This window comes from Paenibacillus tianmuensis, from assembly GCF_900100345.1.
GTDB lineage: Bacteria > Bacillota > Bacilli > Paenibacillales > NBRC-103111 > Paenibacillus_G > Paenibacillus_G tianmuensis.
In genome coordinates this window covers 117387-175057 of record NZ_FMTT01000007.1, presented here as the reverse complement: position 1 = coordinate 175057, position 57671 = coordinate 117387, and the positions used below count along the sequence as shown (strand labels likewise).

55 protein-coding genes and 2 pseudogenes are annotated in these 57671 nt (G+C 51.5%); 19 read left to right on the top strand and 38 right to left on the bottom strand.

What is annotated here, in order from left to right; all coding sequences use genetic code 11:
- Positions 1–60: 60 nt before the first annotated feature.
- From BLO51_RS07535 to BLO51_RS07515, 4 genes are all read right to left on the bottom strand, one after another.
- The gene (locus BLO51_RS07535; RefSeq protein WP_090669195.1) at positions 61–354 is read right to left on the bottom strand and encodes a glycoside hydrolase family protein; all 294 of its coding nucleotides are present in this window, start codon (positions 352–354) and stop codon (positions 61–63) included.
- Complete coding sequence (locus BLO51_RS31155; protein ID WP_167670127.1) at positions 339–755, bottom strand: lanthionine synthetase LanC family protein; 417 nt, start codon at positions 753–755, stop codon at positions 339–341. The genes BLO51_RS07535 and BLO51_RS31155 overlap by 16 nt, the downstream gene beginning before the upstream one ends.
- A gap of 35 nt (positions 756–790) precedes the next feature.
- Positions 791–3967 carry a lantibiotic dehydratase gene (locus tag BLO51_RS07525; protein ID WP_090669190.1) on the bottom strand — a complete coding sequence of 1059 codons (3177 nt, stop codon included), beginning with the start codon at positions 3965–3967 and terminating at the stop codon, positions 791–793.
- 976 nt (positions 3968–4943) lie between these two features.
- The gene (locus tag BLO51_RS07515) at positions 4944–5285 is read right to left on the bottom strand and encodes a hypothetical protein (RefSeq protein ID WP_090669184.1); all 342 of its coding nucleotides are present in this window, start codon (positions 5283–5285) and stop codon (positions 4944–4946) included.
- Positions 5286–5445: 160 nt separating this feature from the next.
- Between BLO51_RS07515 and tnpA the strand changes: the two are divergent.
- Together tnpA and BLO51_RS07505 are read left to right on the top strand one after the other, a co-directional pair.
- Positions 5446–5700: pseudogene (gene tnpA / locus BLO51_RS07510) on the top strand (IS200/IS605 family transposase); the annotation flags it as partial.
- A gap of 32 nt (positions 5701–5732) precedes the next feature.
- Positions 5733–6848 carry an RNA-guided endonuclease TnpB family protein gene (locus BLO51_RS07505; protein WP_090669181.1) on the top strand — a complete coding sequence of 372 codons (1116 nt, stop codon included), beginning with the start codon at positions 5733–5735 and terminating at the stop codon, positions 6846–6848.
- Positions 6849–7062: 214 nt separating this feature from the next.
- Here the strand turns inward: BLO51_RS07505 and BLO51_RS07500 are convergent, their stop codons facing one another.
- From BLO51_RS07500 to uptA, 4 genes and pseudogenes are all read right to left on the bottom strand, one after another.
- Complete coding sequence (locus tag BLO51_RS07500; protein WP_090669178.1) at positions 7063–7698, bottom strand: MBL fold metallo-hydrolase; 636 nt, start codon at positions 7696–7698, stop codon at positions 7063–7065.
- A gap of 43 nt (positions 7699–7741) precedes the next feature.
- Positions 7742–8308 carry a thioredoxin family protein gene (locus BLO51_RS07495; RefSeq protein WP_090669176.1) on the bottom strand — a complete coding sequence of 189 codons (567 nt, stop codon included), beginning with the start codon at positions 8306–8308 and terminating at the stop codon, positions 7742–7744.
- 89 nt (positions 8309–8397) lie between these two features.
- The gene (locus BLO51_RS31150; protein WP_281180332.1) at positions 8398–8958 is read right to left on the bottom strand and encodes a nuclease-related domain-containing protein; all 561 of its coding nucleotides are present in this window, start codon (positions 8956–8958) and stop codon (positions 8398–8400) included.
- Positions 8932–9534: pseudogene (uptA, locus tag BLO51_RS31145) on the bottom strand (undecaprenyl phosphate transporter UptA); the annotation flags it as partial. The pseudogene uptA and the gene BLO51_RS31150, both read right to left, overlap by 27 nt.
- Before the next feature lie 209 nt (positions 9535–9743).
- Here uptA and BLO51_RS07485 point away from each other — a divergent pair.
- From BLO51_RS07485 to BLO51_RS07465, 5 genes are all read left to right on the top strand, one after another.
- Positions 9744–10187, top strand: coding sequence for a MarR family winged helix-turn-helix transcriptional regulator (locus BLO51_RS07485; protein WP_090669173.1), 444 nt, complete (start codon positions 9744–9746; stop codon positions 10185–10187).
- A 19-nt stretch (positions 10188–10206) separates the two neighbouring features.
- Positions 10207–11415, top strand: a complete 1209-nt coding sequence (locus tag BLO51_RS07480; RefSeq protein WP_090669170.1) for an MFS transporter — start codon at positions 10207–10209, stop codon at positions 11413–11415.
- A 169-nt stretch (positions 11416–11584) separates the two neighbouring features.
- Positions 11585–12043 carry a cupredoxin domain-containing protein gene (locus BLO51_RS07475; RefSeq protein WP_090669167.1) on the top strand — a complete coding sequence of 153 codons (459 nt, stop codon included), beginning with the start codon at positions 11585–11587 and terminating at the stop codon, positions 12041–12043.
- 91 nt (positions 12044–12134) lie between these two features.
- Positions 12135–12449: a dehydrogenase gene (locus BLO51_RS07470; RefSeq protein WP_090669165.1), complete on the top strand. Its 315-nt coding sequence runs from the start codon at positions 12135–12137 to the stop codon at positions 12447–12449.
- A 109-nt stretch (positions 12450–12558) separates the two neighbouring features.
- Positions 12559–13329: a substrate-binding periplasmic protein gene (locus tag BLO51_RS07465; protein ID WP_090669162.1), complete on the top strand. Its 771-nt coding sequence runs from the start codon at positions 12559–12561 to the stop codon at positions 13327–13329.
- Between the two features lie 31 nt (positions 13330–13360).
- On the opposite strand, the gene BLO51_RS07460 is transcribed toward BLO51_RS07465, so the two are convergent.
- The 3 genes from BLO51_RS07460 to BLO51_RS07450 form a co-directional block, all read right to left on the bottom strand.
- Positions 13361–14032 carry an oxidoreductase gene (locus BLO51_RS07460; protein WP_090669159.1) on the bottom strand — a complete coding sequence of 224 codons (672 nt, stop codon included), beginning with the start codon at positions 14030–14032 and terminating at the stop codon, positions 13361–13363.
- Positions 14033–14119: 87 nt separating this feature from the next.
- Positions 14120–14746, bottom strand: a complete 627-nt coding sequence (locus BLO51_RS07455; protein ID WP_090669155.1) for a DUF3298 and DUF4163 domain-containing protein — start codon at positions 14744–14746, stop codon at positions 14120–14122.
- A 108-nt stretch (positions 14747–14854) separates the two neighbouring features.
- A complete protein-coding gene (locus tag BLO51_RS07450) occupies positions 14855–16474 on the bottom strand; it encodes a sensor domain-containing diguanylate cyclase (RefSeq protein WP_090669151.1) in 1620 nt (539 codons plus the stop codon).
- Positions 16475–16607: 133 nt separating this feature from the next.
- On the opposite strand from BLO51_RS07450, the gene BLO51_RS07445 reads away from it, so the two are divergent.
- Entirely contained in the window at positions 16608–17369 is a 762-nt protein-coding gene (locus tag BLO51_RS07445; RefSeq protein WP_090669147.1) for a sulfite exporter TauE/SafE family protein, read from the top strand.
- A 91-nt stretch (positions 17370–17460) separates the two neighbouring features.
- Here the strand turns inward: BLO51_RS07445 and BLO51_RS07440 are convergent, their stop codons facing one another.
- On the bottom strand, positions 17461–17751 hold the full coding sequence (locus BLO51_RS07440; protein ID WP_090669143.1) for a hypothetical protein: 291 nt from the start codon (positions 17749–17751) through the stop codon (positions 17461–17463).
- Positions 17752–17912: 161 nt separating this feature from the next.
- Here BLO51_RS07440 and BLO51_RS07435 point away from each other — a divergent pair, with 161 nt between their 5' ends.
- Positions 17913–18503, top strand: coding sequence for a TetR/AcrR family transcriptional regulator (locus BLO51_RS07435; protein WP_090669140.1), 591 nt, complete (start codon positions 17913–17915; stop codon positions 18501–18503).
- Positions 18504–18519: 16 nt separating this feature from the next.
- Positions 18520–18834 carry a DMT family transporter gene (locus BLO51_RS07430; RefSeq protein ID WP_090669137.1) on the top strand — a complete coding sequence of 105 codons (315 nt, stop codon included), beginning with the start codon at positions 18520–18522 and terminating at the stop codon, positions 18832–18834.
- Between the two features lie 125 nt (positions 18835–18959).
- Here BLO51_RS07430 and yyaC read toward each other — a convergent pair whose 3' ends face one another.
- Entirely contained in the window at positions 18960–19520 is a 561-nt protein-coding gene (yyaC, locus tag BLO51_RS07425) for a spore protease YyaC (protein ID WP_090669134.1), read from the bottom strand.
- Between the two features lie 156 nt (positions 19521–19676).
- On the opposite strand from yyaC, the gene BLO51_RS07420 reads away from it, so the two are divergent.
- The 3 genes from BLO51_RS07420 to BLO51_RS07410 all read left to right on the top strand — a co-directional run bounded on the left by BLO51_RS07420 (position 19677) and on the right by BLO51_RS07410 (position 23179).
- The gene (locus BLO51_RS07420; protein ID WP_090669131.1) at positions 19677–20909 is read left to right on the top strand and encodes a glycosyltransferase family 2 protein; all 1233 of its coding nucleotides are present in this window, start codon (positions 19677–19679) and stop codon (positions 20907–20909) included.
- Between the two features lie 62 nt (positions 20910–20971).
- A complete protein-coding gene (locus BLO51_RS07415) occupies positions 20972–21667 on the top strand; it encodes a copper homeostasis protein CutC (RefSeq protein ID WP_090669129.1) in 696 nt (231 codons plus the stop codon).
- A 339-nt stretch (positions 21668–22006) separates the two neighbouring features.
- Complete coding sequence (locus BLO51_RS07410) at positions 22007–23179, top strand: TolB family protein (protein WP_090669125.1); 1173 nt, start codon at positions 22007–22009, stop codon at positions 23177–23179.
- A gap of 101 nt (positions 23180–23280) precedes the next feature.
- Here the strand turns inward: BLO51_RS07410 and BLO51_RS07405 are convergent, their stop codons facing one another.
- The 6 genes from BLO51_RS07405 to BLO51_RS07380 form a co-directional block, all read right to left on the bottom strand.
- Entirely contained in the window at positions 23281–24108 is an 828-nt protein-coding gene (locus tag BLO51_RS07405) for a carbohydrate ABC transporter permease (protein WP_090669121.1), read from the bottom strand.
- 18 nt (positions 24109–24126) lie between these two features.
- Entirely contained in the window at positions 24127–25008 is an 882-nt protein-coding gene (locus tag BLO51_RS07400) for a carbohydrate ABC transporter permease (protein ID WP_090669118.1), read from the bottom strand.
- 237 nt (positions 25009–25245) lie between these two features.
- Positions 25246–26574 (bottom strand): ABC transporter substrate-binding protein, encoded by a 1329-nt coding sequence (locus BLO51_RS07395; RefSeq protein ID WP_090669116.1) that lies wholly within the window; start codon positions 26572–26574, stop codon positions 25246–25248.
- Between the two features lie 201 nt (positions 26575–26775).
- Positions 26776–28395: a response regulator gene (locus BLO51_RS07390; protein WP_090669113.1), complete on the bottom strand. Its 1620-nt coding sequence runs from the start codon at positions 28393–28395 to the stop codon at positions 26776–26778.
- Complete coding sequence (locus BLO51_RS07385; protein ID WP_090669225.1) at positions 28370–30175, bottom strand: sensor histidine kinase; 1806 nt, start codon at positions 30173–30175, stop codon at positions 28370–28372. The genes BLO51_RS07390 and BLO51_RS07385 overlap by 26 nt, the downstream gene beginning before the upstream one ends.
- A 114-nt stretch (positions 30176–30289) precedes the next feature.
- Positions 30290–32266: an alpha-amylase family protein gene (locus BLO51_RS07380; RefSeq protein WP_090669110.1), complete on the bottom strand. Its 1977-nt coding sequence runs from the start codon at positions 32264–32266 to the stop codon at positions 30290–30292.
- Between the two features lie 188 nt (positions 32267–32454).
- Here BLO51_RS07380 and BLO51_RS07375 point away from each other — a divergent pair, with 188 nt between their 5' ends.
- Entirely contained in the window at positions 32455–33318 is an 864-nt protein-coding gene (locus BLO51_RS07375) for a helix-turn-helix domain-containing protein (RefSeq protein ID WP_090669106.1), read from the top strand.
- Here the strand turns inward: BLO51_RS07375 and BLO51_RS07370 are convergent.
- The 4 genes from BLO51_RS07370 to BLO51_RS07355 all read right to left on the bottom strand — a co-directional run bounded on the left by BLO51_RS07370 (position 33266) and on the right by BLO51_RS07355 (position 36930).
- Positions 33266–33673, bottom strand: a complete 408-nt coding sequence (locus BLO51_RS07370) for a hypothetical protein (RefSeq protein ID WP_143006835.1) — start codon at positions 33671–33673, stop codon at positions 33266–33268. The genes BLO51_RS07375 and BLO51_RS07370 overlap by 53 nt on opposite strands.
- A gap of 499 nt (positions 33674–34172) precedes the next feature.
- Positions 34173–35495: an FtsW/RodA/SpoVE family cell cycle protein gene (locus BLO51_RS07365; RefSeq protein ID WP_090669100.1), complete on the bottom strand. Its 1323-nt coding sequence runs from the start codon at positions 35493–35495 to the stop codon at positions 34173–34175.
- Positions 35492–35824, bottom strand: a complete 333-nt coding sequence (locus tag BLO51_RS07360) for a PadR family transcriptional regulator (RefSeq protein WP_090669097.1) — start codon at positions 35822–35824, stop codon at positions 35492–35494. The genes BLO51_RS07365 and BLO51_RS07360 overlap by 4 nt, the downstream gene beginning before the upstream one ends.
- Before the next feature lie 128 nt (positions 35825–35952).
- Entirely contained in the window at positions 35953–36930 is a 978-nt protein-coding gene (locus BLO51_RS07355) for a LacI family DNA-binding transcriptional regulator (protein ID WP_090669093.1), read from the bottom strand.
- A 279-nt stretch (positions 36931–37209) separates the two neighbouring features.
- On the opposite strand from BLO51_RS07355, the gene BLO51_RS07350 reads away from it, so the two are divergent.
- Complete coding sequence (locus BLO51_RS07350; RefSeq protein ID WP_090669090.1) at positions 37210–37626, top strand: NUDIX hydrolase; 417 nt, start codon at positions 37210–37212, stop codon at positions 37624–37626.
- An 86-nt stretch (positions 37627–37712) separates the two neighbouring features.
- Here BLO51_RS07350 and BLO51_RS07345 read toward each other — a convergent pair whose 3' ends face one another.
- From BLO51_RS07345 to thyA, 3 genes are all read right to left on the bottom strand, one after another.
- On the bottom strand, positions 37713–38030 hold the full coding sequence (locus BLO51_RS07345) for a hypothetical protein (protein ID WP_090669087.1): 318 nt from the start codon (positions 38028–38030) through the stop codon (positions 37713–37715).
- 103 nt (positions 38031–38133) lie between these two features.
- On the bottom strand, positions 38134–38634 hold the full coding sequence (locus BLO51_RS07340) for a dihydrofolate reductase (protein ID WP_090669084.1): 501 nt from the start codon (positions 38632–38634) through the stop codon (positions 38134–38136).
- A gap of 39 nt (positions 38635–38673) precedes the next feature.
- Complete coding sequence (gene thyA, locus BLO51_RS07335) at positions 38674–39468, bottom strand: thymidylate synthase (RefSeq protein ID WP_090669082.1); 795 nt, start codon at positions 39466–39468, stop codon at positions 38674–38676.
- Positions 39469–39975: 507 nt separating this feature from the next.
- On the opposite strand from thyA, the gene BLO51_RS07330 reads away from it, so the two are divergent.
- On the top strand, positions 39976–40656 hold the full coding sequence (locus BLO51_RS07330) for a vWA domain-containing protein (RefSeq protein ID WP_090669079.1): 681 nt from the start codon (positions 39976–39978) through the stop codon (positions 40654–40656).
- A 76-nt stretch (positions 40657–40732) separates the two neighbouring features.
- Here BLO51_RS07330 and BLO51_RS07325 read toward each other — a convergent pair whose 3' ends face one another.
- The 11 genes from BLO51_RS07325 to BLO51_RS07275 form a co-directional block, all read right to left on the bottom strand.
- The gene (locus BLO51_RS07325) at positions 40733–41761 is read right to left on the bottom strand and encodes an ATP-grasp domain-containing protein (protein WP_090669076.1); all 1029 of its coding nucleotides are present in this window, start codon (positions 41759–41761) and stop codon (positions 40733–40735) included.
- 21 nt (positions 41762–41782) lie between these two features.
- Positions 41783–42604, bottom strand: a complete 822-nt coding sequence (locus BLO51_RS07320) for an HAD family hydrolase (RefSeq protein ID WP_090669073.1) — start codon at positions 42602–42604, stop codon at positions 41783–41785.
- A 2-nt stretch (positions 42605–42606) separates the two neighbouring features.
- The gene (locus BLO51_RS07315) at positions 42607–43755 is read right to left on the bottom strand and encodes a cysteine protease StiP family protein (protein WP_090669070.1); all 1149 of its coding nucleotides are present in this window, start codon (positions 43753–43755) and stop codon (positions 42607–42609) included.
- Positions 43755–45125 (bottom strand): phosphoribosyltransferase family protein, encoded by a 1371-nt coding sequence (locus tag BLO51_RS07310; RefSeq protein ID WP_217266699.1) that lies wholly within the window; start codon positions 45123–45125, stop codon positions 43755–43757. The genes BLO51_RS07315 and BLO51_RS07310 overlap by 1 nt, the downstream gene beginning before the upstream one ends.
- Positions 45076–46302, bottom strand: coding sequence for an HpcH/HpaI aldolase/citrate lyase family protein (locus BLO51_RS07305; protein WP_090669065.1), 1227 nt, complete (start codon positions 46300–46302; stop codon positions 45076–45078). Before BLO51_RS07305 ends, BLO51_RS07310 begins: the two co-directional genes overlap by 50 nt.
- Before the next feature lie 96 nt (positions 46303–46398).
- Positions 46399–47202, bottom strand: a complete 804-nt coding sequence (locus tag BLO51_RS07300; RefSeq protein ID WP_090669063.1) for a TerC family protein — start codon at positions 47200–47202, stop codon at positions 46399–46401.
- 40 nt (positions 47203–47242) lie between these two features.
- A complete protein-coding gene (locus BLO51_RS07295) occupies positions 47243–48484 on the bottom strand; it encodes a TerD family protein (RefSeq protein ID WP_090669060.1) in 1242 nt (413 codons plus the stop codon).
- A 76-nt stretch (positions 48485–48560) separates the two neighbouring features.
- Positions 48561–49142: a TerD family protein gene (locus BLO51_RS07290; protein WP_090669057.1), complete on the bottom strand. Its 582-nt coding sequence runs from the start codon at positions 49140–49142 to the stop codon at positions 48561–48563.
- A gap of 82 nt (positions 49143–49224) precedes the next feature.
- Positions 49225–49800 carry a TerD family protein gene (locus tag BLO51_RS07285; RefSeq protein ID WP_090669054.1) on the bottom strand — a complete coding sequence of 192 codons (576 nt, stop codon included), beginning with the start codon at positions 49798–49800 and terminating at the stop codon, positions 49225–49227.
- Positions 49801–49832: 32 nt separating this feature from the next.
- Positions 49833–50432 carry a TerD family protein gene (locus BLO51_RS07280; protein WP_090669051.1) on the bottom strand — a complete coding sequence of 200 codons (600 nt, stop codon included), beginning with the start codon at positions 50430–50432 and terminating at the stop codon, positions 49833–49835.
- Positions 50433–50570: 138 nt separating this feature from the next.
- Positions 50571–51017, bottom strand: a complete 447-nt coding sequence (locus BLO51_RS07275; protein ID WP_090669222.1) for a TerB family tellurite resistance protein — start codon at positions 51015–51017, stop codon at positions 50571–50573.
- A gap of 452 nt (positions 51018–51469) precedes the next feature.
- On the opposite strand from BLO51_RS07275, the gene BLO51_RS07270 reads away from it, so the two are divergent.
- Positions 51470–53653, top strand: a complete 2184-nt coding sequence (locus BLO51_RS07270; protein ID WP_090669048.1) for a 5'-nucleotidase C-terminal domain-containing protein — start codon at positions 51470–51472, stop codon at positions 53651–53653.
- Positions 53654–53705: 52 nt separating this feature from the next.
- Here the strand turns inward: BLO51_RS07270 and BLO51_RS07265 are convergent, their stop codons facing one another.
- The gene (locus tag BLO51_RS07265) at positions 53706–55994 is read right to left on the bottom strand and encodes a putative bifunctional diguanylate cyclase/phosphodiesterase (RefSeq protein ID WP_245719565.1); all 2289 of its coding nucleotides are present in this window, start codon (positions 55992–55994) and stop codon (positions 53706–53708) included.
- Between the two features lie 154 nt (positions 55995–56148).
- Between BLO51_RS07265 and BLO51_RS30745 the strand changes: the two genes are divergently transcribed.
- Both BLO51_RS30745 and BLO51_RS07260 read left to right on the top strand, forming a co-directional pair.
- Positions 56149–56274: a hypothetical protein gene (locus BLO51_RS30745; RefSeq protein ID WP_281180331.1), complete on the top strand. Its 126-nt coding sequence runs from the start codon at positions 56149–56151 to the stop codon at positions 56272–56274.
- Positions 56275–56349: 75 nt separating this feature from the next.
- Positions 56350–57168: a Cof-type HAD-IIB family hydrolase gene (locus BLO51_RS07260; RefSeq protein ID WP_090669041.1), complete on the top strand. Its 819-nt coding sequence runs from the start codon at positions 56350–56352 to the stop codon at positions 57166–57168.
- Positions 57169–57671 lie beyond the last annotated feature (503 nt).

Sequence of the window (57671 nt, the reverse complement as noted above, 5' to 3'; positions counted from 1 at the left end):
TGTTTCATTACTTATTCGACAAGTAGGTATGAATTTCCTTACCATAGATTTCTAAGGTCTTTAGTTCAACTTATATAGAAATTGATATGTTGACGGAATATGCCAGGCTGAAATTTCATCTCCACAGTATTTTTTACTCCCACAGAAAATATGAAATAGTTCAATGATTTTATGCCATATAATTTTCATCTGGGGTCGATCGGCAAATATCATAGTGACCCGTCCAATTCCCGCTAGTCCTTCAATTGTATCATATTCATTTATGCGTATTTGTCCTACTTCCCAGCGCTCCTTATATGCTTGCAGTATAGGCAAAGTTAACGATTCAAACCAACCCGCTAATTTATCAAGCATTCCTTGATAACACCCTTGCGTGACAGAGCACGAACTCCGATTAAAACGCCTGCAATCCCGCTATATAGCGATAGACGATGGAAACCATTCTTCTCAATTGCCAGCCGAATCTCTTGCAAGTAACTATGGCCGACAAAATCCCCCCCCTCGTCCGGGAACAACTGGTCAAGCTGAGCGATTAATAAGCAAATTCCTGTAAATCCGCTTCCAAGGCTAATACTAGACCATTGAGTAGTCTGACTTCCATTCACCTCATTGGATAATGCCTTAAGAACTAATTTTCGTACTTGCGTAGGATCTTTATATCTTTGTGCAATATCGCACAAGACTTGTTGGACTCTACATCTGATTTCCCCGTGCAGGGGAGACCATAATGTTGAGACTGTACAATTTTCTGTCATACTCCCTCGTCTCCTTCTGTGTCCATTCGACCTCGTCATTTGCGCATTCTGCTATACTGCACCAAACTGTGCATGGCATGACGCGCCAAAATCATTACTTTCTGTTCTTTATTACGTTCAATCCCTAATAGACGATTTATGTGCATATGAATGACGCTAAATACAATGTCCTCACGCGTATTCATCAGCATCCCCTTTTGTTCGTAGTTCAGGATCGCTTGTTGATAACGCTTGACAGAAGCCTCTCTTTGATGACTTATCTGAAATATTTGCTTTCCTTCTGTAAATAATTTCTCCTCCAACGGTTCCGCGCCCAGCAACTGCAGAAATAATTTACGATTCTTTCGAAACTCATCCAAATACTCTTTTGAATCAAATCGTTTGTTTAAGAGTTCATAAATCTCTTGGTTATTATATTCGAACTGCCTAAGGTATTGGATGATGCTGCATACAGCCACAATTTCCTGAGGGAGACTTGTCTGATTGAATCGAAACAAACGCACCAAATCCGCAGTGACGTCACTGTCAGAAGCAAACATCTGCTCAGCCAGTAGGATTGCATCTGGTCCCCCGTATCGCTCAATCTCAGGCTCATACGTATCTATCACAACCTTGGCGATGAATCCGTCGCGAAGTAAAGATGAAGTCCATTCATGAAAAAAAGGAACAAACATCACAGTGCTATCGCTATTTTTCATCTTAAAACGCACGCGCACATGCTTATCCGGGTCAGAATAGCGTATAAAATAACCATGTTCGATCACATTGGTCTCAATACACTTCTGAACAAACGATCCCCAGTGAAGACCTATAAACTCATCTTGGCGGCTATCCAGCCCATAAAGCTTGGCATAAAACCACATTCCCCCCGGTATTTGCACACGCATTCCCTCATCAATATAAACAGAGCGGGCAGGTTCAGTTTCATTACTTATTGCAGCAGCAGTTTCCGATTGCGTAAGACCCATCTCCCCCATAGTCCGAACCAGCGGAAATACAAATTCTGCGGTCACTCCGCCATCACTGCGATTAATTGGTACGCCATTCAGTCCTCCAATGTGTTCTAGTAATGTGACGTAACCATTTAACAGCAAGTCTTTGCAAATTTCCTCTACATGCAAGGGGTGATCCATATCCAGCAAAATCCGATTGTCCCGTTGAATCATATATACATATCTTGGAACACGCCACTGCAATCTGAACTGGCGCACTTGAGCCACTATTAGCTCTACATCTTTATTTTCCCTATCGATCCTTTTGATTCGCCATGATGCTGGTGATAAAACTACATTCTTATACCGCAAACGAGGAGTAAGCGGGGAATGTTCCATTACTCCGCATTCAATACTCGACCATTGCCTGCATCCCTCTCTACTCATTTCTATTAAAAAACGATATATATTGGGCGCAGTTTGGTAGTTGAGCATATGTCCTGCAACAGGAATCACTTCTCGGTTATGTTTACGTGATCTCAGGTAAAACTTTTCATTGCGAACACCTACTACCAGATCAGATACATGTATCTGACGATCTTCGGGAACTGTATAGTTCGTGCCGATTCCAATTTCATACTCGCGAAAGCTTTCCGTGAGTGCTACATTTGTCGTTCTTCCCTTACCGGGTAAATAAGAAATTTCGGCTATGATTTTATCCCGCCATATATTTTGTTCTTTTTGGTGAATTTCTTTAAATTTATCCTTAAATGTAACCCCGAGTAAATCAATAAATCGTCCGAAGGTCTTTCCAGCCCCATTGGAACCTGGATTTGGCCCCAGTACGAGCGTATATGATCCGCTATCAAGCGCTTCCTGATTCTCGGCATGGAGATGAAAGTACAATTCCATTGAAGGAGAAGGAGGATGCTGATTTTCTGGGTAATTTTCCAAGATTTGAATGATTCTTTCCTCAGTAAGCACAACTTCTTCTTCTCCTTGATGAATACAAGTAATGAACCATTGAAAGAGTAGCTGTTCTATTTTGGTATTCATATGTGGGGAAAATTGTTTGTGTCGTCTGATGTGACTTTGTGGGTTCCGATATGTTGCTGGCGCACCAAGCCCGATTTCTTCATCCAGAAGCTCCAAGAGTGGAATCTCCCGATGCGCGCCATACTTCACAATAAATTCTGCTCTATATTCTTCAAGATGTTGATTCTTACTTGTGGATAGTATGCCTAGCAAATGAGCTAACTGTTCCACTTCCAATCGGATATGCTCAGGTAAGGCAATTGACCGATCTTCAAGCGACAAATCGATTTGCACGGCCATCTTTACTTTCGCCAATGCATTCATCTTCAGACGAATCTGACGCAGTTTCTCCTCTCCCTGACCAATTAGGCTTTCATCGTAAGCTTGCAGATCATTTCGGATCTCGTAGAGCGTCTCTTTCAACTCATCGATTCCTTTAAGTGAGTTAATAATTTCCAAAACATGATTAAACGGTTCTGTCGTCGTTGTCGGCGGTCGCAGCTCGGAAATGATGAATTCTTGTTCAAACAACTGCCAAATGTAAAAATGGATTGTTTCCAAATCGGCCTTTGAGAATTGCTGGTGAATTTTTGAGACAAGTTGAGAGTAGAGAATCGGACTTTTGCAAGCTTCCATGACCGCTTCAAACACTTCAGAAACACGGACAGAAACACTATCATTTTCTCCCACCTCGAGACTCCCATATTTTGATGTATAAGGAATCTTTGCTCGTTTACCATGTCGATAAATGAGCGAATTTCGTTGAACACGCAGCTGTTGCACAAGTTCATGTCGTTTCTCTATTTGCTCAATAATTTTTAACAGCCATTCCATATCTGGTCTGGTGCGTTTGCGATAAAAGGGGATATTCTTCATATTTAATTGCGCTCGTGAGGCAAATTGTCCATAGGTGACACCCGAAAATAAGCCAAACGGTGTGGGTCTAGTCGTCATGCGAAGCAAATAGCGCACGAAACCTTTCAATACTTGCCTTTGCTTTCGAGAATATTGAAAATTATTGAGAGAAGGGAGCGCTTCCAAAAGACTCGGGCTAGAGGCTTCGATAGCTTCACGGATGATAGGATTATTCGATAACTGGATAAGCTGCTGCAATGAAAATTGCCTCAACCATTCGTAATCTTCTTCTCTAGTAGGGAAGCACTGTGCATATAAATCAAATGTCAGAATAGGAGCGCGTATTAAAAAAAAATCCAATGCCCGAAATTGTTTGATTAATTGTGTCATTAAATATCTCCTTTAAATTATGATTCAAATGCCTCAACTTTTTTCGAAAAAAGGTTATATTTACATGTTATTTACATAATAACTGAAATTAACCTATTTAATCAACTCCCTTCTTAGCGGGAGATAAATTATGTGCAGAAAATATACTCATGCTATACGAAGAATACTATACAGAAGAATATGAGGCCCAAAGTGCAGATATTAGCGTTACGCTTTGCATGTGAAATGTGGATCGCAAGACTTCATCGCTTAAATTATGGATTTCTGGTAAAGAAAGCGGCATCCCTCTTTCCGCTTGCGTCCAATCGCATCATGCCCGCTCTCCTCCAACCTTTGGCTATTTGCAAATTAGCATTTGTTGCCTATTAACTCAACTTTTGGTGCGACCAAGCATAGGTTATGAAACTTAGCAGGTGGAAATCCTGCTTGGAAAGACTCTAGCCAAGTCACCAATAGCGAGTCATGGACGGATGGGAGCAATTTCATACGTTAAGCGTTGACAGTCAGGTAGCAGGCCTGAAAGTGAAGGAGCCTCGAAACGAATAAAATGGGAAAGGCTGTGTCAACTGCAAATGAAATTCCCCCAATATCTGCACTTGAATTTTCCCCATAAGAGGTAAAGGTAAGGCCCCCCTCGGGGGGAGGCGATCGCCAGATTATTCCATATTTTAGACCTTCTCTTCCTCAGAATCGGGTCGGAAGAAGCCAGCTTTTTTCTTCTCTTTGAAAAGCAGGAGTGATGGAAAACGGGGCATGCGAAGCAACAGAAAGCGGCACTCCACAGGGATCCATCCTGTCTCCATTATTATCCAATGTCTATCTGCAAATGCATTAGACATATGGTTTGAAGTGGAAGTGAAAAGAGCATGCCGGGGAGAAGCGCACATCGTCCGCTATGCGGACGATTATGTCTGCTGTTTTCAATATAAAAACGATGCGGAACGATTCTACCAAGCCCTATTCTGACACCAGTTAGTTAAACAATCTCGAGATTATCCCATTTTTGGTCGAACAGACCATGAAGACTCGGATAATTAGGCGCCTTGAGCAAGCGGTCTTGCTGCAGGAGAACGTAGAGGTCAAGAAGGGCTTCTTGGTCCCCATGTAGCGTGCGGGTGTTCAAAATCCTGAGGAGGAGCTGATGGATCGGCTCATTTGTATCTGAAAGAGGTTCCGTTGCGGTTTCCTGGGTTATCCCACTCCGGTTGGCTTGAAAGAAGACATCTTCATAGCGATAAACGACCATGCTAAACAACTCTGCCTTTGCTTCCGGAAGGAGTGACTGAGCAGCAAACGGAAAAGTGGTTTGAGTGTTCATTTAACTTCCCTCCGAAAGAAGTCTCCCACTTCTAAATCTTGCGAAGCTTGATGAAAGCGGGAGATGAATTTCGGTAGGCGAAGCCTAAAGTCTTTTTATTGTCACATTTTCTATGATGAGATATAATCAGTCTTAGATTAAAATAAAGGCTGTTGTATCAATGAAATTAGATAGCAATAATCATTCGGTGTTCTCACTGTATTATCATCTTGTTTTGGTTGTGAAATATCGTAGAAAAGTGATGGATGATACCCTATCTGACTATGTGAAAGAAATGTTTGTTCGATTAGGTGAAAACTATAATATATCCTTAGTCGAATGGAATCATGAGTTGGACCATGTGCATATTTTGTTCAAAGCACACCCGAACACCGAATTGTCAAAATTCATCAATGCTTATAAAAGTTCAAGCTCCGAAAATCAGGGGATGAAGTGAGGTGACTGGACATAGCAAACAAGGCAAACAAGGCCTATAAGTTCCGTTTGTACCCAACGGCTCAACAAGAACAACTGCTAGCAAAAACCTTCGGTTGCGTTCGTTTTGTTTACAACAAAATGTTGGCTGAACGAAAGGAAACCTACGAGCAATTTAAGGATGATCAAGATGTGTTGAAGAAACAAAAGTTACCTACACCTGCAAAATACAAGAGTGAGCATCCTTGGCTAAAGGAAGTAGATAGCCTAGCCTTAGCAAACGCTCAGCTCCATCTGCAAAAGGCATACCAAAACTTTTTTTCCAGACGTGCTGAATTTCCGAAGTTCAAAAGTCGCAAAGCAAAGCAGTCCTATACAACGAACGTGGTCAACGGAAACATCATGCTCCTGGATGGCTATATCAAATTACCGAAACTGAAACTTGTAAAAATGAAGCAGCATCGAGAAATTCCGTCACATCAGGTCATCAAGTCTTGTACGGTTTCTCGAACAAAAACAGGAAAATACTATATTTCTATTCTTACCGAATACGAACATCAACCTGTACCAAAAGAAGTACAAGCTGTTGTTGGCTTGGATTTTTCCATGAATGGCTTATTTGTTGATAGTGAAGAGGGGAAGACAGCCAATTCCCCTCATTTCTATCGTCGAGCCTTGGAAAAATTAGCGAAGGAACAGCGTATTCTGTCACGTAGAAAGAAAGGTTCTAGTCGTTGGCATAAGCAGCGATTGAACATTGCAAAACTGCATGAAAGAATTGCAAATGGGCGAAAAGACTTTCTACATAAGGAATCGCACAGATTAGCGAAACGGTATGATTGCGTAGTTATCGAAGATCTCAACATGAAGGGAATGTCACAAGCCCTTCATTTCGGCAAAAGCGTTGCCGATAATGCATGGGGCATGTTCACGACATTTCTCCAATACAAGTTCGAGGAGCAAGGGAAAAGGCTTATCAAAATAGATAAGTGGTTTCCCTCATCCAAAACATGTTCATGTTGCGGTCAAGTGAAGGAGTCTCTATCACTTTCTGAGCGTACATTCCACTGCGATTGTGGTTTTGTAGCAGATCGAGACTGGAATGCTTCGATCAATATCAAGCGTGAAGGATTGCGATTGTTAGCATAATCATACATAGAGCATGGAACAGGCTCGATAGCTAAGTCAATTTCGTACCGTTAGGTGCGATTACCTTAGAAGCCCCCACCTCTAAGCAAAGCGTAGGTGGAGGGTAGTTCACTATCTCCCCTTTACATAGGGCAGGGCTAGCGTTCAGCAAGCCCTACATAATTGACGTTAGATACGCCGGAAACCGACGGCCGATTGGCCAGATGGATATCGTTTAAACGTAAGGGTTATGTTCGCGCTCGTAGCCGATCGTTGTCCGGCTTCCGTGCCCAGGGTAGACGATGGTCTCATCCGGCAGCTTGAACAGCTTGTCATGAACCGAATCCAGCAGATCCTGCTGGTCTCCACCGGGCAGATCGGTGCGTCCGACCGACAGCCGGAACAGGACGTCGCCGCCGAATAGATGGTTTTCGTAGAACAAGCTGACGCTGCCGGGGGAATGGCCCGGCGTATGAAGCACTTTGAAGACGAGGCCGAGCAGCTTAAGCTCCTGCCCGTCGTCCAGCGCATACTCCGCCGGGTCGGTCGTGATCGCCCCGCCCAGCTCCGGCCACATCGTGGAGCCGTTGCGCTTCGGGTTCGTCAGCCATTCCGCCTCCGCATCGTGCAGGTATACCGGACAGCCCTTCAGACGCCGCACGGCGTCCACGCCGCCGATATGATCAAAATGAGCGTGCGTCAGGACGACCGCTTCGATCTCCATGTCTTCGATCCGCTTGAGCAGCGGCTGCGGATTCATCCCGGGATCGATGACGAAGCCGCGGTTCTCCTCGGGCAGGGAGATGAGATAAGCGTTTGTTTGCAGCGGGCCGAGCGGGAAGGTTTCGATTTTGATTTGCTTCATTTCCATACGATGGACGAGGCTCCTTTACATATTCGTCGGATGTGTCGGACTAGAATGAGGACAGCAGCTCGCGCAGCTCTTTCACGATCACCGTCTGGTAACCGATTCCTTCGCCGTACTGCTTGATCATTTCCTGGCGGGCAATCTCGACTTTGTCGTTATAATCCGGCGCTTCGCGGTCCGGGTTCTCTTCCTTGAACTTCGTCATGACCGCCTGCACGGGCGCCGGGCGCGGCCCCCAATGGCCGAGGACGAAACCGCTGAAATCGGTAAAAATGACGATCGGAATCGCTTCTCCGCCACTGGTCAAAAACTGCGCCATCACGTCCGGATGCTCTTCCTTGATCAGCACCTCCGTCGGGATGCCCGAAATTCCGAGCGCGCGGAACACGGCAGGAACGTTGTATATCACGTCGCCGCACCAGTCCGCCGCAAGGATCAGGCAGCGAAGATCGTCGCGGTTATTAAGCGATTCGAAAAACTCCTTGTCCTCTTCGCTTTCCCATACGAACAGATCGTACCATTCTTTGAATTTCTTCTGATTTTTCGTCATGCCGTCCGTAAACTGCTGTGGGGACAAGCCTTGGCGCAGCTTGGCGCTCAAGTTTTTGCTCATCACGTTTCTCCTCCTTCGGGATGGTCACACTATGGTTCATTGTACCAAAAAAAAGAGTCCGCTCCAACAAAGGAGAAGGACCGGGTACGCTATTTGCTGTTCTCTTTGATCAGCTTTTCGATGGACGCTACCTCGGCGGCGCTTAACGTCCGCTTCGGCTTGTAGGTTTTGATGTGATGGACGAGGCGGTCCAGCTTGAGCGTCACAAAAGCCGGGCTCGTCCCGACAAGACGGCAGTTCGGGTGGGTGAAGCATACGATGCCGACCAAATCCGCTTGTATCCGGTGCTGCTTGAACAACGCCTTCAGCACGTACTCGTGCCGGTACAGCTGCGCCGTCGGATCCTGGCTGTGCGGCTCGTCTTGCTTTCCGCGGTCGGACTGCGTCTTGACCCGTTCGACCCCTTGGCCGGTAAAATGGATGTCCCCCGACCAATGCTTCGAGTCGATATGAAACACGCCATTAGGTCCAACCACGATGTGGTCGAATTCCTGCGTGCCGCCGCCTGCATGTACGCGGCGTCCGTGCAGGACGCGGTACTCACCGCCGATATATTTGAGCTGATGGGCCGTGCTTTTCTCGCCTTCTACGCCGTAGCCGTTGTTCGTGTCGGCGCGGTGGCCTTTTTTGCCGGACTTCTTACGGTTCAGCACCTTCCACAGCACATACAGTACAACAATGACGGCAACGACGATCAGAGCAGGCTTCGTATAAGGAGCGGCCACTTCACCGATTTGCTCCCAGTTATCCCCGAGCTTCTGTCCAAGGTAAACGAACAGAATCGTCCAAGGAATCGTGCCGAGAAGCGTGTAGAACAAAAACTTCCACATCGGCATCCGCGCCATGCCCGCCGGGATAGAAATCGCCTGCCGCAGCACGGGGACGAACCGGGCCAGAAACACCATGCCGGGACCGTACCGGTTGAACCAGCCCTCCGCAATATCGAGATGCTTGCTCTTCAGATGGAGAAACTTGCCGAATTTGTTCAAGGCCGGCCTGCCGCCGTAGCGCCCGAGCCAATACAAGATGATTTGTTGAAACATGCAGCCTATTGTGCCGAACACGATGGCGCCGATCATGGATACTTGGCCAATGGAAACCAGGTACCCTCCGTAAGCGAGGACGATTTCGCTCGGAATCACTTCGAGCATCAAGCCCAGCAGAATTCCCCATACGCCCAGCCCTTCAATAAACCGAAGCGCCGATTGAATCAAGTCATGCAGCATTGCTCTGTCCTCTTCCTCTCCGAATACGTATTTTGTCCGTTCTCTCTCTCAACCAATCCTATTCTATCATAACCTCTTTCATGCCGCATCCTAACAAATCAGGTTTCGGCACGGACGTTTTGCTCCGTTTGTCGAAACCTGTTTACTTTTTTACATGTCAAACTTATAATTGTTGTGACAATTAACTCGGAATAAAGGAAGTGCTGCGATTGAATCCTAACCTGCACGAATGGTCGACCGGCTTTATTATCGGCCAAACCTACCGGAAGATGCTGAACGTTTTGACCTCGCGACTGAAAGAGCACGACATGACGCCGGAGCAGTTTTCGGTGCTGTGCCGCTTGCACGAATCGGACGGCATCAGCCAGAAAGAAATTGCCGACCGTACAGTGAAGGATCAGCCTACCACCGCCCGCATCCTGGACTGCCTGATCCGCAAAGAACTGGTTCACAAGCAAACGAGCGAGACGGACCGGAGATCGTTTCTCGTCTATCTGACGGAGCAAGGCCGACATAAGCTCCAAGTGCTGATGCCGATCGAACAGCAAACGCTTGAAGACATTTTTTCATGGATGTCCGAACCCGAGCTCGAAGCCTTCAGACAAACTCATCTGCGGCTTATCGCCCATCTGGATACATTACTGAAACCTTAAGACTAGGAGAACCGCTTTCATGAAAGAACAACACGACATACCCGCTTCGAAATTATGGACTCGGGACTTCGTCCTGCTTACAATCAGCAATTTATTTTTGTATTTGAATCTGCAGATGATCACTCCGGCGCTGCCCGCCTATGTTATCGAACGTTTCGGGGCGGGCCAGTGGACTGTCAGTCTGGTCATCAGTGTGTTCGCTTTAGCGGCCATCGTCACCCGGTTCTTTGCCGGCGCCTGGCTTAAACGCGGGCGGACCGCGCTTATCCTGCTGCTCGGTCTTACCGTCTATATGCTGGCAACAGCGAGCTATTATGCCGCAGGAACGCTGGCTTTATTTCTGCTCATCCGCATCTTGTACGGCATCGGATTCGGCGTGTCCAGCACAGCGTTCGGCACGATGGTGTCCGATATGATTCCGATCCGGCGGATGGGTGAAGGGATGGGGTACTTCGGCCTGTCGACGAGCCTGTCGATGTCGGCCGCTCCGCTCATCGGGTTGTGGCTGCTCGGCAGCTACGGGTTCGGCACGCTGATCCTCGTCTCGTCGCTGCTTGCGATCCTGATCATCCCGCTGTCGCTGCTGATCCGCAGCACCCTGTCCGTCCCTAAGCAGGCAACCGCCCCTTCCCCTACCGCTGCCCGGGATACACGCGGCACCTACAAACGGGTGGCGCTGCCCTGTTTTCTGAACATGCTGCTCTCGATTACGTACGGGGGTTTGATCAGCTACCTTGTCTTGTTCGGCAAAGAAGCGCATATCGGAAACGTCGGGTGGTTCTTTCTATGCAATGCCGGGGCGGTGCTGCTCGTTCGCCCGGTCGCAGGCAAAATTTTTGATAAAAAAGGCCATATCGCCGTCCTGCCCCTCGGCGCGCTCATGGTAGCCGTCGGACTCGTACTGCTGTCATATACATCCAGCATGACCGGACTTCTCGCCTCGGCGTTATGCTACGGCATCGGCTATGGCGTTTTGCAACCTTCGCTGCAAGCCTGGACCGTGAAGCAGGTAAGCCCGGAAATGCGCGGTACGGCGAACGGAACGTTCTACAACTCGATCGACCTCGGGATTGCGGTCGGTTCCCTGCTGCTGGGCGGCATCGCTTCGGGGACAAGCTATTCCACGATGTATCTGTTGTCGGCGCTTGCGATGCTTCTTTTTCTGGCTATCTACGTCGCGGGTACGCTGGTTAAAGGCAAGCCCCAAGCCACTGCGCTGCATAAATAACGAAGTGCCGCAGCTGCCAACACAAAAAGGATCGCCTTCTATTCGGCCGACAGCCGGGAGGGCGATCTTTCTTTACCCGGCACTTCCCGGTTTGAAACCGATATCCAGCATGTTCAGACAAGCACCCGAATATACTCGTACAAACGATCCGAAACCGAAGGGGATGCCGATGACCAAGGTATATGTGCTGAGCCAAAAGGGACTGAAGGGATTGAAAATCGGAGCCGCCGCCGTACTGTTGGCCGGTGCCGCGCTGCTCTTCTGGGAACGCGAAACGATTCGGGCCGCAATGAGCCCTTCTGGACCCGAACGGACGATCCAGCTCGTGACCGGCGAGTTCAAGTCGACGACATCGGACGGCAAAACGATCGAAGCTTACCGCTGGGACCCGGGAACGATCTATATAAAGAAAGGCGAGCTCATCCGGCTCAGCATCTATGGCGTCAACGGCGCCAGCCATCCTTTTATCATCGAAGGCCTTAACCTTAAAGGCGAGGTGAAGAAAGGAAAAGAAACCGTCGTTTCCTTCCGCGCCTCCAAAGCGGGCGTGTATCGGATCCTCTGTCTGACCCATCCCGACATGGCGCACAACGGGCCGATGGTCGGCTATCTGGTCATCGACGAATAAGCCCCCACCCCTTTTTCAAAAACCGCCTTCCGCAGTACCCGCCCGCTCTTCTTCCGCATAGCATAATGGCAGGAAGGAGATGCCGCTATCGATGAATCCAGCAAACCAAATGAAGCACAGCCGGCCATACCCGTCCGCCCGGCAAATTCGCCGCACCTGCAGCCGGGAGCTGTACCGCGCCCGCAAAAAGCTGGGATGTTACGTCCCTCAGCCAGCGGTAGAGCAGGCGGAGAAGCTGTATTACAAAAAGGTGCTGTTGAACCTGCCTTATATCGCGGAACACGCGGACAATCGCAAGGTGCTGGCGGATTGGTTCGACGAGAACGTCTGCGGCGAAGTGGCCGCTTTGTGGGAAGTGGAATCGGACGCTTTGGCCAAAGCGTTCCGGGACTCGTTCGGGGGCTGACACCAAGCAAGGGGGCCCTCTTTTTTTATCCGACGACCCCCGAATTGCATAACCGTCCCTCGGAAGACAAACAATACCTTTGTTTACCTGAAAAGGAGGTACGAAGGGAATGGATGTCGCAATTCGCAGCGGACCGGGAATCGGACTGCTGGTCGTCCTCTTGACGCTCCTGATCGCGGGATGCGGCGGGGGAAAACCGGTCAAAGTCGGCATAGAAAGCAATTTCCGCCCGTTCACGTATACGGAGAACGGAGAGAACAAGGGGTTCGAAGTGGACCTGTGGAAAGCGATCGCGCAAAAAGCGAACTTGCCATACGAGCTTGTTCCGATGACGCAAGGGGAGCTGAGCAAAGCCGTTAAATCCGGCCAAGTGGACATGGCGATCGCGGGGATGACCGTCAACAAAGCTCGCAAGGACAACTTTGCGTTTTCCGATCCGTATTTTCAGACCGGGCTGGTCCTGCTTACCGCTTCGGACAATGAGGATATTAAGAGCAAGGACGATCTGACCGGGAAAGTCATCGGAACCAAAAACGGCTCGACCTCTTATATTTATGCCGGGGGAATCCAAGGCACCAAAGAAGTCCGGGGCTATCCCGATATCTCGGATGCTTACACCGATTTGAAAAATAAAAAGCTGGACGCGGTCATTTTCGACGAGCGTAATGTCCACCACTTCCTGCAAAACGTCGGGGAAGGCAAAGTGAAGATGGTCGGGGACGTGCTTAACAAAGAAAGCTACGCCATTGTCACGAAAAAGCAAAACAAGCATCTCGGGAGAATCAACGGTGCAATCGAAGCTCTCGGCAAAGACGGAACGTACGAAGCGTTATACGTGAAGTGGTTCGGTAGCAAGCCCAAGAAGCTGCCGGGTCAGTAGTCCTTTTCAGGCCGCCATCCGCGGCCTTTTCTCATGTATAACCGGAAGCCAGCGCTTCGATCCGGTCCGACGGGTACACATGGGTCCCCGGGGTACCGCGGAGCGCCGCTTCAAGCATGCCCTTGGCCACCGTTTGCGCAGCGATCGGCTTGTACGGCCGCAGCGGCCCGCGCATGGCAAAACCCGCGGCTCGGGACAGAAGCGCAGCCATGCGCTCCCCGAAGCGGACCTCTTCCCGCTCGCCAAGCAGCAGCGAAGGACGGAAAATATGCAGCGACGGCAGCCCGAGCGCTCGGAGCCCCTCTTCGGCTTCGCCTTTGACCCGGCTGTAAAAAAAGGCCGACTGCTTGTCCGCTCCGATGGCCGTAACGATGAGAAATTGCGCGGCGCCCGAAGCGGACGCCAGTCGGCCGAGTTCCAGCGGATAGCCGTAATCGACCTTGCGAAACTGCTCCTGCGTCTTCGCTTTCTTCATCGTTGTTCCGATGGCACAGAACACGTCGGCGCCCTTAAAGCCGCCAGCCGCCTCGTCGGCTAGACGGTCGAAAGAAATGACGCGCTGTTCGAGCTTCGGATGCCGGATTCCCGAGTCGGTCCGTACCAACGCAACCACCCGGTCGTAAGCGGGGTGCTCCAGAAGCAAGCATACCAGCTCGCGCCCGACAAGACCTGTGCTCCCTGCGACGATGGCTTGCTTGACCATAGTTTTACCTCGCCTTCCTAAGGTTATCGAATTAAAGCAACAAAACCGGCGACCCCTCGGCAGCGGCGCCGGCGACCTAAAAACCGTTCAACGGTAAGCCAGCAAAGCGACCGGACCGTTCGGATCGAGAATGTCCGCGACTTCCGTAAAAGGGATTTCAAAGGTCGGAAAACCGTAGACATACGGCGTATATTCGTAAAGTTGAAAGTAGATGCCGATAGCGCGGTCTGTCAAATAAAAATCTTGATCGGGACGGATCGAACGGAATTCCGCGAGCATCGGAATATCCTGCTCCTTAAACCTGCGGCGGATTATGGCCGACAGCCGGCGGACATAATCGCTTCCCGGCTTGAACAAGTCCTTTAATTGATATTCCATTCCTTCCCGCAAATTAAACGTCTGCGAGCTCCGGTAGGTGAGGCCGTGCGCCGCTCCCTGAGAGTATCCGTAAACGTCGTACAGCAAGCTGAGCAGGCCGTTTTTATGCAGCTTGATCTTATAGCTGCCCGATACCGTTCTGGTCTGGTCCTGCACGTAGTCCTGTTTACGGATCAGCTTGTAGATGGCGTCCAGAATCGAATGATTAACGATCCGCTGGACGAGCCGGTTTTGAAGTCCCATGACCTGCGGGTACTTCACGTCAAGTCTGGGCTTCGCCAAACGGCGGGTCACGATACGCTCCCGCCTTGCCCGTTCATATTCCTCCCATTCCACTGCGTCCCTGCCTCCTTAAGCGCCTTCAAGGCGGATGACCCCAGTATATGCAGGCTTTCGCCCGGAGGTGAAAAGGCAGGTCCCGCTCCTGAACGCAGCGGTGGCCGATCAGCCGTCTTCCCGCGGACCGGTTTCCCATTCAACCCGGTTGCGGCCGAACTGCTTGGCCCGGTATAGCGCTTTGTCCCCTTCTTCGATCATGTGCTCCAGCAGCGGTCTCGCGACCGCCCCTTCGACTAATCCTGTACACGCTGCGCCGCCGATGCTAACCGTCAGCGCAATGCATACGCCGTCCTCTTCGTAGGGCTCCGCGGCTACGGCCCGGCAGATCGTCTCCGCCAAGGCTCTGGCCTGCACGGCGCCCAAGCGCAGCGCAAGCACCATAAATTCCTCTCCGCCGTATCGAGCGGCTAATTCGTCGCCTCCCGTCTGCCTCTGCAGCACACCCGCCACATGTCGCAGTACCCGGTCTCCGACCAAATGCCCGTGGCTGTCGTTGACCTGCTTGAAATAATCAATGTCGATTAACAGCAACGAGCACGGATACCCCGCTTCCAAGGCCAGAAGCAGCCGATGGTTGCCGTTCTGCATCATATACCGGCGGTTGTACAGTTCGGTGAGCGGATCGATCATAGCCGACTCTTCGAGCAGCTTGACTGTCGTTTTCAGCTTACGGCTCATCAGGTTGTAATTATCGCACAGCTCCTGAAGCTCAGCGGGGGCATCCTTGAAGACGGCCGGGTCGATATGGTATCCGTATTGCCCTTCCTTGATGATGCGGGTGCCCTGCAGCAAAAATTCGAGCGGACGTTCGATCCGCCGCGTAAGAATAACGATACCGCTGAAGCTTAGCATCAGCGTAACCAACGTTATGGCGATGAAAACGAGCATCAGTCCGTACAAATTCGCATTCAGTTCCTTCTTGCTCACTTCGCCTATCAGCAGCCAGCGGTGGCCGGCTATCCACTGATACGAACCGAATACGATGTCTCCATTGTAATTGGCATACGCCTCCTTCGAGACCGACTGCACCGCTGCCCGGCGTGTAATGTCCGTTGAGATCGGCCGCGGGTTCTGGCGTACGTCGTCGATAAAGCGCGGCTTCGTCATCGGCACGCCGACCCAGTCGAGGAGATAAAAATCCCCCGTCTCCCCGGACTTCAGGGAACCCACCACACGCTGAATCGTCTCCAGCTTGACCGAGCCGAGCAGCAGCCCGCTCCATTGTCCCTCTTTGTCATAGGTAGGTGTCGAGAAAATAATGACCGTTTCGCCGGAAGCTTGCCTGATGATGACATCCGACATCGACGATTTTCCCTGTTTCGCAGCCCAATAAGAATCGCGCTCGTTGACCTGGAGGCCGGTAGCCGAATAGGTATCCACTTCCGTAACACCGTCTGCGTTCACATAGGATAGCGAAGAGAAATCTTTCTGCAATACGGTGAAATCGCGGAAGATTTCCTCCATCAAGGGCTTGTTCAGCGTTCTGACAGCGTCTTCCTCGGTAAGCAGACGCATATCCAGCGTTCGCTCCTGCACCCACCGGTCGATGAACAACGTCTGCAGACTCAGATTGTCCGATAAATTACGCAGCGCCTCCGCCTGAGTTTCCTGCTGATACAATATATATAAGGCGATGTTGATCGAAAGCCCGAGCATGAGAATGGCCAGCGCAATCCACAGACGAAAACGCTGCTTCACCGTCCGGGGCCGCATGAAACGAATCATGGACCCTCTCCTCTCCCAAGTAATATCCCCAACAATTTGACATTGTACAAACCCGTATTTTTTTTTATACTTTTAAAATGCATTCGTTTCGGCCCGCCAGTATATAACTTGACGTCGTAAGGAGAAATTGCACTTGGAACTGCCCTCATTCGATATGATCCTGTTTCTCGTTATTGTCGGGTTCGCCGCCGCCTTCATCGACTCCGTCGTCGGAGGAGGAGGACTCATCGCCGTTCCCGCGCTGATGTTCACCGGACTTCCGACCAATATGGTGCTCGGAACAAACAAGCTGGGGGGAACGCTATCCTCGTTAACCAGCACCGCCTCCTTTTTATTTTCCGGCAAAATTAACGGCAAGCTGGTGCTGCTCCTGTTTCCATTGTCCTTCATCGGATCGGCTATCGGCACGTATACGATTCATCTGGTGCCGTCCACGTTTTTGAAGCCGATGGTGGTCGGTCTTCTGATCGTCATTCTCATCTATACGCTGCTGAAAAAAAACTGGGACGGTTCGGGACAGAAGGTCCGGTTTACGTTCGCCAGCGGGCTTGCGACGGCAGTTTGCGCGTTCGCCTTGGGCTTTTACGACGGATTTTTCGGTCCCGGCACCGGCTCGTTCCTGCTTTTTCTGTTTCTGATGCTGGGATTTGATTTCGTAGGCGCTTCGGCCAATGCCAAGGTGCTCAATTTTGCCAGCAATATCGCTTCCTTAGCGTCGTTTTTCTGGCTAAAGTCGGTGCATCTCGGCTACGGTTTGCCGATGGGCTTGTCCATGATCGCCGGCTCGATCGTCGGCTCTCAGGTTGCCATCCGCCATGGCTCCAAATACGTAAAGCCGCTGTTTATCGGAATTACCGCCATATTGATCGGCAAGCAAATCTGGGACATGCTATAAACGCCGCAGGGAGGTCGTTACGCCTGAAGAAAACAGGCCTGCGACCTCTCTGCATAGCATTCGACATTTTCTTGCCAAATCCCTCTTTTTCTCATCCGCCAAAGACCATGCAGGTTGACAGATGATCCGTCGGCCAAATTTGCTTCTTTTGATTGCTGGTCAGCTCTGCGTACGGATCGCGGACCACATGCGGATCGCTCACCGGGCGAAGGTCCTCCCATACGCATTCGACGCCTTTCCCGCCCGCTTCTCCCGCATACATGCGGCAGCCGCTGCAAAAAGCTTGTTTTTGTTTTTCATCCAGCTTCACGACTCTATTCCGCAGACAGCAGTATACCCGGCCGTCCGGATCGCACAGATTGATATGTCTTACTTCTATCACGCGCACGCTCCTTTCCGTTGAACCTTAAAAGGGTAATACCCATTATATATGCGGACGAACCGGGATATGTGTAATTTTTTTGAATGAAGAAGGTTGATCCGGAAGGAAAGTTGGTCTATAATGAACTCAACCTAATTATCGTTAGTTAGGAAGGTGCTTTTATGACAGTTCACAAAATCAAAGCCTCCGCGCTGCGGCTCTTCTCGCAGAACAGCTACGACGCGGTGCCGCTATCGGAAATCGCCAAGGAGGTTGGGATCAAGACGCCTTCGCTCTACGCGCATTTCAAGAGCAAGGAGGAGTTGTTCCTGGCCGTATACGACGATTGTCTGGCCGAGCACGCCTCCCGTGTCCGGCAATTGACCGATAAACTGACCGGGCTCGACGCGGAGCAAAAGCTGCAGACGATTCTGCTCGACGTGTGCCGTACCTACTTGCTTAGCGAGGAATACGCGACCTTTCTTAAACGGACGATGCTGTTCCCGCCGAATGCGCTGCAGGAAGTGCTGCGCGAGCGGTTTGCCGCATCGGAGGAGCAGCTTACCGAGCTGCTGCGGAAGTGTTTTGAGGAGGGCATGGCTTCGGGCGTACTGCGCCGCGAGCGTTCCGAGGATTTGACCGCCTCGTTCTACTGCCTGCTGGACGGTTCATTCCTGCAGCAGTTCTATTACCGGCCCGACGACTGGGAGCATCGGCTGAAAGCCGTTTGGTCAATCTATTGGAAAGGCATTGCGGAAGACAGAACATCCTAGAAGGGAGCGATTTATCATGGCATGGGTTTATTTGGCTATTGCAGGGGTTATGGAGGTCGTATGGGCGCTCGGTTTAAAATATGCACAAGGCTGGACTCGGTTTTGGCCGAGCGTGGTGACGATCGTCGGGATGATTATAAGCTTTTATTTTCTCTCTCAAGCGCTCAAGACGCTGCCGCTCGGAACGGCTTACGCGATATGGACCGGTATCGGCGCGATCGGTACGGTGATCGTGGGAATGATTTTTCTGGGCGAGCCGCGCGATCTGCTGCGGGTTCTCTTCCTGCTGTGCATCGTCGGCGGCATCGTCGGATTGAAAGCAACGGCATAGCCTCATACGATTGCGCGCAAAGACAGCAACAGAGCCGCTGCTCCAAGAACTGGAGCGGCGGCTCTGTTGCTGAGGGACGGCATCCGGCGGCATGGTTCGCTGCCCCTGCGGACGGCCGCTCTATTTCATGCTTCTTCCCTGATCTGCGGACAAGCCGCTTCCTCCGGCGGGAATACGCTGCGGATGGCCGAGACGACTTCTCTAGCCATGCTCATCACGCGAAATAAAGAGGTGCTTTGCAGGATTGCGTATTTTTGCCCGGCATCCACATTGACGATCCCGGCAATCGAATAGTCGCCGACGTGCGGAAGCTGCTTGCCGACCGACTTGCCCGGCTCCAGCGGACGGTTGGACACTTGGTACCAGGCTAAAGAGGCGGCCTGGCCGAGACAAGCGTCGATCGCAATCACGGTTTTTCCCTGCGGAATTTCATTCAGCCGCTCCCGCATGTTGCTTGCATCGAACGGATGGGCAAGCGTACCGATCACATGCGGATACCCCGCTTCCTGCAGCATCGTGCCGGCCAGCGGTCCGAGGGCGTCGCCCGTCGAGCGGTCGGTGCCGATGCACAGAAACACCAAGTCTTCCGCCGTCAGGCCGCGCGTTCGAATCATACGCAAAAAATCGGGCAGCTCGGCAGCCTTCAGCTTCTTGCGGAATAACGGCTGCGCCTCCTCATTCGTCATTGCGTTTCCCCTTTCCGTTGGTTTTATATAGTAGCATACTGCATAGGAATACCGCTTTCAACATTTGTTCCTACAGCGCGAGACGTGCTATAATTCGAACAAAGCAAGGTGAGTACAAGTACAGCTCAGAAGCGGCGGAAGGCAGGGATCAACCCGATGGGGGTCATGGACATATGGGCGCTGGCGGCGCTTGCCTACTGGCTGTTCATGCTGTGGGACACGCTGCGGGCGCGGCAGTGGATGCTGAAGCTTCCCCGACCGGAGCCGGGACAAGCGGGAGGAAGGACAGGCAAGGCTCCTCAGGACGGCAAAGAATCCGAAGCGCCGCTCGTCTCGATTATTATCGCGGCGAAAGAAGAGGAATCGTCCATCGTCGAAACGGTGAAGCATCTGCTCGGGCAAACGTACCCCCGGCTCGAAATCATCGCCGTGAACGATCGCTCGCAGGATACGACCGGCCGCAAGCTGGACGAGCTGCGGCGGTGGTCCGAGGGACGGGCCGGCATCGCGGTGCCGCTGCGGGTCATTCACATAACGTCGCTGCCATCCGGCTGGCTCGGAAAAAATCATGCACTGTATCAAGGCTATTTGCAGGCGCGGGGCAAATATTTGCTGTTCACGGACGCCGACGTGCAGTTCGAGCCGGGAACGGTGGAGGATGCGGTCCGCTTCCTGCAGGAGCAGCAGGCGGATCATGTGACGCTGGCCCCCCGGATGCTTGTCCGCGGCTTATGGCTTCGCACGTTCGTGCAATTTTTCTTTTTTACGCTCAGTCTCTACGTCCGTCCGTGGCGGGGGAACGATGATTTCCAGCATCGTCACGGGATGGGGATCGGAGCCTTCAATCTGATCACAAGACAGGCGTACGAACGGATCGGCACGCACCGGGCCATTGCACTGCGGCCGGACGATGATCTCCAGCTCGGCCGGAGGGTCAAGGAAGCCCGGCTCCGGCAGCGGCTCGCCTCCGGCACGGAGCATATTGCCGTCGAATGGTACACAAGCCTCGGCGAAGCGATTCGCGGTCTGGAGAAAAATCTGTTCTCCGGCTTCGGCTACCGCTTAAGCGTCGCAGCTCTCGGCGTGCTCGGCCAGCTTGCGCTGTTCTTGTTTCCATGGGCAGGCATGCTGCTTCTGTCTGGCCCTGCGGCCTGGGGATTCGCTCTGTCGGTCGTGCTGATGCTCGCCGTCTATTTTCTGCTGATCCGCTCGATCACCGGAGAAGGCGGCTTCGAGGCGCTGCTGATGCCGCTGACCGTCGTTCTGTTATGTTATATCGTCACCCGCTCGGTCTGGCTGACCCTACGGCAGGGCGGGATTTATTGGAGGGGCACCTTCTATTCTCTGAGAGAGCTCAGGCGAATGAAAGCCCGCGATGGTTCCGATTAATGCGCGCTTGTTTTTCCAATTCGCATATTTTCCAAATTTATATATAAAAGGAGCTTGTCAACATGATCTTGGAAGTCATTGCCACGAGCGTGACCGATGCAATTATTGCCGAAAAAAACGGAGCGGGACGAATCGAGCTCATTTCCGGCATCTGCGAAGGCGGCGTAACTCCAAGCTATGGACTCATCGAACAGGTTGTCGCTTCGGTCAGCATTCCCGTCAATGTCATGATTCGCCCGCACAGCAATTCGTTCTGTTACGACGAATGGGACCTCGAAACGATGCTGACGGATATTCGGACGGTGCGGCGTCTCGGCGCCGCCGGAATCGTAACCGGCTGCTTGACGCCAGAACGCAAGGTGGATACGGAGCTGCTCGAGAAGCTGCTGGCCGAGGTCGGCGAATTGTCGGTCACCTTTCACCGGGCGATTGACGAGACAGACGATCTGGGAGGCACGCTGCACGTGCTCGCCCAGTATCCGCAAATCCACCGTGTGCTGACGTCCGGCGGCAAGCCGAGCGTGCTGGACGCCCGGGACGAGATTCTCCGGTTGCAGGCCGCCGAGTTGTCGCGTCCGATCGCCATTCTCGCAGGCAGCGGACTTAACCTCCAATCGCTGGCCTCGTTTATTCGGGATACCGGCGTACAAGAGGTACATATGGGCACCGGCGTGCGCCGCGGGAACCGTGCGCAGGACACGGTCGATCCCGAGCTCGTACGGGCAGCGGCGGATATCGTCGCAGGATTTTCCAAGTAAAGGCGCTTCATTCTATTCATCACAGCCGTGCGGCACAAGCCGGACGGCTTTTTCCTATGCAGACGCGCAAAAATCGAGCATGGCATCTTTCTCTCCCAAGCGTTCCCTCCTCTTGTCCTCTCGACAAACTGCGACGGTATGAGCTATTTTTTTGAACCAGGTTAGTTCGAAGTTACCATTTTATTCAGAAGCTATTGAAAATAGGAGTCTCATCCTGTAGCCTTGATATAGTAAGGAAAATATAGTTATTTATTGAATTATTTAGGTTTTAAAAGTATGGAACAGGGGCGTCTTTTTTTTCCGAATTGTTTACGATTATTTTCAAGCTGGGGTGGAATTATGGGGTCTAAGCAAATAGTAAACCGCTTCCATATCATCGCGTTAATTTTAATCCTTATTGTCGGTCTTTCGTGGGTTGTGCACCTGCTGATCACAAGCTACCAGGGTCTGAAAGGCACTCAAGCCTATAAAGGCTGGCTTGCGGGCATTACGGCCGACGGAACGGGGAGCCTGCTTGTCGCTTATCGTCCGGAGCCGGTTGAGAGCAAGACGATTTTAAAGCTGCCGAACGTGACTCCGGACAATTTCGGGGTGATCTGCCCAAACGGGACAAAAGCCGCCTACACCCAATGGAACGAGCAGCAGACGGTCAGGTATCTGGTTGTTCAGTCCCTGACAAGCGCCAAGCAACACATATTTTTCGACGACCTCCCTGCGATGAACGAAATCAAGACGATCTCGTGGTTTCCCGATCACCGGAGGATCTTGTTTGTGAAAAGCGACCAAACCACTTATGTCGACCAGGAGATCGGTGTGTTGGATACGGGCAGCGGAAAAGTCGAGACCTTGGTCAAGGGCGGAATTCGGCTGGTCAAGCGAGCGGAAGAAGAGAACGGGGAAGAACGGATGAGGTTTTTTATGACCCAAGACGAACTGGATCAAATCGTCAAAATGTACGGAGGGAAGCCGGTTCCGCTCGACGACGCCGGAGGGTATTTGATGGTCGAGTTTGCCGCACCGGTCCTTTCCCCCGACGGGAATCGGATCGTGTACAGCGCCACATTGAACCGCAATTATGCCAAGGGAGAAAATGTTCCGTTATGGCTGGCCTCAAGCCTGTGGGTTTACGACCTGACGAGCGGTCAAAATAAAATGATCTATTCCCCTTCCGACCGTTCGGCCATCGGGAATGCCGTCTGGACGTCGGACGGCAGGCATGTTGCTTTCATCAGCTACACCGGGGCCAACGGGGAGGGCGGAGCGATTGAGTATATGGATCTGGCGAGCGCGCAGGTCAAAACGATTTTCCCGCCGTCTGCCGAGCATCACAATAACGTGAACCTGATTGCGCTGGAACGCAACGAAATTTCCTTTATTTCCGCGCCGAAATCGGGAACCTTCAAGGATGCGAAAAGATGGATTTTAAACCCGGAAACGGGAGAAAGGCGGTTGATGCCGGTCCAAATCAGGGGGCAAAACGCGCTGCTGCGGAATTTTTCAAACATACAGTAGGGTCATTTTAAAAACACAAGGCGCTGAAAGCCCTTCTGCCGGGCTTTCAGCCGATCATGCCGGAGCTTCTTCCCAAGAAAGCCAGTCTACACGCGTTTCTTTTACTCCTTCACGGCTCCCGCGCTCAGGCCGGACTCCACCTTTTCCTGAAACAGCAAATAGATGGCAATGGTCGGAATGATCGTGAGAATGATGCCCGCGAACGTCGGGCCCATCTGCGAGCTGCCCCGTTCTCCCACGAAGGACATCAGCGCCATCGAAATGTTGAACATGCTCCGGTCATTGACCATAATGACGTTCCAAATCAAATCGTTGTAAATATCGAAAAAGGCCAAGATTCCCGCCGTCGAAATGGCCGGCATGGACAGCGGAGTCAAAATCCGAAACAGCAGCGTCGCCGGACCGCAGCCGTCCATGACCGCCGATTCGTCGATTTCCTTGTTAATTCCTTTCATAAATCCGGTAATCAAAAATATCGTAAGCGGCAGTTGAAACGTTGCGTACAGCACGATCATGACGAAATAGTTGTTAAAGCCGTTGAACGAGCCGATCATCCGGGAAATCGGAATGACGAGAGAATAGACGGGGATCATCAGCCCCATGATGAAATAAATATATAAAGCGCCGTTCCACCTCAGCGAGATCCGGGTCAGGATAAACGACGCCATGGTTCCCAAGACCAAGGTCAGAAGCGTGCCTGCGATCGCATAAATGAAGGAGTTCCATACGGCTTTATCAATATGTGCGGTGACAAAAGCAAGCTTGTAGTTGCTCCAGCGCCATACCTCGGGCAGCGAGAAGACGTTATTGTATATTTCCAGATTGTCCTTGAGCGAAGAAATCACCGAAAAAAACAACGGATACATAAAAATAACCGCGCAAAGCGTAGAAAACAAATATGCCGGAATTTTATACGAGCGAAGCGTCATGTTCCATTTCACCTGCCTTTATTTCATCGTCTTCGTGTTCATCAGCTTGTTGAGTATGACCGTGGATAAGAGCGCCGCTACGATAATGAAGGTCCCGATGGCGTTGCCCATCCCGAAGTTGTTGTATTTAAAAGACTCGTAATAGAGCAGCGTGGTAGGCACATCCGTAGCGCCGTTCGGTCCTCCGCCGGTCATGACGAAAATTTGTCCGAACACGCGAAGCGACTGCGTAACGGCCAGAATCGAGAAAATTTTCAGCGTTTCCTTCATCATCGGCACAGTAATGTACCAGAGCCGTTTGAACCCGACCGCTCCGTCCATGGCTGCCGCCTCGTACAATTGCTCCGGAATTGCCACCATCCCGCTGGCAAATATGATCATGTTCAGCCCGCAGTAAATCCAGGCGTTGACCACCACAACAACGTAGATGGCAATGGCCGGTTCGCCGAGCCAATCGTGGGTCAGCGAGCTTGCGCCGATCGCCGAGAGCACCATGTTGACGAGGCCGCCCTCCCCTTTGAGCAAAAACTGCCACATCAAGCCGACGGCTGTGAGCGGAAGCACGGAAGGCATAAAGAAGGCGATCTTGAAAAAACGTCTTCCCTTCATCTTGCTGGTGACGATATGCGCCAGCGCAAATGCGACCGGCAATATGAGCAAGAACGAAGCCAAGATAAACACGCCGATATTTTTGAGCGAACGGTAAAATTCAGGCTTTTGAAACATGGCGCTGTAGTTTTGCAGCCCGACATATTCCAAGGCGACGTTCTTGATGCCGTTCCAGCTAAAAAAGGACATGTAAGCCGTCTGAAAGATCGGCACGATAAACGCCAGCGTATATAGCAAGAGCGCCGGCAGCAAAAAAACGGCTGCGATAAAATAAGGCTTTCGGCCGACCATGTTGTTCCCCTCCTTCAAGTTTTCTGTAGGAAAACTTGCTTTTGTGATTCAACAATTCTCCAATAAATAGAAGGTGGGGTATATCCCGGAAGAGTGAACCGTCCGCCTTTGAACCCCGCGAAAATACCTCTACTGTTTAATCAAACTTTCGCGGGGTTCAAGAGCGGCTGGAGGGATATACCCCACCGGTCTATAACGGAGAATTAATTCAAAACGCGAAGCTGGTTTTCCACCCACCTACTTCTTGTTCGAATCGACAAAGCTTTGAATCGTATCCGCCGTTTTTTGCGGAGGGTTGCCGGCGAACATGCCTTGGACTTCGTTGCGCACCTTATCCTGCAGCTGCATGATCGGGCTGTACTCCTCAATCTCGCCTTTGAAGTCTTTGGCGGTGCTTTGCGCCTTGACGTACTCTGCGGTGACTGGATCGACCGGAGCCGAGCTCGAATCCATTTTGACCGGGTAAACGCCGCCCTTTGTTTCCTTGAGAAAATACTTGAACGCATCGACGGAGGTCAGGAACTTCAGCAGCTTGATCGTAGCGTCTTTTTTCGCGCCTGTGACTTCCTTGGAAACGGAGTAACCGCCCGCTCCGCCGAACCAGTTGTCCTTGAATTCCGGTTTGTCTTTGTAGCCCGGGAATGGAATGACCCCGATTTTGTCGGCGATCGGAGAAGCTGCGATAGAGGAAATCGCCCAGACGCCTTCAAACATCATCGCGCTCTTGCCGCCGAGGAACATGCTCGAAATCGCGTTGCCGTCGGTCGTGACCATGTTTTTGCCGAAAATGCCTTTATCCTGCCAATTTTTCATCGTTTGCAGCAAGGAAACCATGTCCGGATCGTTCCACTTTGCTTTGCCGCCCATCAGGTCTTCCGTTTTCTGGAAGCCGTATTTTTTCAGCGCCAGATTCGTCAGCAGGTGGCCTCCGCGGAAGTTGTCTTTGTCGGCCATCGCCATCGGCACGACATCGATCGCTTTGAATTTGTCAGCGACCGCCTCGAATTCCTCGACCGTTTTCGGCGGCTCTGCGCCGACTTTTTGGAACAGCTCTTTGTTATAGTAGATCGCGACGCTGTAGAACTCGTTCGGCACGCCGTACGTTCCCAGCAGGTCTTTGTATTTCCATGTGTCGAACAGCGGCAGGAACGCGTCGGCCCACGCTTTGTCTTCTTTCAGGACGGGATCGAGGTCCATCGCGATGTTTTTCGCGTAATCTTTAAATGCGACCCCGCCATAGTTCATCCAAATTTCCGGGACGCTGCCTGTCGCGACGGCCGTTTTGAATTTGTTGTTGAATGCCGCCTCGTCGTTCAACGATTCGTCGACTACCGTAATATCCGGGTTTTTCTCCATAAATTGCTTGAGCAGGTTCTGGAACGCCACAGACTTCGGATCGGTACCGGAAATACGTGTCAAGATGCGGATGCTGACTTTGTCGCCGCTTTTGCTGTCACCCTTGGAACCGGCATTGCCTTGGGCGGCGTCATTCGAGCCGCAGCCTGCCAGCAGGCTTGAAGCGGCAAACAGCGATGCCAGCCCTAATGTAAGCGCTCTTTTTTTCATGTGTTAAGCAACCTCCCCGTTTACGTTTGTTATCTTTTTGCTGTTGTCTGTTCGACATAGTGTCATTATAAGGGGCGCGGCTCGCCGCATGAATGCAATATCTTTACGCCACCGGGAATATTTTTAACATTTTGTGAACTTTCCATGCAAAAAAAGACCGCACCGTTCGCACAGCGGCGCAACGGGGCCGTCTCGGAAAAGTCATTCGCGGGAATCGCTCCCGGTAAACCGGGAAGGCGGGACGCTGAAATGCTTTTTAAAGCATTTGCTGAAGTAATGGGGGTCTTTGTAACCGATGGATTCGGAGACGAACAGCAAATTTTTGCATCCGTTCTCCATCATTTCCTTGGCCTTGTTCAACCGCCGCCTCGTCATGTATTCCACGACGGAATAACCGGTCTCGGTCTTGAAAATGCGGCTCAAATAGCTCGGATGAATAAAAATGCTTTTGGCAATCGCGTTCAAATCGAGGTCCGGGTCGGCATACTGCCCGTCGATGAACTGCTTAGCCTTATCCACCAGCTTGGCTGGCGTCGACTGCTTCAAGCTGTGCGTCTGCTCCAGCACCCGGCCGAACAGCGCCGCGGCCCAGTCCGCGATCTCCTGCATCCGCTCCAGTTCGTCAACCAGCCGCACCGGATTGAACGTATCGCCTCCATAAAACGTCATATCCAGCTTGCTCTCGGCGGCATACAGGTTCAGCGTGGCCACAAGCTCGTAAACGGTCATGTACAACGTATCCAAAGACAGCTTCTGCCTGACGATGCCCTCCAGCCATTGGCGCAGCTCGTGCTCCACCGCCGCCTTCTTGCCCAGCCTCAATTGGACCATCAGCGTCTCCCGGATAAAGGACAGGTCGGCTTTTAGCGCTGGTTTGGGCAGGCGGTCGAACATGATAACCCGATCGCCGCCGAGAACGGTGCGATGCTTGCAGGCCAGTACCGCCTCCTTATACGACTGCGGAATGCCGCCGGGACCTTCCTGCGCCATATTGCCGATGCCGACGGTTACGCTAAACTTCAAAAACCGGCGAACCGCTTCGACGGCTTCCGCGCCCCGCCGCTCCAGCCACTCCTTCTCCCGGCTGCCGCCGGCAGGATCGGCGTTCGGGTGCACCAGCAGCACCGTTCTGTCGTCGTCATCCAGCGTCAGCTCGCACGGCCGAAGTCCGCCGAACAGCTCGCCGACGATATTGAACACCGCGAACCGCTTCCAGGGCGGCTGCTCCTTCCCGCCTCCCGAAGATTTGTCAATCGAGAACACCATGACAAGCAAAGCATCGTCCCGCAGATTCGGGCAAAACTGCCGCCATTTGTCCGGGCTCTGCTCGGGTCGGGCGGTTCCGGTGCCGTCCAGCAAGCCTTGAATGAACGTCCGGCGCAAAATCGTATTGCTTTCCCGGACGCTCTGCCTGAAATCCTCCTGCTGCGAATGCCGCGCCATGTCCTCCCGAATCTTGGCCGACATCCCGGTCAGCACCTGCGTTAGCTCCTCCATGTTGACCGGCTTCAGCAAATAGTCGGATACGCCTGCCTGCAAAGCTGTTCTCGCATAGTCGAAGCTCCCGTAGCCGGTGAGAATGATGATGCGAAGCTCGGGAAAACGGTGCTGCGCCGCCTTCGCGAACGCCAGGCCGTCCACGATCGGCATGTTAATATCGACGATTGCCAGCCGGATCGGCGCATGCTCAAGCAGCAGCAGCGCCTCCTCCCCGTTCTCGGCCTCTCCGGCGATCTCGAAGCCGAGTTCCTGCCAGTCGACGCCGACCTTCAGCCGTTCCCGGATCAAATATTCGTCATCGACGATCATCGCTTGAATCATGCGGTATCCCTCCGTTCTCGATCGCCGGCAGCGTAATGCGGACGGTCGTTCCTTCCCCCGGCACACTGTCGATCTCCAGCCCGTATTCGGAACCGAAATAAAGCTTGATCCGCTCGTCGGTGCTCATCAGCCCGAAGCTTTTCGTCCGGTAATGCCCGGGGTCCGGCTTCAAAATTTGCCGCAGCCGCTGCGGCGCGATGCCTGTGCCGTTATCGCTCACCTCGATCCGTACCTTGCCGTCCAAGACATGTGCTTGGATGCGGATCAGCCCTCTTCCCCGCTTGTTTCGGAGCCCGTGATTGATCGAATTTTCCACAATCGGCTGCAGCAGCAGCTTGATCGTTGAGTATTTGTACACATTGTCATCAATCTCGAAACGGGCATCGATCCGGTCGCCGTAACGCACCTTCAAGATTTCCAAGTACGTTTGCGTAATGATGATTTCGTCTTCCATAGAGATGATATGGCTGCCCTTGCTGAGCACGCCCCGGTAAAACAGCGCCAGCTGGTTCACAAGGTTCACGATATCGGCGTTCCGCTTTAAATCCGCAAGCGCGCAGATGCTCTCCAGCGTGTTGTACAAAAAGTGCGGATTGATCTGCGACTGCATGACGGCGAGCTCGTACTCTTTTTTCTTCTTCTGCTCTTCCACCATGTTTTCCATGAGCGTTTTGGTGCGGACGACCATCTTGTTAAATTCTCTGGCCAAAGCGCCGATCTCGTCGCGTTCCTTCAGTTCGAGCCAGACGTCGAGGTTGCCCTCCTGCACGCTCTTGACCGTTTTTTTGATCTGGTTCAGCGGCCTCGTGATCGATCTGGCGATCAGAATGGTCAGAAGGATGGCCGAAACGACGAAAATGAGGCTTAAATAAAAGGTTTTTTCCGTCAAAATCTGATTATCGCGGGTAATTTCCTTAATCGGCACGATGCCTACAATAATCCAATTCAAGCGCGGATAAGTGCGGGCCACGACCAGATTGTCCTCGCCGTTCAAGCTGAACGTCCGGCCGCCCTCATGCCCGATCACCCAAGAATAATAAGGCTCCTGCCCGATGGACGCGTAGAGCCGGCTTTTGTCGCTGTGCGAAGCGATGGTGCCCTGCTTGTTGACGATAAAGATTTCACCGCTGTGCCCAATATTGATATGAGCGTATTGATCGGCAATGTACCGCTCGTCGATGGATAGTTGGATGACGCCGAGGGGACTCCCGTCCTTGGCGGTGTTGAATTTTTGAAGGAGCGATACGACGGGGTGCGCCGCGGCTTCCTTCTCGTAGTTGCTTTTGACCGTATCCTTCCATACGGGTCCATAAGCGGAACCCAAGAATGCGCGGACATAATCGTCGTTGACGTTCCGGACGTTCTTGAGCCCGCCGGAATCGTACAGGTGGCCGCTGCGGTCATAGATGAGCATAGCGTCCACGAACGTCTTGGAATCGACGATATCGGCGAGGGCGTTCGAAACCTCAACCGAACGGCTGTAATTTTCCAGCGGGTCCGAGGTGGGCGGAGCGCTCAGGTAACGCTGCACGCTGCTGTTCGTAATCGCGATTTTGGAGTAGTTTTCCGAATTGTCGAGGATGATCTCCAGCTTCTCCGAGACCAGCCGCAAATTTTGCTCTGTGTTCTCCACCGCTTTGTCGATCAGAATCGCGGACGATACGCGGTACGTAAAGACGGACAGCAAAATCAGCAGCAAGGACAGGGCGGTCATAAACGAGAGCGTGATCTTTTTATTGACGGAAAGCGAGTAATAATAGTCCAATACGCGGTTTTTCATAGCTGTCAGCAAGCCCCGTCACCTCTTCCGAAGTAAGCGCAATCAGAGTTTCATTATAGGACAAAACGGAGGTGCATTGGAACACCTCCGAGTTGGTAAAACCTTGAAGTTATTTTAATCCTGCAGATCGATGACGACCATCTGGTGGCATTCGAGCTCGGGCAGCGTATACTCGATGCCTTCGGCGGACGGTCTGTAATCGAGCGGCGTTCCTTGCGGCGCCAAATAGACGCCCTTTACTTGTCGTCCCGGCAAACGCAGCTTCACGTCGATATGATAGAGCGAAACGATGTCCTCGATGATCTCGACGCCTTCGCCGCGCTTGACCGGCACGGCGTATAGCAGATGGTTCACGAGACGGCGCTCGCCCCGCTGCTCCTGCAGCGTAACGATCCCCTGGGCGGGCAAGCTCGTCGTCAGCGTCTTGTCCGGTACCAGCCGGTCCAGCGCGTAGAGCACCATTTCTTTCAGGAACAGACTGCCCTTTGTTGCGTAGTCCTCAAAAACGTTCCAAGCGATGTAAATGCCGCTGGCGCCTTCCACCATTCCCGGGCCGCCGTCATTCATCGAGCTGGGCGTATGCTGGTGCGACGAGAACGTGAATACTTCCCGGTTAAAATAAGGATCTTCGCGCCGTCCCAGCTCAGTTCCGCCGTCCAAAGCGATCTTCTGCCCCGCCGCGTACATGACGAACGACGCTTCGCCAAGGCTCCGCAGCGGAAATTTCGGGCGGAAATAATCCGGCTTGAACGGATTCTCGCCGACCCGCCGCACGCCGAAATCGATGGCGAAATCGCGCTCCTCCGCGTCCAAGCCGGACTTGCCCGAAGCGAGCAGCTTCCCGCCTTGCCGGAGAAATTGCTCCAGCTTCGCGTGCAGCCGGTCCGAAATCAGTACGTAGTCCGGCAGGATAATGACCTTGTATTTTTCAAAATCGGCGTCCAGATCGATCACATCGAACAAAAACTTGCCTTCGAGCAGCATCCGTACCGCCCCGGCGTCGGAGTTGCCCGTGAACATCGCGCCGCCCATTTTGTCTACGCCCACCGATTCGACGGACAGCAGCCCGATATCCGCGATCGCCGTCGTGTCCTCGCACCACGCTTCCTTCCGCTCAACCTCGGCGTACGCTTGGCCGATCAGCTCGTAGGTGGCCGGGTCCATCAGCCCTTCGGGATGCATTTGGTCGCCGATGGAGCAGCGAGCCCCGTTCGCCAAGCTGAGCGCCGTTTCGTAGCGCAGCGCATTCGGATGCTTGTAGCCGCCGAACTCGCCCCAGAACGTGTGGAACTTGCCGGTCATGCCGAGGAAATCCATGCCGAGCGGCTGCGCGTAGCGGGCCGATAGCGGGAAATGATCGTAGCCCCAGCCGCCGGTCGGCAGCGATTCCAGCTCCAGATGCGTATTCATCGCCGCCAAGTCCCGGCGTCCCTGTGAGATATGCCCTGCATTGTGGAAAATCGGCATTCCCGGCTTGATCGCATGGATCGCTTCGCGAATCCGCTGCGTATAATTCGCATAAATCCGCTCGCCCTGCTCAACGACGTGCCGCTTCTCGCGGGGGTCTTTTCCTTCCCCGCGCAGCGTGGCCACGCACGTATGGCAGTAGCAGGTGCGGACGCCGACGATGTCGAGGAAGATGCCGTCGGCATCGTACTTGCGAACGACCTCCTCCACCTGGCGAATCATCAGATCAAGATAAGGCGAATTCAAGCAAAACTGATGATACCCCGGCGTCATGAACCCTTTCACCCAGTTTGTCTGGTCGTTCTCGTCCCGCATCAGCCATTCGGGATGGACGCGCGCCAGCTTCTCGTCGAAGCCGACCGACAAGTAGACCGGAATCTTCACGCTGATCTCGTGCGCCGCTTCGATCTGCGCGCCGAGCAGGTCGAAATCCAGATGCGGGTGAATCTCGTTCGTTTCGGAAGGAAAATATGCCCAGCCATGGTGACATTTTGCGAAGACGGTAATCGAGTCGACGTGCCCCCGCTTGAGCATTTCTTGGAACTGCGGCTTGGAGAACTTCCGCCCGATATGCGGGATCATTTCAGAGGTGTGGAAATCTAAGTGTACTTGTCGGAATCGCATCGTATGGCGACCTCGCTTTCTTGGTATAGGTGAGTACGCTGCTGCGCATCGCCTTCCAGCCTCCTGCGCTTTTTCTTTTGTCGGGGTTATTGTATCATTAGGACGTTGGAAATGTATTTGAAAGGCCTTCCATCGATTTGTACAAAATTCCGCTATTCGCGAGAACCTAACGCCCGGAGGAACCCAAGATGAAGGATTTGGCAGAAATCGCTCCGCATGTGCGTTCGGCGGCACCCTATACGTATAACGGGGGCGAGCATGAAGGAACCAGAGTCGGCTATACGTTCGCCTATCACCTGTTTTTGGACGGCCGCGGAGATATCGTCGTGGATAACGTCACGTATTCCGTGGAAAAAGGCACCCTGATTTTCATCCGCCCGGGACAGGTGCATTCGTTTCATCATAAGCCCGGCTTTCCGCTCGACTCGTATAACATTTACTGCGATTTATGGGAGCGGCATCCGATGCCGGAGCCGCGCTTCGCCTTTTATCCCGATCCGCCCGACCGGTCGATGCTGACCCGAAAAGAATTTTGCCCCGGACTCGATGAATTTCCGACTAAAACGTCGCTGAGCCCCTATCCGCATCTGATTGAACTGTTCGTGCAAATCGTCAGATCGGAGGACGCTCCTTATTATGCGCAATCGATTACGGGGGCGCTGATGCGCGCATTTCTGCTTCGCTGGTACAACAGCATCAAGAGCGCCGCGCCGAACGATTACCGCATCCTGCAAATTATGGAGGAGATGGAGCGGCACCCGGAGCGCCGTTATTCGTTTGAGGACTGGTGCCGCAAATGCCGGCTAAAAAAGTCCTACTTTTACAAGCTGTTCAAGCAGGAAACCGGCGTGACCCCGAAGGAGTATCTGCTGCGGATGAAAATGAAAAAAGCGGCCAATTTGCTGCTGGAAAGCCGGCAGTCGGTCACATCGATCTCGGACAACCTTGGCTACGATTCGATTCATTATTTTTCCAAGCAGTTTACCGCCTTTTACGGGATCAGTCCGACGGCTTTCCGCAGCCGGAACAGCCTGCCGCGGGACTCGGGCTAGCGGCAGGCCGAAGCTCGCCAATTTCAGGTTCCATCACGTGCTCCAGCAGGAAGGCCGTACAACGGTCGATCGATGCTTCGATATAGTGAAAAACCTCGTCACGCCGCAGAAACTCCAACGGCTCGCGCATTGCCGTTTCGTCAAAATTGAAATCTTGGTCGAGATAGCCAAGCAATGACGCAACGGACTCCGCACTGATTTCATCCATAGCCACTTCGGGAATCGAATGCGGATTCCGCTGTAGCCCATATCGCGCAATAATGACACCGTTGAGTCTCCGGAAGTCTCTGTAGCTCATGTTCCGCGCTTCGATCCGTTCCTCCGTCGACAACGACCGCACCCTATGAAAATACATATCCGCCGACCACACTTCATCCGAAATCAAATGACCTAAATAGCCCGAGTAATCTAGCGTCTACAAATCTATCATCTCCTGTTCTTCCATTTACTTCAATTGCAATCGAATGATGAATAGCTGATAATTAAATTACTTAACTATTCTCCTTGCCGCTATGATTCAGGCAGACAGGCTAGGAAAGGGAGGGAAGCTCATGAATTTCACGCTGAAGCAACTAAAGTATGCGCTCTTAAGTCTGACGCTCACGTTCGCTCTGCTTGTGACCTACCAGCATGTGCAGCCGCTCTGATTCCGGTATAATTACGCAGTTAACTTTGATATAGCTTATACGTGACCGAAGGAATGACCCTCGGGCTTTCGTTTACGATGCTGCTTGTTTGTTTCGCGCTGTTTACAGCGCTCGTTCTTCGTCTTCGGCAGGCGGGTCGCGTCCGCTTGGACATGCAAAAGACGCCATCGTCCCGCTCGCAGGGAATCGATGGCGTCTATCTTGCCGTCAGAATGTCTTGCTGAGGCGAATCATATCCTTCCGCCGGTAAATGCCGAGAACGAGGCCGACGATCGCCATTTCCATCAGCGTATGCGTACCGCCATAGCTGACGAACGGAAACGTGACCGAGGTAATCGGCAGCACGCCGAGCGACATGCCGATGCAGTAGCCGAATTGCGCCCCGATGATGGAAGCGGCGGCCACAATCAGCATTTTGCCGTATGTCTCGCGGGCTTGACCCATCGAATGGAGCATCCGAGTCACGAAATATACGGCAGCGCCTGCGACCGCGATACCGACGCCCCAGCCGAAGCTGTAGACGAGATAAGTAAAGATAAAGTCCTCATGAATAAACTGCAGCTTCGGATTAACCGCCCCGAATCCGTGGCCCCACCAGCCGGCGCTGCTCAGGGCCTCTCTCATCCGGATATACATATACCCCCCACCCGAAGAGTCTGCGAACGGATCAAGAAAAGCACCGAGACGATATTTCATATACCGATGACTTATCGTAATCACCACCGCTGCGCACATCAGGAGAAGTCCGCCCGTTTGGAGCAGCGCAAGCCACCATTTGCGGGTAATGACTCCGCACAAGATCCCATAACTTACCAGATAAAATAGAATCGCCGATACCGAAGGAACCATGGCATAGAGCACGAACGGGACGAGAACAAAAGAAACTATCGATTTCAGCCAAAAATAACGCTTCTGCTTCCACCAATCAAGGAGCAAGCCGGCCGCCGCGGCGATGAATAAATAAGAGCTGACGGTTTTCACATCTATTGAAAATCTCCAAATTGACAAATAACTTTTCGCCCCGCTCACCTGCTGTCCAAACAAAAGCACGTAAATCATGCTGGCGGCGGCAAGACAATACATGAGGAGCGACCAAGTCTTTAGCTTTCGGTAGTCCATAAAATAAAATACCAGTAAAACCGGCAGTCCCAGTGCGATGAATCGCAATTTATTAGTTGAGAAAAAATTGCCATATACATAAGGACTCATCGCCCCATAGCTGGACTCGATGCTGTACATCACAAAGACGCCAAGCCCCAGAAATGCAATCAACCCGAGCAGCAAGCCCCAGTGCATCCGCGGCTTATGAATGCGGTGCAGCTCCCGCCCGACCGTTACCGGGTCGCCCATCTGCCGGATCGCCCAAGCGACCGCTTCCTCCCGGCTCGCGCCTTCCGCTTCCTTGTCGAGCACCAGCTCCTCCAAGTGGCTTTCCAGCTCCCGCCGGATATCCTTATGCAACTCCCTCGCCCGAATCTGCGAGCAGACACTGCTCAAGTAATCCCGCACATCCTCGTGCTCGCGGATCATGCTTTTCCCTCCCCCAAGACGAGATCGACCGCATCGCGGAACTGCTTCCACTCCGCCGTTTTTTCCTGCAGATGCCGCTTGCCAGCCTCGGTGATGCGGTAGTATTTGCGCTGCCGTCCTTGCGCCTCCTCCCAGTACGCCTCGACCCAGCGCTCCGCCTCCATGCCGTGCAGAATCGGATACAGCGTCCCTTCTTTCAGCGAAAACATCCCGCCAGAGCTTTTCTCCAGCTCCTTGATCAGCTCGTACCCGTACATAGTGCGCCGCTCAAGCAGCGTCAAAATCATCGTCCCGGTGCTTCCTTTCAACAGCTCTTTGCTGAGCTTCATCCGCTAAATCGCGCCTCCTTTCCATTGCCTATGCTATCGTTCGAATACAAGCATCGTAAATCTATGTATCGTAATTCTAGGTATTAGTATAGCTGGCACCGCTCTGCTTGTCCAGCTTTCCGCGCACTTCAGACCGTCGACCGTTCCACCAGCCGGACCGGCAGCTCCTGCTTTTCCGCCTCATACCGGTCTTCTGCAATATAGCGGTACAGCATTTGAAAAGCGGCGCGGCCCACGTCCTTGTTCGACTGCTCCACCGCAGTAATCTCGAGCAATTGGCCGAGCATATGGTTATCGAAGCCGATCACGGCCAAATCGTCCGATACGCGAAGCCCGAGCTTGCGCGCTTCGGCGACCAGCCCCGCCGCGGTCTGATGCGTGCCCGTCAGCACCGCCGTCGGACGCGGGTTCATGCCGGTCAGCCGATGCGCGACCTCAACGCCCGCTTCCATCGATAGCGCGTCGTAGAACATCCACTCCGGTCGCAGCGGCTCCTGCACGGCGACGAGCGCTTCGCGGACGGCGCGTTCCCGCGCCAGGCTCGTATTGCTGTTGCGCCTGCCGATGCAGCATGCGATGTGCCGGTGTCCTTGGGACGTCAAATAGCGCAGGCCCGTTTCAAAGCTGCGGTAGTGGTCGATATAGGCGCAGGATAGCGGCTCGTCTCCTGCATCCTCGCAAACGACGATCGGACCGTGAGCCAAATAAGGCTTGATCGCATCCCAAGCGTTCGTCCGCGACGTAATAATGACGCCGTCGACCTGCTTCATTCTTAGCATTTCGAGCACTTTGAGCTCTTCCTCGGCGCGGTAGTTCGTCTGGCAGAGGACCACCCGGTACCCGCGTCGGTTCGCCTCGCTCAAGATACCTTCCACCGGCGAGCTCCAGTACGGATTATCCACATAAGGAAGCACCACCGCGATCATTGACGTCTTGCCTTTGATCAAATGGATGGCATTCAAATTCGGCACATAGTCCAGCTTCCGCACCGCCTCCAGAACGGCGACCCTTTTATCCTCGCTCACATACGGATGACGGTTCAGCACGCGGGAAACCGTCGTAACCGAAACGCCTGCCATGCGGGCAATTTCCTTAATGTTTGCCATAGCCGTCCCACTCCTCCCCTTCGTTAGCTTTATTGTAGCATAGTGCGGTGCTTTTTATAGAAAAAAACGCTTGCTATGAAATGCATTCCATACGTTACACTCGGTTCAAGGGATTGGTTCTATCGGCGTGACGGCACATGCAGGCGTAACGGTAGCGTCCCTATATGAGGCCCCCCAACTTTGATAATTTGCTTTTTCTCGCTGAACGATTGGCAGGATATTGCATCGCCAAAGTCGAATAGTTGTATGCGTCAATCGTAAAAATAGGGGGATTCATTCTTGCAAGGGTACAACGTTCTTATGATATACAATAAACATATGGATAGACTGCTCATGTGCAAAAGATTGAAGAACCCCTACAAAGGATTAAGCAATTTAGTCGGGGGAAAAATCGAAAGTGGAGAAACAGGGCTTGAAGCTGCGTACAGAGAATTATTTGAAGAAACCTGTATTTCCAAAGAAGATGTGACTTTGCATCATGTAATGGATTTTAAATACTATTTGCAGAACTGCTATGTTGAAGTTTATGTTGGCAAATTAAAGCGTGAAGTCGTCGTTTCGGGGGAAGAGAACGAATTGTATTGGTCTGATTTAAACCAAGATTTTTTTGACATGACCCTTTTTGCGGGCGAAGGAAACATCGGTCATATGATCGAACAAGTGAAGTTGAACCAAAGTCTGTGGCTAGCCGATTAAAAAAGCACAAGCTCTGCCGAATTTGATCGGCGGGCCTGTGCTTTTTTTCGCTTAAATGCCGCAGGGCGGCGCGAACCTGCGTCCAGTCAGCGAACTTGCTTCGGCTGCTCGGTGTTCGATGCGACTACGTCCAAGCTTTGCTGCGTCTGGTTCAACTGGTCCTGTACCTGCACGAGCTCCTGTCCGTGATGCTCGTGGTCCTGTGCCGCCATCTGGCTCTGCGCCTTCGCCAGCGCCTGCTGCGCCGACTCCAGCTCCGCGAGCGCAGAGGACAGCTTGTGCGGATCGGACTGAAGCTGCGCGTGGCGGACGGCCATTTCGGCGTCCTTGGCCACCTGGATCGCTTTTTCCGCGTTGTCGATCACATGCCGGATCGGCATTTGATGCTGGTTAACCTGTGTCATGTTCGGCATCTTCCTCTCAATCATGCTGGGATGTGCACACGGTTCAACCTTTAAGATGCGCGAAAAGCTCCGGCTTCATTCCTTTTTTGGAGAAACGTTACATTCAGACCCGCTCATACAAGACAAAATCGTAATCGTACGGGTTTTTCTCATCCTTCACGCCGCGCTGTCGCGACACCTCGCGCCATTCGCCGGGCTCAGGCTCGGGAAAAAACGTATCCGCCGCGAACCGGTGTGCGATCTCCGTAATGTACAGCCGGTCTGCGAACGGGAGCAGCTGCCGGTATACCTCCGCGCCGCCGATGACGAACAGCTCCTCGGATGCCCGGCTTCCGCCGCGGCCGTAATCGGCGGCCGCCTCCTGCGCCGAATGGACCACCTCGCAGCCCGGCGCAGCGAATTGGTCGTCCCGGGTCAGCACGACATTGCGCCGTCCGGGCAAGGGTTTGCCGATGGAATCGAACGTCTTGCGGCCCATCAGCACCGTATGCCCCTTCGTCGTTTGCTTGAAATAAGCCAAATCCGCCGGTAAGCGCCACGGCAGCTTATTGTCGATGCCGATGCCGCGAGCTTCGTCCATCGCCAGTATGAAAGAAATCGTCACGCGAACACCCTCCTTGTCTCCTGTCTTATTTTCATTTTGCTAGATAGCTATAGGAGCCTTAATACCGGGATGGGACTGATACCCTTCAAACTCAAAATCATCGAATTTGTAGTCAAAAATGGATTCCGGTTTGCGTTTAATTATAAGTGTTGGTAAAGGATATGGCTCTCGCGTTAACTGTAATTGAACCTGCTCCATATGATTTAAGTAGATATGCACGTCGCCGCCTGTCCAGATCAGGTCACCGACTTCAAGACCACACTGCTCCGCGACCATATGAGTCAGGAGTGCATACGATGCTATGTTAAATGGAAGTCCCAAGAAGGAATCGACAGACCGCATCTGAAACATGCAGGACAGCCGGCCATTGGCTACATAGAATTGAAATGCATAATGACAAGGCGGTAAAGCCATCTGATCTACCTCTGCAACATTCCAAGCGCTAACCAAATGCCTGCGGGAATCCGGATTCGTTTTGATTTGATTTATCACGTTGGTTATTTGATCAATGATTTTGCCATTAGGAGCGTGCCAAGTCCTCCACTGAGCACCGTAGACACGGCCAAGATTGCCATCCTCATCGGCCCATTCATCCCAAATCGTAACGCCGTTCTCACGAAGATATTTTACATTCGTACTACCGCTTAAGAACCACAGCAGTTCATGAACAATCGATTTTATGTGCAGTTTTTTGGTCGTCAGCAGCGGAAATCCCTTTGCCAGGTCTATTCTCATCTGCCTTCCAAAAACGGAAACCGTACCCGTGCCGGTTCGATCCTCCTTACGAACCCCCTGTTCCAGTACATCACTAAGCAGGTCTAAATATGCTCTCATTCGTTATGTCCATTCCTTTCGCTACGCTCAAGGCACAAAACGAGATGAAACCGTTGTGCTTTGAGCATTTTTATCGCTTGATTTGCTATGCCATTCTGCGTGAGTGCGATCTGTTGTCTTCGCCGCAGCGTGAGGAATCAATAAATATCATTATATAACGAGTCCGGGTTTTAGACCATCCATCCTTTGATTACTGGTTTAGCTCGGAAATAGATTCTGCGTGTTCAGATGCTGCCACAATGGTGAGTACCAGTAATAATCCCAAGCAAATCAAGAAATCTATCATGCTGTTCACCTCATCATTTTTTGCTAATGTATATGTGTATCAGCGAAGGTGTATGCTAGCATTGTTTCCACATTTGTCTACTTTATTTCATCCTGCCGGGTGTCGGTTTCTACTTACATAATTTGAATTTTTTTGGTAATATAATATGAGATCATGTCAGAAGCTCAAGGTTTTGAGCCGCATACACGCGCCTTTAATTCATCTCATCTGGGGGAACCGCCATGTCGATTAATCTGCTAAAACAAAATGCTCGTATTGTGCTTGAGAAAAAGAATCTAACCCGAGTACAGGCACGAGTCGGTCTAGTCCTGGATGGCTCCGGATCGATGAGGCCCCATTATAAAAGCGGCGTCGTTCAGAAGGTCATTGAACGGATCTTGGCGATTGCTACACAATTTGATGACGATGGGTCGCTCGATTGTTGGATTTATGACCACAATTTCTCCCGGTTGTCCGCTGCCACCGAGCATAACGTTGAGGACTACGTTGAACGAAATATCATGAACAACGCTACTATTTCTAAGTTCGGCCGCAACGATGAACCTCCTGTCATGCGGGATGTCATTAAGAAATTTACTGTCGAAGAGCCCAGCGCCCTTCCTGCCTATATCGTGTTTATTAATGATGGAGGGGTTAAACGAGGGAAAGGCGATACCATAGACCAAGTGGTCGTTGATTCATCAAGCCAGCCTCTATTCTGGCAGTTTGTAGGCATTGGCAATAGCGACTTTGGTGTTCTCAAGAAACTGGACACCATAGAAGGACGTGTCATTGATAATGCGAACTTCTTCCAGATTAATGACATCGAAAACATTCAAGATCATGAACTCTACGACCTGCTTCTAAACGAATTTCCGGATTGGCTAAAAGCCGCGGAGGAAGCCAATATCATACGGGGGTAGACAAAAAACCTCGCTTCATCCTTGGATGAAGTGAGGTTTTTTCACAACTTTAAATGAATTTGGGGAGATAACGATTCTAACCATTGAAATCGTGTTTTAACAGCACTTCCTTTTCAACATGAGTGGCCATTAAGTTGAGGTTTGGCGCCGGTACCACAATCTCCTCATTCAGCAGCATTTTGACGGCTAGATATGGAAAGTTAATGCCACTTAAACAAGAGGTGTATAAACCGCCTGACATTCTCGGGTTGATTTCAAGCAGCTTGGGTGTATCGTCTTGGTAAATAAATTGGATATTGAAGTTGTATTGAAGCGGAATGCGTTCATGAATGGCAGCGGCCAACCGGATAAGCTCCGAATTATCTTCAAGCGCTCGGATCCTCCCCTCCACCTTCTTACGAGGAACAGCTGCCAGAAGACTCTGCTGGTTTCCCAGACAATCTACACTATATTCCGGGCCCGTTAGCAGCTCCATAACCATGAGTGGCTCGAAGGATTCCACGACAGACAGCATTCTCAATACATCGCCTATATACATATTAGGCTTAATTGAGCGATACAAGATGTCGAGCGTTGGCGGCATGTCATCGATAACTCGAAAGCCTGCTCCCCCCTCGCCGGTAACGGGCTTAAAACAAGCGTTCAGCCCCTTTTCCTTGAGACTTCGGAAGGCTGCTTCAAACTCCTCGGCCGTGGAGACGATGTGATACTCTGGTATTGTAAGCCCCTCTACATCGGCGAGTTTCCGAAACACATCTCCCTTATCCGAAACGAGACGGAGTAAGTCAGCATTTCCCCCAAGCATTACTTTCGTGCCTACGCGTTCAAATTCATCGGCATACTTGGCAATTTCCGATAATCCGAAGTGAGGGATGAAGATGTCGATAGCGTGCTGCCGGCAATAATCGATACAAAACTGTGGATATTGTTCCATCGAAAGATCTGGTTCCAAGTCTGCGTGATCTGCCGCCTGAAGCATGAGTGAATGTCGCTTGGGATGGGTTGCATAGATCTCAACGACCTTACCGTCCGGGTTGTTCCTGATCATATCCACGTAATGCGTTGCCGTTGCAAAGGTTCGATTAAACCATATCCGTGTTGTCATTCGTAATGGCCTCCTGGTTGATCAGCTAGCCGATGAGTTTTGCGCAAGGTAGTGTTGTAGTTCACGATGGACCCGTTCCAGTATTTCTTCGGAAGCTCGAATCCCCGTTTTCTGCGTAAATTGATATATGAATCCGGATGACGACTTACCAAACAGCTCTCCATGACCGGGTGCAATCGCATAGTCAGCGATAGCTAACAAGCTCGCATCCAGGAGAGAGTCGCCAGAAGCTGCAATAAACTTGGAGCCTAGCCGCTTACTCAGGTGAAGCATGGCCTCCCCCTTGGTCACGCGAGCCGGGACCAGATATACTTTCCGCCCTTGTACGGAGAGTACCCATCCCATGTGATGTATGGTTTCTCGGAACTGATCTAACCGCTCGAAAGGTGTTTTTTCCGGGTCAATGATCATCGTGTAAAACAAACCATCACAAAGCCATCCGCGTAATGCCCATTCAGGCGAGGAGATTTGGTCATACATCGCCTTTACTTCCAGATGATCTGCGCTCGTGCGCAACGCGGTTTGAACGAGTGCCGACCATTCCTCGTCAGGGGATCCATCGATCAAGATGTTCCCTCCATTGGTAGTTATGGCATATCTCAGGTTCAAGACCTTGTTGAAGTAAAAGACTCTCTTGTACTGTGTAATGGTACGGGTGGTCACGGGTACGATGAATGCGGATTTCTCGATTTCACTTAACTGGGTTATTGCACGCTTCGTCATGAAAGAGGTGTAGGCTCCCCCATTTTCTTCGACCGGTATTAATTCTTCCTCGGGTACGATGTCATCCATAGAGTTCTTCGAATAGATGAGGGTTTTATCCAAATCCGTAGCGAAAATCAAGGTCATTCCCCTCCGCCCTTCAAGGGTTTAATTATGCCGCAGCAAGAATAGGTCAGATTCGGGTACACTTCTACTGGAACATTACGGTCCGCAGCCAGTAACAAAATGTGCCGCAAATTCGGGTTATCCCATCGGTCAATAAGAATCTTCCATGGCACGCGGCGCAAAAGAACCCTCGTGGTTTCACCCACCCCCGGTTTCACCAAATTCAAATCCGGAATTCCGAAATCCAGCTGAATCCGCTTGATGTCATTTAAACCCTTCCACGTTTCCTCTGTTTTAGAACTATCGTTTAAAAGCTGGTTTGCTACTAGCTGTGCTTCTCCCGCGACTTCTTGAAAATACGCTGATACCGTATCAATAAAATGGTTGGATAGATCATCCGAGAGCCATTCTTTGTAAAATTTCGCGCCATGGAAGTCATGAGGACCAATCAAATCATCACGAAGGACTGTACGGCTCATCAGACCCGATACTGTAGAGTTCAAGCATGCGCTCGGAATGAGGAAATCCTCTCTGGTGCCAAATGTGGAAGAACATTGCCCTGGGTCTGCAAGGACAGCCAGATCGTCATTGAGCGGTATGCCGTACTTCGCCAAGATTGTTTGGGTAGCATCCGTCAGTACCTTGCGTATCGCTCCCTTTCCTGTCCAACCATCGACAAATTGAATTTCATAGCCGGGGTGTTGATTCAACATGTAGATAACCGCATTTTCATCTATCCCTTTACCTCGGATAATCGAAATACTGTAATGAGGTAAAGTATGTTGATAAATCGCTTTGAAGTACCGCTTGAGCAGAATTCCAATCGGCGTCCCCGCTCTGGCCAACGATGCCAGCATGATGTTGTGGCCTCGCTTGGCAGCGATCTGTTCTGCTGTAACTGCGGCTGCAAAAGCAACCTTGCGAGCCGTGACCGCTAGTGTCTCATGGAACAGATGAATATACTCCTGCGTAGGTTGATACTCAACGGGGAGCATCTCCGAATAGTGTGTGCCGGCCTGTATAGCTTCCTCCCTGTCCTCTGTTCCTTTCTCAAGATGGATTTCGCTTAAATCTTTTAATAGAAAGATGACATCTTCGGAATTATAGCTGCCTAGCGGTTTAGGGCTGGCGATGCGACTCGCGAGAACCTCGGTAGACATCTCCATTATGCCTCCTTAGCAAAATGAACAAAATGGATATTAGGTATAGATGTACGCTGTACTGCTTCAAGATAGGATGATAGAACTGCAAGGTTATTTACTCGTTCCACAAATACAAAGATTTCGTCGTATTCATCTGTCTGAATGTTATAAAAGAAATTGGGGATCGTAGAATCTTCATGGCTGGCAAACGGAAAGCCGTTCTGAATGGCATAGCCTTCTCCTGTGTATGGATAGATGGGGCTTCGTGTACTGGATTGATAGCTTATCCCTTCTCCCATCGCTGCTGCAATGCGCATCGGAATATACATGAATTCTCCAGACCCCATACATAACGTGCGTTTCCCTTTACGTTTGGATTGAAGGTAGTGTCCGCACTTCATGATTTGCTCGTCCATGATGGGGATATAAGAGCCCGCGACACCAAAACGTCCCGTTGCCTTAAGGTAATGCATTGGGTTTTCTTCACCGGATGAATCTACGGATTTATGAGAGATGTGCTCGAAATAACCTCCCACGAATAGGTGTTCTACCCTTCCCTTACCTAATACCGATGGGCCAAGCTCCCCCGTTTCGCATTCCCCAGGGCTTCCAGTTACGTGAATTTTCCCCTTCATTAACGAGAGACATGTAATCGTGATTCCAAGTTCGCGCTCAAGCTGCGCAAACTTGTCAATGTCTGCCTCCGAGCGCCAATCTAAAAAAGAGGCAAGCACATAATTGGAATGGGACCTCCTCCGATGAAGAGCTCGTATAATATTAAGGGCCGTCTTCCCCGTTGTGATCTCATCGTCCACGAGAACGATAGACTCAGGCCCACCGAAGAAGTCCTCGTCGAGTGGGTAGCAACGGTGAGCAGTAGCATGCGAATGCTCTTCTTCAAAGCTGATGACAGGTTCGACTCCCTTAACGAAATCTCGAGTTGTATGAAGGTATTGAATGGGTCCCCTAAACACATCAAACATGCTTTGTCCCAGTGCTGTAGCTGTCTCTGCAAAACCGATGAACAACGTGGGATCATACAATTGGAGTGGGCTATGCTTGAGCAGCTCATAGAGATCCTTTGCGCGTCTGCTATCCTGAAAGGCTTCCACCATATCCGAAATGCCAAACGGGGTTTGATAGCCCAACTTTTGGTAATACAAACTGCCCAGAGAAGCGCCTCCCAAAAGGGCAATGTGCGGATTAACCGGTAAGTGCTTCCCTAAGATTTTACTTACGAATAGAAAACTTCGTTTTTTGTTTATCCTTGCCGCCATCTGAAAGAGAATTGCAGGTGACAGGTTCAAGGGGTTGTCCGTGATGTCCACGGTTACTTCCAAATCATTAAGTATTTGAAATGAGTGACTGCTCTTGTTTCGTTGACTCGTGGCCAATGAGGATAGAGGTAAAGTTTTTTCCTTCATGTAACACCCCGTATACTTTTGATCGGATCATTATTCTTTTGGCCCAATTCAAATGTGGCTTGATTTCGTTCATTTTATTGGAATACTGGCTTTTTACAACGCCAACAAGACCATTGTTGGAATTCAAAATGTTCTTTGCATCCATGTATTCCTCATGGGTTACAGCATATAAAGATTGCACCGGAATAATGTGCGTCGGATGAATGATGGTCTTGCCAAGAAGGCCATTCTCCTTATCCATAACCACTTCACGTAGGAGTCCGTCCAAATACTCATTGATGTATTCTAATCGGATTAGACGGTCGGCCCTGCCTTCTGACTCCTCAAAAGATGTTTGTCGTAGTACCGGCTTTAACACACGGTCGCTTTTGAAATATTCCCAAACAGGGCCTGAGATGACAAACTGATTTTGAATTCTTCCAAAAATATTTACGACGTCTGTAATACAGTCCCGAAGCACACCAATATCGTAAACGGTCATGTCCGGTTTTCTTCGAAGTCCATACAAGCTTGAAAAATCAGTTGCCCCAATGCGCACATTCAGGACATATTCTTTGAACCTGGTTAGTAAGTGTTGGATTGCATTCAATGCTTCAGCCCGTGTCTCCCGGTACATAATTTCGGCAGTTTCCAGAATTGGCATTCCATATAAGGTCGGTAAGTCTACTGGCTTCTGCCGGTTGTATGCTTCTATAAGCTCGAAGTATTGAATACCATTGTCTTCACTAAACTTCGGCAATGCAAATCCCGTTACAAGTTTCATGGCATCTTCCAGTAACGCTATCATTCGCGTCATTTGCTGAGGCGTCCTAACACGAATAAATAGTAAAGGCAGCTCCTCATAGGTTAGCGCACCCATTCGAACTAACGAATAAAGCCGGTAGAACTGCTGACTTAATGTTTCTTCGGCAAGCTCTACCTGGTGGTCGCCTACAGCATCCTCCAGGTCAATAACAACAGAGACAAGACCCGGATACTTTCCCGTCACGATCTCGTCAGCAATGCTTTGCCTGGTAGCAGGCATATAAAGGGCTGCACCGACCGCATAGGCCAACAGCTCCTTCTCTGATGTATTGGAAAATTTCGAGGGCGGTAGATGAAAAAGGCTTTCTTCCTCGTCGCGAGTAAGATAGTTGAAATATCGCATATTCACCCTCCTTATAGGGCTCGCTGGTCATAAAACATCCCTCCTATATAAGGAGGGACAATTTTGATAATGACCAAATTTGATTGATATGGAGAATTATGCCGATTCCGAATCACCTTTATCTGCTGCTTTCTTGCGAATGGAACTGAGCACCATTGCTCCAACGAAAACAGCTATCAGTAGTCCGAAGAATACCAGATGCGATATTTCGAACCCGGCAACTGCTGCAAGCATTTTTCCACCGATAATAATAATTAGAACGAATGCGGCTTTTTCCAGTTCAGGGAAACGCTCGATAAGTTTGAGGAATACCTGAGCTACACCGCGCATCATGAGAACGCCAAGAATGCCGCCGAGGAACAGCACCCACACCTGATTGCTTACACCGAACGCTGCAATAACGCTATCGACACTAAAAGCGATATCCATTAACTCTACGGTTACTACTGTGCGCCAGAAGCCCATTTTCTTGTTTTGAACGGATCCCCCTTCTTCATCGTCGGCTTTTCTGGCAATATACGGGAGGAGTGGGATCTTTCCAACCCGGAGCCATCTCACTTCGAGATCAAACAGATTGCTGCATGCGATCCAGAGCAGGTATAAAGCTCCGGCGATCTTAATCCATGTAATTTTAACAAGGAAGGTGCCTACGCCGATTGCAAGGAATCGGAAGACGTAAGCTCCCAACAAGCCATAAAATAAAGCTCTCTTCTGCTGTTCCTTTGGCAGATGGCTTACCAGTACTGCCAGAACGAGTGCATTGTCCGCTGATAACAAGCCTTCCAACACAATGAGAGAAGCAATGATTCCCCAATTTACAGGGTCTGATAGAATGGCCGTGACATTCGCCCAGTTAAAGAATTCCATGAAATTGTTGATGAAGCTGTTGAGAAAATCCATTTACGATGCTTCCTCCTAAAATAGAGCGCTAGACTTGCATTTATTTACTTCCTGCTACCCACCTTAACCCCCAATTATACGCTCTGTCCAATTCTTGGTGGCCTGAAAAATATTCAACAAGCCTTTCAATACTGACCGTCTGTTCGTTGACATTTCGGAGCATTGCAATCGCGCACATCCGCTTCTTGTTATCATGCTGATCCAGCTTCACTTCAATGTCCGGTTCACCGTTTTGTTTGATGGTGACAATACCGTCTGCTTCAGACCACTTTGCAACACCTTCATAGATAAAAGCATATATAACCACGCGTTTAATCTCTGAAATGTGCTGCCCGTTGATTCGAAGATTTTCGCCTGTCGTTACAGAACCTGTACGATCGTCGCCGTCCAAGGCTACGAAAGGCGGTCGTTTGAGGTCGCCAAAGCTTTCGCCAAGAGCTTGTACAACTCCCTTTCGACCATCCTTAAGCTCAAAGAGACACCCTAAATCAAGGTCGACCCCCTTAGATGCAAAAAAGCCTTTTGACTTTTTTTGATTCCAGTTTAAATTCACCAGAATCTCGCCCATGGAGCCTGTGCTCTTTTGCAGGTTAACAACGTCACCCTTCTTCTTCAATTCGATCTTGGAAAGATTGATTGCGCTAGGAGTGTCAGGGACAGGAGAAACGTCTTTCTCAGGCTCAGGTATAACCTTCGGAACGCTCTGTGTCTCTTGCGATATATCTACTCCGAAGCTTCCGCACAAAGCCTCCAGTCCCCCTGAATAACCGGAACCAATAGGGTTGAATTTCCACTCACCGTTATATCTATATAATTCCCCTACGACGATAGCCGTTTCCACGGAGAAGGATTTTCCCATGTTAAAACGGAGCAACTCGTGGCCGCTTACCGAATCTATAATGCGAATGTATGTATCATCTAGCATGGAGAAGTTTTGGCGTCTCTTCTCGCCTTCATATATGGTTAAGGCAAAAGAAATTCGTTCGTATTGAGTTGGAATACTACTTAAAGAAACCGATAGCTGAGCTTTGTCTTGAATACCTGCGTAACTGGATAGGTTATTGTTCACATACATGCTGTTATTGGGGCCAGATGGATTGCCATAGAAAATAAGGTCCTCATCTTTTGTTACTTTGGAAACCCCCGAGAGTAAAAAAGCAGAAAAGTCTACTTCAATAGAACTGCCAGGCGACTTCCAGCCCATGCCCACTACGACGGTGCTCAAGTTTGGATTGCTCTTCGTAAGGTCTGCCTTTTGTCCTTTCGCGAGTACGGTGGTCATTAGTATCAACCTTTCAGTCAAGGGAATGAGAATGAGGACGGGGCGCTGTTCTCGTTGACAGCCCCCTTATAATCTATTACTGGGCATCCAAACCGTAATTCTTGCAAAGCGCGGAGAGGCCGCCTGTAAATCCGGAACCGACAGCCTGGAACTTCCAATCTGATCCTTGACGGTATAACTCGCAAATCACGACTGCGGTTTCAAGGGAAAACACTTCACCGAGGTCATAGCGGAGAATCTCGCGATTTGTTGCTGCATCAACGATTCGTACAAAGGCGTTAGAGACGTGGCCAAAGTTTTGTTTTCTGGCTTCCGCTTCGTGAATCGTCACAGTGATTCCGATGCGCTGGATGAAATCAGGGACCTTCTGGAAGTCGATTACGATTTGTTCGTCATCGCCGTCACCTGCCCCGGTACGGTTATCTCCGGTATGCTCTATCGCGCCATTGTACAATTTAGGGTTATTGTAAAAGAGGAAGTCCGAGATATCCTTCGCCTTTCCGTCCTGATGCAACATGAATGCAGCAGCATCCAAGTCATAATCTGCACCAGTGCTATACTTGTTGATATCCCAACCCAAACCGACAACAACTTTGGTTAACCCCGGGTTGTCCTTAGTCAGGTCAATACGTTGGCCCTTGGAAAGACTGATTGTCATGTTGGTTTTCTCCTTTTTTATGATTTATTTCGTAAAAAAAGGCCGCCTGTCATGGACGGCCCTATTCCAGGCGCTTATTCGATTAAGCCAAACCGAAGTCTTTCACGAGTCCGGCGAGACCGTCCTTGTACCCTGCCCCTACTGCGCTGAACTTCCACTCGCCGCTATGGCGATACAGTTCGCCAACGACGATAGCCGTTTCCACAGAGAAATCTTCACCCAGGTCATAACGAATGACTTCTTCGCCAGTGGCTTCGTTTACGATCCGTGCGTAAGCGTTCGAAACTTGGCCAAAGCTCTGTTTGCGCTCCTGAGCTTCGTGGATCGTGATGCAGAAGGAGATCTTCTCCGCCTCTTGAGGTACTGCGGACAGGTCAACCTTGATTACTTCATCATCCCCATCGCCTGCGCCAGTGCGGTTGTCGCCGCTATGCACTACAGAACCGTTGCTGTTCTGCGGGTTATTGTAGAAAATGAAGTCCTTCTCGGAAGCGGCCTTACCGGATGCGTTGAGCAGGAACACGGAGGCATCAAGGTCAAAGTCTTTGCCGCCGTCATATTTGTTGGTGTCCCAGCCAAGACCGACAATCACCTTGGTAAGCCCCGGATTCGTCTTCGTCAAATCAACTTTTTGCCCTTTAGAAAGAGAAATTGCCATTGTGTTTGTCTCCTCACATAGTATATTTGGACTTACGTGTATCGTTGAGCGAGAATATCAATATGAACAGCGTGAGCGCCTTCGCCAATAGCGTTGAACTTCCACTCGCCGTTGTGACGGTAAATTTCCCCGACGATCAACGCCGTCATCCCCGCGTAGTTCTCCGTAAGATTGAAACGGATCAGTTCCTGACTATTTTTGGAATTCACTACCCGAATAAATGCAGACTTGATCATTCCGAAATCCTGACCGCGAGACTCGCAGTCGTAAATGTTTACGCACATCAGGATTCTATGTACGTCTGCGGGCACCTTTTCCAGCGCAATATGAATCTGCTCATCGTCGCCATCTCCCTCTCCGGTAAGATTGTCACCGGAGTGTTTCACTGAACCGCAAGGACTAGTTAGATTGTAGAAGCAGATCAAATGTCCCTCTTGACTCAATTTTCCATTAGCGTCGAGCATGAGTGCCGAAGCGTCACAATCGACGTTGGCAGCAACCTTTTTCCTACTGAAAAAGCCCTTACTCTCAACTTCTACAGGGTCCCATCCTAGTCCAACGGTTATATGTGTCAAACCTGCGTTGCCTTTGGTTAAGTCGATCTTTTGTCCCTTTACCAGTGAGATTGACATAGGTCTTTTACACCCCCTTTCATTACGTTTCTAGCATATTCTAACTTTAGACATTTTTCAACATAACTTGCAGTTTTGAACAACCGCCGAAGGCGCTTCTTCGTCCGTTTGATACATATTACTTGCGCTATCTACTTTCTACAGTCCGAACTCACTTGGCATAAGTCCGAGAACATTACAAATATCCCTGACCACACCTTTTTCATTGTCGTCAAAATCGCCATCTGCAGCGCCAACAGCACAACAAACCCCAACAATAATACGTGCGACTTCCGGTTTCGACTTAAATTTACCGATTACTCGAAGCGACTCTTGCTTACCTATCATGACATCGAATTCCATATTTTCCGCAAAGTGATTGAAGCGCTCGATAACCTCGCTCATGTTAAAGACACTGAGGTCCTCGCTACGACCAAGAAAACCAGCCATTTTCTGCTTTTCAGCAGCTTCAATTGTTCCGTCAGCTACAGCAACCATAGCGCAGCCGGCTACGATCGCATCCAGAAGGTCCTTGTTTTTGAATCGTTTTACACCGTCCGCTAAATTGCCTTTCGTGCGCGAGAGCCAGTTAGAAAAAGAACTCATTGTGCTCATATCCTATTCCTCCGTTGTTATTTGGTATTACCAAATGACCGATTTGCTAACTCGTTGGAAATGCCATCAAAAACCTTTATTCAAGCTGATTATGGCTTTTTGGAGAGGTCAATCAGATTCTCTTGAGCTTTTTTCCTAAGATCGACTACTCACACCTCTTCTCCCATATTACAACTTTTAATATTATTCTAATAGATATTACGTTCTTTTACAAATATCGATATCTTCCGACTTCGTGAGGATTGAAGCCAGAGTCCTCCTTGCGCACCCCGTTCGACATGATGTCCTGCAGTCTATATATTTATTATCGGTCGCCCTCGATCGTTCGTGAGTTTCAAGGCCCGCTTCATCAAAAAATATGAGTCGCGTTCACACCCTGATGACATTTATCCGCTATAATAGATTTGTTACCATATATAACCATCGTTTGAGGAGGAAAACATTTGACCAAGCATTCATCCCACTGGAAAAAAACCGCCATCCTATCGGTGCTCTCCGCCTCGCTGCTGAGCGCGCCCGGGCTCTCCGGCGTCCTTTACGCGCTGGCGGCCGAACCGGCGACGGCAACTAAAGCTGCCGCTTCGACTCCGGCCAAATCCGACATGCAACTGGCCTTCGAGAAAGGAGCGGTAGAAGGGTATCCGAACGATACCGATCTGCGCGGCAGCCGGCCGGTGACCCACGCGGAGCTCGTCACCATGCTGAACCGGGCGGCCAAGCTGGCGAAGAGCAACAAATCGACGCTGCCTTTCTCCGACTTGGAGGCGTGGCAGCTTGAAGCCGTTACCAACGCTGTCGCCGCCGGCATCGTATCCAAGAGCGACAACGGCCTCTTCGAGCCGAACCGTCCGGTGACCCGCGAAGAGCTGGCCGTCCTTGTTGTGCGCGCCCTCACCAAAGGCCAGGCGCCGAAAGTAAACCAGAACGTGCTGAGCTACTTCAAGGACGCTTCCTCCATCGGCGAGTCGTCCCGCCCGTATGTCGCTTACGGGGTGCTCGCCGGCCTGTTTGAGCCGAAGCTGAGCAGCGATTTCGATCCGAAGGGCTCCGTGACCCGCGACGAAGCGGTCAAGGCGCTGAAACCGGTCCTTTTCCAGGTTATCGATATTCTTACGACGAACGACATTCACGGCCATATCGAAGTGGGCTTCGACAAGAAGCGTAATCAGGCGCAGGGAGGCATCGAAACGCTCGGCGGCATCGTCGACGATTTCCGTTCGGTCAATCCCGGCGGTACGGTCGTCGTAGACGGCGGAGACGCATGGCAAGGAACGCTCATCTCCAATACGACGAACGGCCAATCCGTCATCGATTCGATGGCTCAGGTCAAATACGACGCTGCCGCCATCGGCAACCATGAGTTCGATTTCGGCCGCGACACGCTGATCGACAACATCAAGAAAGCGAAGTTCCCGATTCTCGGAGCCAACATCATCGAAGACAAAACCGGCAAGCGCGTCGACTGGACACAGCCTTACACCATCGTGGAGAAGGGCGGGCTGCAGGTCGGCATTATCGGCCTCGCTACGCCGCAGACCAAGACGACGACCAAGTCCACCAACATCGAAGGCTTGACGTTCGCCGATCCGGTTCCGTACGCGAAGGAGCTGTCGGCCGAGCTGCGCGGCAAAGGAGCCGACATCGTCGTGGTGACCTCCCACCTGCCGGGCGAGCAAGACGCCAAATCGCAGCAAATTATGGGCGAGCTCGTCGATCTGGCGAACGGGACGGGCAACGGTACGCTGGACGCCATCGTCGGAGGCCATTCCCACCGGCGCGTATCCGGGATCGTGAACCACATTCCGGTCGTCGAAGCGCAAAGCTGGCTGTACGCCGTCGGCCACATTCAGCTTTATGTCGACAAGGACAGCAAAAAAGTCGTTTCCTCAAGCGCCGGCCTGCTGGAAACGTATACGAATCTGACGACCGCGAAAAAAGACGTGCAAAAAACGGTCGCCGACTACCAAGCGAAAATTGCCGAGCAAACCAACAAGCAAATCGCCGTAGCCGCCGAAAAATGGACGACACGCTCCTACCGGTACGACATGAACGGCAATCAGATACGTGACGGCGTGACGCCGATTGGCAACTCCGTCACCGATGCGATGCGCTGGGCCGAGAAGTCCGATATTGCCTTCACGAACATCGGCGGGCTGCGCGCGGATATCGAGCCAGGCAAAGTAACCTACGGCATGATGTTTGAGGTGCTGCCGTTCGGCAACTACAACCGCACCGGCACGATGACCGCCGCCCAGATCAAGACGCTGCTTGAGGTCACGGACCAATATTCCAAGCTGCCGGCTATGCAATTCTCGGGTCTGAAGGTCGAGTGGGACAACACGAAGCCGCAGGGTCAGAAATACAGCAAAATTACGCTGCTGGACGGCACTCCGATCTATGTTGACGGGAAGCTGAACGACAGCCGTACCTTCAAAGTGACAACCAACGACTTCATGTCGACCGGCTCCGGGGACGGATTCACGACGTTTGCCGAAGTGAAGGACTGGAAGGACGGCATGATCATGCTGGACGCCTGGGTCGATTATATGAAGGAGAAGGGTGCTTCTAGCCAGCCGATCTCCCTGACGAACGATGGCCGCGAAATCCGGCTGGATCTGAAAAAATAACGCCGCCGTACAAGGAAACCCGCAGGCCCTGGCTCGTTCAGGTCTGCGGGTTTTATGGCTTCGCCTTATCCCATAAAACGGAAAATTCGTCAGGCAGCATCGGTTTATAAAAATAATAGCCTTGAATCGTACAGCCGCCGATCGCTCGAAGCAGCTTCACCTGCTCCTCTGTCTCCACCCCTTCGACTACGACCGATAAATTCAGGCTCCGGGCCATGGCCATAATCGCTTTGACGATTCCGGCATGCCCTTCGTTCTCGGCCATTTCCCCGACGAACGACTGCGCAATTTTGAGCGAATCGACCTGGAACGTCCGCAAATAGCCTAGCGACGAATACCCCGTACCGAAATCGTCCATCGAGATATGCAGCCCCAACGCTTTGAGGCGCAGCAGCGTATCGGTCGTTTCCTTCGTATTCTGCAGCGCGACGCCTTCCGTAATTTCGATAATCAGCCGGCCGGGAGCCATTCCCGTTTCCTTCAAAATATCGGTCACCTTATCTACGAAACCGTCCTGCACGAGCTGTCTGGGCGAGACGTTAACCGCAATTTTAAGCGGCGGCCTCCCTTCCCGCTCCCACTCGACGGCTTGCCTGCACGCCGTCCGAATGACCCAATCGCCGATCGGCACGATCAAACCGGTATCCTCCGCGAGCGGCACAAAGTCGGAAGGCGGTACCAGATGCCCGTCCGCATTTCGCCAGCGCAGCAGCGCTTCCGCCCCGACGATCGTCAAATCCTCGGAGCACACCTGCGGCTGGTAGCACAGAAACAGCTCGTCGTGATCCAGCGCATGCCGCAGCGCGCGCTCCATCAGGATGCTTCTCAGCATGCCGTCCTTCAGCGACGGCGTGAAGAACCGGAACCGGCCTCCGCCCAGCTCTTTGGCCTGATACATGGCCGCATCCGCATGCTTCATGAGATCGGCTATGGACAGACCGTCTTCCGGGTACACCGCAATACCGATGCTCGTTGAGGTTTGAATCTCGTGAACCCCGACCTTGAAAGGCTCGGCGGCGACCCGGAGAATCGATTCCGCAAGTGCTTGCGCTTGCCGGGAAGAGGCGAGCGACCCGGTCAAAATGGTAAATTCGTCGCCCCCTTGGCGCGCGACGATGCACGTCTCCGGAACGATTCTGCGAATCCGTTCCGCCACTTGACGGATTAATTCGTCGCCCGTCACATGGCCAAGACTATCATTTATGTATTTGAAGCGGTCCAGATCGAGAAACAGCACCGCAAGCGGCTGTCCGTCCAGCGAGGCGTTCTCGATCGCTTCCTGCGCCTTCCGCTCGAACAAGCGCTTGTTCGGAAGCCCGGACAAGTCGTCATGGGACGCAAGAAACTCACTTTTTTCCAGCATTTGTTTGAGGCGCCTCACCAGCTTTTCATTCTCGAGAAGCATAGAGATTTGGCGCACGAGGATCAGGACGGTAACCATGACCGTACCTGCCACGATGGCGTCCGGCTTGTCGATACGGCGAAGCATCAACACGAATAAGATCGCGAAGCCGGCGTAAGGAAAAAGCAACCGCAGCAGACGGGCGCCCGAGACGAAGCGCGCCTCCGGCGCAGGCCGGTCTTTGGGGTGGGAAGCATGCCAGCCCGCAAAGCCATATGCGAACAGCCCCGCGCTCCACAGCAGGTCGTACCACTGCCCTGCCTGATAGTTCCCCGAGATCACGTCGAACACATAAATCGTATCCTTGGCGATAAAGGCGACGAAACCGAAGGTGATCAAGGAAAGCACCCGCCGGTCGAACAAAGGCATATAAGCGAAATGAAGAACGAACAGGCAAAGCAAGATCCCGAAATCCGTTATCGGGTACAACAGAACCGCCGCTTGACCGAACCCATCGGGACTGGACAGCATCGCCTGCATGTTGGGCCCGATGACAAACTCCCAGCTGACCGTACCGACGATCAGCAGGATCATGATACAGTCGAAAAGAAACCGGATGCCTTGCGAGATGCTTTTTTCCCGAAACAACAAGTAAAACAAAGCGGCAAAAAACAGCGCGGTCTGCATGTTCCAGAACAGGTCGGCTAAACTGATCGTCGGCGGAGGAATTAGCAGCACCCAGGCATAGAAGGACCAGACCAGTTGCCCCAGCAAATAGAAACAGGCGCCCGCAGCCATCAGCAGCCAGAACGTTCCCGCGCTGCCCCGGCGGGCCCGGTAAGTTAGCAGCAGCATAGCAAGCGAAGCAGCGGGCGGAATGTTCTCCCAAAGCAGGAAAAAGCGTTCACCCGCCTCAAAGCCCCATTTTGCTGCGGCGAATACCGCAAAATAGACCGCGATCACCGCGATCATCGGTTTACGCCAAGCAATCCAGTTCATAACCATCCGCCTCATCTCATTGTTGTCTCGCGCGTTGATGTTAAGGAAGCGCTACACTAGCCCAAGCCTTTTATTCATAAATTAATTATAAATTAATCATCGGGCAATTCGAACTATTTTTTCTGTCTGATTTCTCACAATTTCGAAGATCGCCTTGAAGCTTTCCAACGACGCCTCGACCGAAGCTACGATCCGGATTCGGCAAGCGCTGCGCGAATTCGCCGATGTGGTTGTTCAACCGGCACATGCCTGCGGAACGGCTCCCTGCTCAAGCGTATGAACAAAAAAGCTTGAAAAATATGCGCCGTACGTTATAATGAGAGCAATTTGACTTTACAGGAGTGGAGAGCGCACCATGTACAAAATGCTTGCAATCGACATCGACGATACGCTGATCAACGACGAGAAGCAGATCACGGAAGGAACCAAAGGAGCGCTTGCCGCGGCACTAGCTGAAGGAGTCATCGTTACGCTGGCCACCGGACGCATGTACGCCTCGGCCAAGCTGCTCGCCGGTCAGTTGGAACTAAACGTGCCGCTGATTACATACCAGGGGTCGCTCGTCAAAAATTCAATCGACGGACGCGTCTTGTACGAACGGACCGTGCCCGCCGCCGCGGCGCGGCTCATTTTCGATTTTTGTGAGTCCGAAGGATTGCACCTGCAAACGTACGTGAACGATGTGCTGTATGTCAAGGAAGACAATGATAAAGCTAAAGCGTACGCCGCGCTTTCGAAAATCCCTTATACCGTGTACCCAAATTTCGGAGAGCTGGCGTCTCAGGCTTCGATGAAGCTGCTGATCATCGACGAACCGGAGTTGCTGGACCGGGTCGCAGAGCAGCTCCGCGGATTGACCGGCGGGCAGGTGCATATTACGAAATCGAAGCCGCATTTTCTGGAAATCGTGCATATCGAAGGCACTAAAGGGCATGCGCTTGCGCATCTGGCCGAGCATTTCGGTATCGAGCTTGAGCAAGTCATCGGTATCGGAGACAGCTGGAACGACCGCGAAATGCTGGAGGTGGCGGGGCTTGGTGTCGCGATGGGCAATGCCGTCGAGTCGTTGAAGGAAATCGCCGATTATGTGACTTTCAGCAATAATGAGGACGGTGTCAAGCACGTTGTTGAGAAGTTCGTGCTGCGCCGTGAAGAAGTAGGGAGCGGCAACTGAGGCTTGATGCCGGGCTGGGACGTCCTGTCTTATCGGACAAGCGCCTTTAGTAAGCTATGAAAACTTGCACAGACATCTGTGATAACCGGACCGCTCCTGGAGCGGTCTTTTTGACGTGCTTCGCCCCGGCGCTTGATCCATCTGCAAAAGGAGAGCATGTTCTCACCCTTTTCCGCTGTCCGCGTACGCTGGCAGTACAAAGGCACGGGGCTTTTGTCCAGTGGAGGTGGTGGGGGCAACCCGAAATCAATTATGCTGGCCTTCTCTGGAAAAAAACAAACAAGCTCTCCCTTTTTTCCGGTCACGTTTGGGCACCCGTCTCATATACTTGGTAAGGATTATAGGCATTTGCATAGAGTGCATATGTTTTCTATCAAGCCTAAAGGGAGAGGGTATCATGAGTTACGAAGAGATTCCTTACACCTATTCGTATGATGAATTCTATTCTGAGACGCCGGACGATGCGGCAAGCCTGGAAAGATATCCTGACGAAAGAGGAGGCC

Excerpts from the sequence above, each read along its gene's own strand:
- BLO51_RS07535 (WP_090669195.1), bottom strand. The coding sequence starts at position 354 with ATGCTTGATAAATTAGCGGGTTGGTTTGAATCGTTAACTTTGCCTATA.
- BLO51_RS31155 (WP_167670127.1), bottom strand. The coding sequence starts at position 755 with ATGACAGAAAATTGTACAGTCTCAACATTATGGTCTCCCCTGCACGGG.
- BLO51_RS07525 (WP_090669190.1), bottom strand. The coding sequence starts at position 3,967 with ATGACACAATTAATCAAACAATTTCGGGCATTGGATTTTTTTTTAATA.
- BLO51_RS07515 (WP_090669184.1), bottom strand. The coding sequence starts at position 5,285 with ATGAACACTCAAACCACTTTTCCGTTTGCTGCTCAGTCACTCCTTCCG.
- BLO51_RS07500 (WP_090669178.1), bottom strand. The coding sequence starts at position 7,698 with ATGGAAATGAAGCAAATCAAAATCGAAACCTTCCCGCTCGGCCCGCTG.
- BLO51_RS07495 (WP_090669176.1), bottom strand. The coding sequence starts at position 8,308 with ATGAGCAAAAACTTGAGCGCCAAGCTGCGCCAAGGCTTGTCCCCACAG.
- BLO51_RS07480 (WP_090669170.1), top strand. The coding sequence starts at position 10,207 with ATGAAAGAACAACACGACATACCCGCTTCGAAATTATGGACTCGGGAC.
- BLO51_RS07475 (WP_090669167.1), top strand. The coding sequence starts at position 11,585 with ATGACCAAGGTATATGTGCTGAGCCAAAAGGGACTGAAGGGATTGAAA.
- BLO51_RS07470 (WP_090669165.1), top strand. The coding sequence starts at position 12,135 with ATGAATCCAGCAAACCAAATGAAGCACAGCCGGCCATACCCGTCCGCC.
- BLO51_RS07465 (WP_090669162.1), top strand. The coding sequence starts at position 12,559 with ATGGATGTCGCAATTCGCAGCGGACCGGGAATCGGACTGCTGGTCGTC.
- BLO51_RS07460 (WP_090669159.1), bottom strand. The coding sequence starts at position 14,032 with ATGGTCAAGCAAGCCATCGTCGCAGGGAGCACAGGTCTTGTCGGGCGC.
- BLO51_RS07450 (WP_090669151.1), bottom strand. The coding sequence starts at position 16,474 with ATGATTCGTTTCATGCGGCCCCGGACGGTGAAGCAGCGTTTTCGTCTG.
- BLO51_RS07435 (WP_090669140.1), top strand. The coding sequence starts at position 17,913 with ATGACAGTTCACAAAATCAAAGCCTCCGCGCTGCGGCTCTTCTCGCAG.
- BLO51_RS07430 (WP_090669137.1), top strand. The coding sequence starts at position 18,520 with ATGGCATGGGTTTATTTGGCTATTGCAGGGGTTATGGAGGTCGTATGG.
- yyaC (WP_090669134.1), bottom strand. The coding sequence starts at position 19,520 with ATGACGAATGAGGAGGCGCAGCCGTTATTCCGCAAGAAGCTGAAGGCT.
- BLO51_RS07420 (WP_090669131.1), top strand. The coding sequence starts at position 19,677 with ATGGGGGTCATGGACATATGGGCGCTGGCGGCGCTTGCCTACTGGCTG.
- BLO51_RS07415 (WP_090669129.1), top strand. The coding sequence starts at position 20,972 with ATGATCTTGGAAGTCATTGCCACGAGCGTGACCGATGCAATTATTGCC.
- BLO51_RS07410 (WP_090669125.1), top strand. The coding sequence starts at position 22,007 with ATGGGGTCTAAGCAAATAGTAAACCGCTTCCATATCATCGCGTTAATT.
- BLO51_RS07405 (WP_090669121.1), bottom strand. The coding sequence starts at position 24,108 with ATGACGCTTCGCTCGTATAAAATTCCGGCATATTTGTTTTCTACGCTT.
- BLO51_RS07400 (WP_090669118.1), bottom strand. The coding sequence starts at position 25,008 with ATGGTCGGCCGAAAGCCTTATTTTATCGCAGCCGTTTTTTTGCTGCCG.
- BLO51_RS07395 (WP_090669116.1), bottom strand. The coding sequence starts at position 26,574 with ATGAAAAAAAGAGCGCTTACATTAGGGCTGGCATCGCTGTTTGCCGCT.
- BLO51_RS07390 (WP_090669113.1), bottom strand. The coding sequence starts at position 28,395 with ATGATTCAAGCGATGATCGTCGATGACGAATATTTGATCCGGGAACGG.
- BLO51_RS07385 (WP_090669225.1), bottom strand. The coding sequence starts at position 30,175 with ATGAAAAACCGCGTATTGGACTATTATTACTCGCTTTCCGTCAATAAA.
- BLO51_RS07380 (WP_090669110.1), bottom strand. The coding sequence starts at position 32,266 with ATGCGATTCCGACAAGTACACTTAGATTTCCACACCTCTGAAATGATC.
- BLO51_RS07375 (WP_090669106.1), top strand. The coding sequence starts at position 32,455 with ATGAAGGATTTGGCAGAAATCGCTCCGCATGTGCGTTCGGCGGCACCC.
- BLO51_RS07370 (WP_143006835.1), bottom strand. The coding sequence starts at position 33,673 with ATGTATTTTCATAGGGTGCGGTCGTTGTCGACGGAGGAACGGATCGAA.
- BLO51_RS07365 (WP_090669100.1), bottom strand. The coding sequence starts at position 35,495 with ATGATCCGCGAGCACGAGGATGTGCGGGATTACTTGAGCAGTGTCTGC.
- BLO51_RS07360 (WP_090669097.1), bottom strand. The coding sequence starts at position 35,824 with ATGAAGCTCAGCAAAGAGCTGTTGAAAGGAAGCACCGGGACGATGATT.
- BLO51_RS07355 (WP_090669093.1), bottom strand. The coding sequence starts at position 36,930 with ATGGCAAACATTAAGGAAATTGCCCGCATGGCAGGCGTTTCGGTTACG.
- BLO51_RS07345 (WP_090669087.1), bottom strand. The coding sequence starts at position 38,030 with ATGACACAGGTTAACCAGCATCAAATGCCGATCCGGCATGTGATCGAC.
- thyA (WP_090669082.1), bottom strand. The coding sequence starts at position 39,468 with ATGAGAGCATATTTAGACCTGCTTAGTGATGTACTGGAACAGGGGGTT.
- BLO51_RS07330 (WP_090669079.1), top strand. The coding sequence starts at position 39,976 with ATGTCGATTAATCTGCTAAAACAAAATGCTCGTATTGTGCTTGAGAAA.
- BLO51_RS07325 (WP_090669076.1), bottom strand. The coding sequence starts at position 41,761 with ATGACAACACGGATATGGTTTAATCGAACCTTTGCAACGGCAACGCAT.
- BLO51_RS07315 (WP_090669070.1), bottom strand. The coding sequence starts at position 43,755 with ATGGAGATGTCTACCGAGGTTCTCGCGAGTCGCATCGCCAGCCCTAAA.
- BLO51_RS07305 (WP_090669065.1), bottom strand. The coding sequence starts at position 46,302 with ATGCGATATTTCAACTATCTTACTCGCGACGAGGAAGAAAGCCTTTTT.
- BLO51_RS07300 (WP_090669063.1), bottom strand. The coding sequence starts at position 47,202 with ATGGATTTTCTCAACAGCTTCATCAACAATTTCATGGAATTCTTTAAC.
- BLO51_RS07295 (WP_090669060.1), bottom strand. The coding sequence starts at position 48,484 with ATGACCACCGTACTCGCGAAAGGACAAAAGGCAGACCTTACGAAGAGC.
- BLO51_RS07290 (WP_090669057.1), bottom strand. The coding sequence starts at position 49,142 with ATGACAATCAGTCTTTCCAAGGGCCAACGTATTGACCTGACTAAGGAC.
- BLO51_RS07285 (WP_090669054.1), bottom strand. The coding sequence starts at position 49,800 with ATGGCAATTTCTCTTTCTAAAGGGCAAAAAGTTGATTTGACGAAGACG.
- BLO51_RS07280 (WP_090669051.1), bottom strand. The coding sequence starts at position 50,432 with ATGTCAATCTCACTGGTAAAGGGACAAAAGATCGACTTAACCAAAGGC.
- BLO51_RS07275 (WP_090669222.1), bottom strand. The coding sequence starts at position 51,017 with ATGAGTTCTTTTTCTAACTGGCTCTCGCGCACGAAAGGCAATTTAGCG.
- BLO51_RS07265 (WP_245719565.1), bottom strand. The coding sequence starts at position 55,994 with ATGAACTGGATTGCTTGGCGTAAACCGATGATCGCGGTGATCGCGGTC.
- BLO51_RS07260 (WP_090669041.1), top strand. The coding sequence starts at position 56,350 with ATGTACAAAATGCTTGCAATCGACATCGACGATACGCTGATCAACGAC.